We start from the raw sequence: 57,671 nt of genomic DNA on the forward strand, positions 1-57,671 counted from the left end.
TCCAGATCAGCGACATGCCCTGGCGGAACACCTCGCTGCCATCCTTGGACAGGTCGATATTTCCGATCTCGATCGGCCCGGTCTGCCGGCAGGCGATGGAATTGTTGGATGGGTCCTCGAACCAGTTGCCGTTCTTGAACCGGTCGATCAGGCTGCGGTCGAAATAGGTGACGTGACAGGTGATGCCCTTGACCTCAGGGTCGGAGACCGCCTCGACAATGATGTCGTTGCCGATCCAGTCGACCCCGACCTTGCCGACGACTTCGGCTGAGGCAGCACCTGCGGAAAGGACGGAGAAGGAAAAGGCGGCTAGGAGAAGATTGCGCAGTCTGGACATGGCGGCTCCCTGAATAATCCGCATTCTAGATAAGCATGCACCCATGCTTTGCAAGAAATGGGGCTCGCGGAAGGGCTCAGCCTTTTCGGCAGGTGCAGGGCTCATAGGCCTGCGCCGTCAGCCGACCTGGCTTCATGCCGATCAACGACGGTATGGCGTGGACGGCATGGGCCTTGACCGCCCTTGCCATCTCGATGGCGGCCGCTGCGCAGACGGCGGCATCTTCGGCGGCGTTGTGGTGCACGAAACGCAGGCCAAGATGCTCGGCGATCAGGTTCAGCCGGTGCGAGAGGAAATGCGGCCAGATCCGCTGCGCCATCTTCAGGCTGCAGAGATAGGTAAGCTCCGGATAGGATTGCCGGTAGAGATCGAGGCTCGCCCGCCAGACGCTGAAATCGAAGGCGGCATTGTGCGCGATCATCGTCGCGCCGCGAAAATCCTCCTCGAACTCATCCATTACCTCGGGAAACTCGGGCGCATCCTCGACATGCTCCGGCCGGATGCCATGGATCGCGATGTTCATGCCTGAAAAGCGCATGTCCCGCGGCCGGATCAGCCGCTCCTCGACGCGCGTCACCCTGCCTTCCTCGATCCAGGCAAGGCCGACGGAACAGGCGCTACCGCGCTGCTCGTTCGCCGTCTCGAAGTCAATCGCGATGGTCTTCAAATCATCAGCCCGAATCGTTTCTTCAGGAACAGGAATACCGCCCCGCTTCCAGCCGCGCAAATTCGACACGACGCCCGATTGACTTTTTAACGCGCATATCGAAACTTGCCGCCATGATCGTTTCCCTAACCATGGCAGCGCTTATCCATCACACCACGACCCTTGAAGGGTACGCGGGAGCGATGGCGCGTTAGCAGCGATCCGATCATCATCCCGAAACCCTGCCGAGGCGAGCAGGGTTTTCGGAAACCGGCTCTCCTCCCGACCCCGATGGAGAGCATGAATGTCCGAAAACGAAGAGAATGAACCTCGCGGCCGAGCGCACCTGCCGGATGGCGTCCTCGTGCGCGCCGTCCGCCTGTCCGATGCGGAGGAGATCACCGATCTCATAAATCTGCCGGGCTACCGGGCCGGCACCTTACGGCCGCCATACCAGAGGATCGAAGAGGTTCGCAAACACATGGAAAATCCGTCGCCCGGCGCGCTCAACCTCGTCGTCACCCTGGACGGCAAAATCGTCGGCAATGCCGGCCTCAACCGTCTCTCCGGCCGCAGGCAGCACGTCGCCAGCATCGGCATGGGTGTGCATGATGACTTCACCGGCCGCGGCTTCGGCCGGATCGTGCTCGGGGCGATGGTCGACGCCGCCGATGACTGGCTCGATATCAAACGGCTGGAACTGACTGTCTACACCGATAACGATGTGGCCATCGGCCTCTACCGGAAATTCGGCTTCGAGCAGGAAGGCCTGCTGAAGGCCTTCGGATATCGCGCCGGTCAATACGTCGATGCCTATACGATGGCGCGGCTCAGGCTTTGAGTAAACGGGCTGGCGGCTTGCCGTCAGCCCCTCACCCGCTGATCAGTGCCAGCCATTCGTCCTCGTCCATCGTCTGCACGCCGAGTTCGCGCGCCTTGTCGAGCTTGGAGCCGGCGCCGGGGCCGGCGACGACGATGTCGGTCTTCTTCGAGACCGATCCCGCCACCTTGGCGCCGAGGCTTTCCGCCCTCGCCTTTGCCTCGTCGCGGGTAAACTTTTCCAGCGAGCCGGTGAAAACCACGGTCTTACCGGCAACCGGGCTGCCTGCCGTCTTCGGTTGTTCGGCCTCCTCGGGCGTCACTTCCTCAAGCAGTCGGTTGATCACCTCGACATTGCGCGGCTCCTTGTAGAATTCGACGATGGCGCGCGCCACGACCTCGCCGATACCTTCGATGGCGTTGAGATCGCTCCAGGCGTCGCCGGAAAGCGCCTCGGCCTCTCGCATCGCGGTTTCAAAGGCCGCATAGGTGCCATAGGAGCGCGCCAAGAGCTTCGCCGTGGTCTCCCCGACATGACGGATGCCGAGCGCGTAGATGAAGCGGTGGAGCGCGATGCTGCGCCGTTCGGTGATCGCCGCATAGAGCTTGCCGACACTGACCTTGCCGAAGCCGTCGATATTCTCCAGCTTGGTCAGCGATTGCTGCTGACGCTTCTCCAGCGTGAAGATATCGGGTGCAGTGCGGATCTGCAGCGACGCGTCCTCGTTTTCGAAAAAGAAGTCGATCTGCTTCGAACCGAGCCCTTCAATATCGAAAGCGTTGCGCGAAACGAAGTGCTTCAAATGCTCCGTCGCCTGCGCCCTGCAGATGAAGCCGCCGGTGCAGCGGGTGACCGAATCGAGCTTGCCGGTCTTCTCATGCCTTTCACGCACGGCATGCGAACCGCAGACCGGGCAGGTCTTCGGAAATTCATAAGGCCTGGCCTCGGCCGGCCGCTTTTCCATGACGACGTCGAGGACCTGCGGTATCACATCGCCTGCGCGCTGTACGATGACGGTATCGCCGATGCGGATATCGTGCTCGTCGTCGCGGATGCGCTCACCGCTATTGCCGATGCCGCTGATGTAATCCGCGTTGTGCAGCGTCGCATTGGTGACGACAACGCCGCCGACCGTGATCGGCGTCAATCGCGCGACAGGGGTCAAAGCGCCGGTGCGGCCAACCTGGATGTCGATATTCTCGACGATCGTGAAGGCCTGTTCGGCAGGAAACTTGTGCGCCGTCGCCCAGCGCGGCGAACGCGAGCGGAAGCCAAGCCGGGCCTGCAGCTCGAGACTGTCGACCTTATAGACGACGCCGTCGATGTCGTAGTCGAGATCCGGGCGCTCGAGGCCGATCTCGTCATAATGCGCCAGGATGTCGGCGACCGAGTTCAACCGTTTCATCAGCGGATTGACCGGGAAACCCCAGTCCTTGAAGGTCTGCACCATGGCAAATTGCGTATCGGCCGGCATCTCCGACATCTCGCCCCAGGCGTAGGCGAAGAATTTCAGCTTGCGGCTCGCCGTCACCTTGGCGTCGAGCTGGCGCAGCGATCCAGCAGCCGTATTGCGCGGATTGACATAGGTCTGCTTGCCCTCCGCCTCCATCTGCCGGTTCAGCGCCAGGAAGTCGCTCTTGGCCATATAGACCTCGCCGCGGACCTCCACGACAGCGGGCACGCCTTTCGGCAGCTCGTTGGGGATCTCGGCGATGGTCCGGATGTTGGCAGTGACGTTCTCCCCCGTCGTGCCGTCGCCACGCGTTGCAGCGGTCACCAGCCTACCGTTTTCATAACGGATCGACATCGAGAGCCCGTCGATCTTCGGCTCGGCGGTAAAGGCGATCGACTGGTCCGGCAGCCGGCCGAGGAAGCGATAGACGCCGGCGACAAAATCCTGCACGTCCTCCTGCGAGAAAGTGTTGTCGAGCGACAGCATCGGCCGCGCGTGGGTGACGGGCGAGAACGTGACGGAGGGCGCCGCACCGACATGCCGCGATGGGCTGTCTTCGCGGATCAACTCAGGAAACCGCACTTCCAGCGCATCATTGCGACGCTTCAGCGCATCGTAATCGGCATCCGAAATCTCCGGCTGGTCCTTGCCGTGATAGAGCGCATCGTGATGCGCAATCTCCTTTGCCAGCCGTTCAAGCTCGGCGGCAGCCTCTTCGATCGTCAACGTGTCGACGGCGGAACCTTCGGTGGACATGGAACATCACTCCAGAGAATCTGCATTGTTTTTTAGAGCAAAATTTCCGGATGAAAAGAGTGGCCGCGGTCCTTCGAAAGGAAGATCGGTTGCCCGGCCTATCCCCAATCCCTGGCATTGCGCAGCCGGATGCCGCTGACATGCAGGCTGGTGTTCCAGAGGTTCTTCAACGGCCGCAGGCTATCGACCACCCTGAGCTCCACCCCGCGCGGCGCAAACTCCTGGTCGAGCCGCAAGATGGTGGTCCTCTCCATGGGAATGACGCGCCCGCGGGCCACCCACATGCCGGCATCACCCAGATCCTCGAAGCCCTCGGCCGGCATCTCCTAACGTTGGATCGTCTCCGCTTCGAGCCTCTCCAGCCAATGACGCTCGACATAGGCAACGGCGCGCCATTCACCGAGCCAATGCCGCCGTTCGGCCTCCGGCGTGTCCGGCGTCGCCCAGAGCAGGATGCGGGGACAATCGCGCGGAAAGAGATACATGAAGTCATGATCGGCATCGATTGCCCAGACGAGCGGACCGTTCAGCCATTCCCGGCCGGGCGCGCGGGCAGACGGGACGCGAACCGGGCGTGGCTCGAACGCCGCGATCTTGGAATCGTCGCTGAAATGGAAAAGTCGCATGGCTTGAGCTCGCCGCCGATCGGGAAGCTTCAGCGCATATCGCGCCGCGGGATGATTGTCATCCCGCCGGCCTAAGCGGAAAGAGCGTCGGAAGAAATATCAGCCGTTGCCGGCCAGCAGCCGCTTAGCCGCAGCCCGCGCCTCTTCGGTGACCGAAGCCCCGGCCAGCATACGGGCGATCTCCTCGGTACGGTCCTTCTGCGCCATCGTCGCGACGCGCGTGGCGATCTTTTCCGAACCGTCGGCCGACGGTCCCTTGGAAATCAAGAGATGCGTCGCCGCCCGCGCCGCGACCTGCGGCGCATGCGTGACCGACAGCACCTGCACCCGCTCCGACAGCCGCTTCAGCCGCTGACCGATCGCATCGGCCACCGCGCCGCCGACGCCGGTGTCAATTTCGTCGAAGACCAGCGTCGGGGCCGATCCGCGATCGGCGAGCGCCACCTTCAACGCCAGCAAGAAACGCGAGAGTTCACCGCCGGAAGCGACCTTCATGATCGAGCCCGGCCGCGTGCCCGGATTGGTCTGGACATGGAACTCGACGACGTCGATGCCTTCGGCCAACGCCTCGCCCGCATCGGTGCTGATCTCGACCATGAAACGGGCGCGTTCGAGTTTCAACGCAGGCAGCTCGGCCATGACAGCCCCAGCCAATGCTGTGCCGGCATGATGGCGCTTGTCTGACAGCGAGCGCGCCGCCGCATCGTAATTTTCCCGCGCCAGGCCGACCTCGGCTTCTAGCCGCGTAAGCCGCTCCTCGCCCGCGTCGAGATCGGCAAGATCGGCGATCATCCGCACGGCAAGCGCCGGCAGCTCGGTGACGGGCACGGAATATTTGCGCGAGGCGGCCCTGAGCGCGAAAAGCCGCTCTTCCACCCGCTCCAGCTCTCTCGGATCGTATTCGGTCTTGCGCAGTGCCGCCTCGACTTCCATCTGCGCGTTGGAAAGCTGATCGAGCGCGGCATCCAGCAGCGTCACGGTGTCTTCGAGCAGTCCCGGCGCCTCATGGCTCTTGCGCTCCAGCCGGCGCACCAGCGAGGCGATATGGGGCACCGGCGAGGCATTGCCGTTCAGGAATTCGGACGCCTCGGCGATATCGCCGGCGATTCGCTCGGCTTTCATCATCTTCTGGCGGCGATCGGCGAGTTCTTCCTCCTCGCCGTCCTGCGGCGAGAGCTTCTCGAGTTCCTCGACCGAAGAGCGCAGATAGTCGGCTTCGCGCGCCGCACTTTCGACCTTCTCGCGGTGCTTCTTCAGCGTCCGCTCACTGTCGCGCCACAGGCGATAGAGCCGGGAGACCTCCGAAACCTCGTCGGTCAGGCCGGCGAAGGCATCGAGCAGCGTGCGGTGGGCATTGGTGTCGACAAGGGCGCGATCGTCGTGCTGTCCGTGGATTTCGACCAGCAACTGACCGGCCTGGCGCATCAGCTGCACGCTGACCGGCTGGTCGTTGACATAGGCCTTGGTGCGCCCGTCCGCCGATTGTTGGCGGCGGAAAATCAGGTCGCCCTCGTCATCGATGCCGTTTTCGCGCAGGAGCGTGCGGGCGCCGTGTTCCATGCCGACGTCGAACACCGCCGTTACCTGGCCTTTGTCCTCGCCATGGCGCACTAGGTCGCCGTCGCCGCGCCCACCAAGCGCCAGCGACAGGCTGTCGAGCAGTATGGATTTGCCCGCCCCGGTCTCGCCCGTGAGCACGGAGAGGCCGGTCTCGAAGGCAAGATCCAGCCGCTCGATCAGGACGATATCGCGGATCGAAAGCTGGATCAGCATTGGCCTCAGGAACCGAGAAGAAGTTTCTTGCCCGCTGCCGCGATCCACGAGCCCTTGTTTTCACGCGGCTCGGCACCGCCGCTCTGCAGCAGCTTGTAGGAATCAGCATACCACTGGCTGTCGGGATAATTGTGACCGAGAACGGCAGCGGCTGTCTGCGCCTCGTCGACGATGCCCATGGCGTAGTAAGCTTCGACGAGACGCGCCAGCGCCTCTTCGATCTGGTTGGTATTCGGATATTTCTCGACGACGATGCGGAAGCGCGAGATCGCGGCGAGATATTCCTTCCGCTCCATGTAGTAGCGGCCGATCTGCATTTCCTTGCCGGCCAGCTGATCGCGCGCAAAGCGGATCTTCGCCTGTGCGTCGTCGACATATTCGGAGTTCGGATAATTGTCGATGACGGCCTGCATCGACTCGATCGTCTTGGCCGAGGCGCGCTGGTCCTGCGTCACGTCCACGATCTGCTTGGAATAGGTGAGACCGATGAGATATTGCACATAGGCAGCATCCTGGGACTTCGGATATTGCGACATGTAGCGGTTGCCGGAAGCAAGCGCATCGTCCAAACGGCCCTGGCGGTATTTGACGAAGGTGCTCATCACAAGCGCCTTGCGCGCCCATTCGGAGAACGGGTTTTCGCGGTCGATCGCGTCGAACTTGCGCGCCGCTTCCGCCATGTTGCCAGCCTTCATATTGGCAAGGCCCTGGGTGTAGAGCACGTCAGGCGGATCGGTTTCGAGTCCGAGCTTGGTGATGTCGATATCGGGATCCGACTGGCAACCGGAGATCGAGGCGCCTGCGCTGAGCACCAGAAGCGATGCGAACAAAGCGCGCGCTGTCTTCATCATACCTTCAGATCCTGCATAACCCATTCGAAAGAACCCCACTGCTGCCGCTCTCTCCACGGCAGCCACGCCTCGCTGGCGTTTCTAGCCACAAATGTGCATCAAGAGCAACGCAATGATAAGGCATTAACGCATTTTTGTGGCAGCAGCCGCAGAATGATCGGCTTTTCAACTTCTTCCCGACCTGTGGCGGCCAAGCATCGGTCTATCGCCGCAGACACGGCCGGACATAAAAAAACCGCCTCCGGGAAAGAGGCGGCCTGGTCTTGAGAATATGCTGGAGGTCATGCCGACCAGGGAGCGAATTCCGAAGCGCTGACTGCAATCAGTTCGCGGGCAGCGACACGCTGGCGCGGCGTCGACGTCTCCACAACCTCGTAGGCGGAGGGATCGGCGAGCAACGCCTTCAGCGCATTGGCATTCATCTTGTGACCGCCGCGATAGGAACGGTAGCAACCGATGAACTGGACGCCGGCAAGAGACAGATCGCCGACGGCATCGAGCGTCTTGTGGCGGACGAATTCATCCTTGGCGTAACGCAGCCCTTCGACGTTGATGACGGTGTTGTCGTCCGAGATGACGACGGAATTTTCAAGCGAGGAGCCGAGCGCGTGACCCGACGCCCAGAGACGCTCGACATCGCGCATGAACCCGAAGGTGCGGGCGCGGGAAAGCTCGGCCTTGAAGACGGCGGCGGTCATGTCACCGGCCCACTTCTGTCGGCCGATCAGCGGGCAGTCGAAATCGATCTCGACTTCGAAGCGCATACCGTCATAGGGGCGGAATTCGCTCCATGAGCCGCCATGCTCGATGCGCACCGGCTTGGTGATACGGATATAACGGCGCTTGACGCCCAACGAGACGAGACCGACCTGCTCGATCGCCTCGACGAAAGGCAGCGAGCTGCCGTCCATGATCGGCATTTCGGAGCCCTGCACCTCGATCACCACATTGTCGAGGCCAAGCGCATATACAGCAGCCATGACATGCTCGATCGTCGCGACAGAATGGGCGGGTGAGAAGCCGAGTACGGTGCAGAGGTCAGTATTGCCGACCTGCGAAGAGACGGCCTTGAGTTCGGTGATGTCGCCATTGTCATGCAGGCGCTGGAAAACGACTCCGGTGTCCGATTCGGCCGGGTTCAGGGTGATCGAGACTTCTGCGCCCGAATGCACTCCGATGCCCGAAAGCGTCACGGGACGCGATACCGTCGTTTGAAAACCCAGCAAGCCAATTGCCATAAATTCTGCCTTTTATTCTTCCGTACCGGCGGCATGTCCGATCGGCGCGGTCATCGTTCATTCTGCGGAAGGAGCTGTTGAAAGCCTCCTAGCGCAGTTTTCTTGCACCATACTTACGTGCGCCGGCGCTCCAATCCAAATCACTGTTTCTTTCGCTTTGTTACGAAGTCAGACGATTGAAATCGCTTGCGAATCACAGGCTAAAAAACAGCAATGCCCGGGACCTTGATCCCGGGCATGAACGGTGCCGAAGCACGCACTCAGTTCGACTGGCGACGCAGGAATGCCGGGATTTCCAGCTGGTCGTCTTCCTGCATCATCCGGGCCTGCGGAACTGCGCGGCCCTGGTCATCGAGGTTGCCGCGGCGCGGTGCGTAGAGGCTTGCCTCCGGCGACAGCGGACGGCGCTGCTGCGAAGCGGCCGGCGGTGCTGCGGTCATATCGGCGGCGACGGCGTCGTCGTCGCGGCGGCCAAGCGAATTGGTGATTCGCTTAAGCAGGCCCATCGGACCGCGCTCCTCCGCCGCATGGGCGGAAGCCGGCTGCGTGCGGTGGTCGAGTTCGGCCTGGACGACCGGCGGAAAATCCTCGACCTTCGGCATACGCATTGGTTCGGGCGCCTGGCGGATGGTCGGTTCGTGCCGGACCGGCTGCTGCTGGACCGGCTGGCTTATGACCGGCTGGCTCATAACGGGCGCGGGAGCCTGCTGCTGAACGGGGGCCGGACGCATTGCCGGAGCTTCCGGCGCAGGCGCGAAGATCTTGCTCTGCGGACGGAAGGTCTCCTGCTGTGGAGCCGGCTGCTGCAGCGGTGCGGCAGCACGCGGGGCCGAAATTTCGAGCTCGCGTTCCATCTCGGCTTCGCGGATGGTCTGCGCGATCGGATCCATGGCCTTCGGTGCCTGCATCACGGGGGCAGGCTGAACTGCGGCCGCTGCCGGAGCAACAGCCGCGGAGGGACGGATAACAGGCCTTGCTGCCGGCTGGAGGTTCCGTTCGGCGGCTTCGTTCATCGCCCGGTCGATGCCGGTTGCGACGACCGAGACGCGAATGATGCCTTCGAGCGATTCGTCGAAGGTAGCGCCGAGGATGATGTTGGCGTCCGGATCGACTTCCTCGCGGATGCGGGTCGCGGCTTCGTCGACTTCGAAGAGGGTGAGGTCACGACCGCCGGTGATGGAGATCAGCAACCCTTGAGCGCCCTTCATCGAGGTTTCATCGAGCAGCGGGTTGGCGATCGCAGCCTCTGCGGCCTGCAGCGCGCGGCCGGAGCCGGAAGCTTCGCCGGTGCCCATCATCGCCCGGCCCATCTCGCGCATCACCGAGCGGACGTCGGCGAAGTCGAGGTTGATGAGGCCTTCCTTGACCATCAGGTCGGTGATGCAGGCAACGCCCGAATAGAGAACCTGGTCAGCCATGGCGAAGGCATCGGCGAAGGTCGTCTTGTCGTTGGCAATGCGGAAGAGGTTCTGGTTCGGAATGACGATCAGCGTATCGACAGACTTCTGCAGTTCCTGGATGCCCATCTCGGCCAGGCGCATGCGGCGCCCGCCTTCGAAATGGAACGGCTTGGTGACGACGCCGACCGTCAGGATGCCCTTGTTGCGGGCCGCCTGTGCGACAACCGGAGCAGCACCCGTGCCGGTGCCGCCGCCCATGCCGGCGGTGACGAAGCACATATGCGTGCCGTTCAGGTGATCGACGATCTCGTCGATGCACTCCTCGGCGGCCGCGCGGCCGACTTCCGGCTGCGAGCCGGCGCCGAGGCCTTCGGTGACGTTGACGCCGAGCTGGATGATGCGCTCAGCCTTCGTCATCGTCAGCGCCTGCGCATCCGTGTTGGCGACGACGAAGTCGACGCCCTGGAGGCCGGCGGTGATCATGTTGTTGACGGCATTGCCGCCTCCGCCGCCAACGCCGAACACGGTGATGCGCGGCTTCAGCTCTGTGATGTCAGGCTTTTGCAGCTTGATGGTCATGGTACCTGTTCCTTCTCTCTCTGGCCGCATCGCCACGCCGGCCAATTACGCAATTTCAGAAGCTTTCCTTCAGCCACTGGCCCATACGGGCAATGCGGCTGTTATTTCCTCCAAGCGACATGAGCAGACCGCTCTGTGACGCATGTGTCTCCATGTCCGCGACCTGCGGATAGATCATCAGGCCGACGGCCGTCGAAAAGGCCGGGCCCTTGGCCGCTGTCGGCAACCCCGAGACGCCCATCGGACGGCCGATGCGGACGTTGCGGGCGAGGATACGCCGCGCCACGTCGGCAAGGCCGGTCAGCTGGCTCGCCCCGCCGGTCAGCACGACGCGCTTGCCGACGATCGGGCTGAAGCCTGAGCGCTGGATACGGTCGCGGATCAGTTCCATCGTCTCTTCGATACGGGCCGAGACGATGCGCGAAACCAGTGCCCGCGGCACCTGTGACGGCTGGTCGCGATCGTCCTCGCCGATCGGCGGGATCGAGATCAGCTCGCGCTCGTCTGAGGAATTCGAAAGGGCCGAGGCATGCACGACCTTCAGCCGCTCCGCATCCTCGATGCGGGTCGAAAGACCGCGCGCCAGGTCGGTGGTGACGTGATGGCCGCCGAGGCCGACGGCATCCGTATGAACGAGCTTGCCCTCGGCAAAGACCGAGATCGTCGTCGTGCCGCCGCCCAAGTCGATCGCCGCGCAGCCGAGCTCGACCTCATCGTCGACGAGGGCCGCAAGGCCCGATGCATAGGGCGTCGCAACGATGCCCTCGACCGACAGATGAGCACGATTGACGCTAAGCTCGAGATTCTTCAGCGCCGAACGCTCCGCCGTCACCACATGCATGTCGACGCCGAGCGCATCGCCATACATCGCCAGCGGGTCGCGGATGCCGCGCTCGCCGTCGAGCGAAAAGCCGGTCGCCAGCGAATGCAGCACCGAGCGGTCCTGGCGCAGCGACTGCTGGCAAGCTGCCGACAGCACCTTCTTCAGATCGTTGAGCTCGACTTCCTGGCCGCCGAGGTCGATCGTCGCTGTGTAGATGTCGCTGCCGAGCCGGCCGGCCGTCAGGTTGACGATCAGGCTTTCTACAGTCAGCCCGGCCATGCGCTCGGCCGCGTCGACGGCAAGGCGGATGACGCCTTCCAGCGCATCAAGATCGGCGATGACGCCGGTCTTGATGCCACGGGAACGCTGGTGGCCGATGCCGATGATCTCGATATTGTGCGTGCGGCCCGGCAGGATCTGGCTTTCCTCGCGCGGCGTCAGCCGGCCGATCATGCAGACGACCTTGGTCGAACCGATGTCGAGCACCGAAACGACATGTGACCGCTTCGACGAAAGCGGCTTCAGGCGCGGCAATCCGAAATGGGATGAACCGAACAAGCTCATATATTCTGCCCCGCCTTCTTCAATTCTTTCGTACGCTCCGTCACTGCCGTCTGCCTGCGGACCGCCGCCTCCGGCGTCAGCTGGATCGCGGTTCTGTCGGACAGTCTGAGATCGACTGCGGCAATGTCCCGCTCCAGGAGCTGGTGCTCCTTGTCGAACTTCGAAAGCGTCGCCAGTGCCTGGTCGATACCGTCTTCCGGCAGCTTGACGACGACGCCGTTGTCCATGTGCAGGTCCCAGCGGCGGCCGGATATCCAGACATAAGCCTTCACGCGGGCCTTCACGTCAGGCCACTTCGAGAAGGCGTCGTCGAGCGAAGCCGCCGCCGTTTCGGCATCGCGGCCGACGACGAGCGGCAGCGCCGAAAACTTGTTGTCGCGTAGCGGCGCAATGACGCTGCCGTTCTTCTCGATCAGGGAAAGCTCCTGCCCGTGCTGCCAGATCGCATAGGCCTGGCGCTCCTTGAGCTTCACCTCGATCGTCTTCGGATAAATCTTGCGGACCTCGACATTCTCGACCCAGGGAAGCTGTGCGATCTTCCGGCGGGCGGCATCGACGTCGAGGGCAACCAGCGAGGTCGTGCCGTCAAGGCCGATCAGCTGCAGGATTTCGATTTCGGAGGTTTCCGAATTGCCGGAGACCTTCACGTCCTCGATCGCAAAACCCGCGGCCGTCGTTGTCGCCTGCGCGACGGCTTCGGTGTGACCGCCGAGCGACATGCCGTAAAGCCCCGTCGCGCCCAAGAAAGCGAGCGCCGAGACCGTGCCGGTATGAACAGGAATGTAAATGCGGCCGCTGCAGAGACTGATCAGAAAGCGCGTGACCCGGCGCAGCGGACGCGGCAGTACGAACCGCTCTTCGGCTTCCATGATCGGAAGCACGGCATGATGGCTGGGGCGCCCTATCTTTTTGACTGTCAACGCAAACAAGACGCGTCCTCCACCATCCACCGGAGAAACTGACCAAACGAATAGCCGGCATGACCGGCCATTTCGGGCACGAGCGAGGTTGGGGTCATACCTGGCTGGGTATTGACTTCCAGCCAGATGATTTCGCCGTCTTCGGAGAAACGATCGTCGTAACGAAAGTCGGACCGACTGACGCCGCGACAACCGATTGCCTGATGCGCCCTTAGGGACAATGTTTGTATTTTTTGGTAAATATTCGGTGAAATTCTCGCGGGGATGACGTGTTTTGAACCGCCTGCCGCATACTTGGAGTCGTAATCATAAAAATTGTGTCCCTGCGGCACCACTTCCGTGACACCAAGCGGAGTTTCGCCCATCACACCGCAGGTGAGTTCGCGACCGTAGACATAGCGCTCGACGATCACCTCTTCGCCGTAACGCCATTCGGGCGAGCTGACGATCTGTGGCGGATGCGCCTGATCTTCCGTGACGATAACGACGCCGAAGCTCGACCCTTCGCGGACGGGTTTCACCACATATGGCGGCTTCATCGGATGCGTCGAGGGAAAGGCGAAACGGTTGACCACCTGCGATTCGGCGACCGGAATGCCGGCGGCGGCGGCAACGAGCTTCGCCTTGTCCTTGTCCATCGCCAGCGCCGAGGCAAGCACGCCCGAATGCGTATAGGGGATTTCCAGATATTCGAGGATGCCCTGAATGGTGCCGTCCTCACCGAACGGGCCATGAAGCGCATTGAAGACGACATCGGGCTTCAGCGCAGCGAGTTTTTCGGAAACGTTACGCGCCACGTCGATGCGCGTCACGTCGAAGCCCTCCGCCTCGAGGGCTTCTGCGCAAGCCTTTCCCGAGGAAAGGCTGACAGGCCTTTCCGAGGAAAATCCGCCCATCAGGACAGCGACATGCTTGCGACTCATCAACACCCCCAAAAAATAACTTCCATTTTCGAAATCGACGCTTGCGCGAAGCTGTCTGCGCCGTTTCGGGCCTTTGTCCGACCTGGGTGCATTAGAGCATCATTATGGTTAATGAAGTGTTTACTTTCGTTAACTTCGTATTGCCGCGTCCTTGATTTTTTAACCTTCTCTTCTTCGGGATTGTGCGATCGAAGACGCCGTCGATCCGCGAAAACAAAAAAACCCGCACGGAAAAACCGCGCGGGCTCAATGGGATAGCTCGTTCTCTTGCAGTCAGTCGGCGTCGTCGAGGAATTTCCATACGAGCCCGCCGAGCGCTCCACCCGCAAGCGGCGCAATCCAGAACAGCCAGAGCTGCTGCAACGCCCAGCCGCCGACAAAAAGCGCCTGGCCGGTGGAACGCGCTGGATTGACCGAGGTATTCGTCACAGGGATAGAAACGAGATGGATCAGCGTCAGTCCGAGGCCGATCGCAAGCGGCGCGAAGCCGGCAGGCACGCGACTGCTGGTCGATCCCAGGATGATGATCAGAAAGAACATGGTGAGCAGCACTTCGATCAGCAGCGCCGAAAGCAGTGAATAACCGCCCGGAGAATGATCGCCATATCCGTTGGCGGCAAACCCGCCGAGTTCGAAACCCGCCTTGCCGCTGGCGATGAGATAAAGCAGCGCCGCCGCGGCGATGGCGCCGATAACCTGCACGACGATATAGGGAACGAGGCGCGCCGCGGGAAACCGTCCGGCAACTGTAAGGCCAAGCGAGACCGCCGGATTGAAATGACCGCCCGAAATCCCGCCCACGGCATAGGCCATGGTGAGCACCGTCAGACCGAACGCAAAGGCCACGCCGACAAAACCAATTCCAAGCTCGGGATAGGCCGCGGCCAGCACGGCACTGCCGCATCCGCCGAAGACCAGCCAGAACGTGCCGAGAAATTCGGCAACAAGACTCTTTTGCATGGATATCTCCTCTGCCCTCAACCAGAGGGTTAGCAATGAATCTGTTACAATTCGATTCCGGTCAAGCACGCGGGCAACGCCACGGCAAGCCTCACGCAAGGAAGGAAAACCCAAGGATTTGAGATGACGCCGGGGGACGCGAGCCGGTAATGCATGCGGGGCCGCGTCCCCTGTAAACACTCCATGTTTTGACGTTTTCAGGGACCTGAAATAGCGTTAAAACCCGCCGGCCTCCCACGGCGATTCACAAAAATACTGATTGGAATGAAAATGTCTGACGCGATCTCCGCATCGCCGACTCCTGCCTCGAACAGCACGCAAGTCAATTCTCCGGCCCGCGTCCTTATCGCCAGCCTTGTCGGCACCACCATCGAATTCTTCGACTTCTACGTCTACGCGACAGCAGCCGTCCTCGTCTTCCCGCATCTCTTCTTCCCGGCAAGCGATTCGAACGCCGCAACGCTGCAGTCGCTCGTCACCTTCTCGATCGCCTTTTTCGCCCGCCCCATCGGCGCCGTCATTTTCGGTCATTTCGGCGACCGCATCGGCCGCAAGGCGACGCTCGTCGCCGCACTGATGACGATGGGGCTTTCGACCGTGCTGATCGGCATGCTGCCGGGCTATGATGCGATCGGCATCGCCGCACCCTTGTTGCTGGCGCTTTGCCGCTTCGGTCAGGGCCTCGGCCTTGGCGGCGAATGGGGCGGCGCCGTTCTGCTTGCCACCGAAAACGCTCCTCCCGGCAAGCGCAGCTGGTACGCCATGTTCCCGCAGCTCGGAGCGCCTATCGGCTTCATCCTCTCCTCCGGCTTCTTCCTCATCCTGGCGGAAACGATGAGCAACGAGGATTTCCTCGACTACGGATGGCGCATTCCCTTCATCGCCAGCCTCGCCCTCGTCGCCGTCGGCCTCTATGTCCGCCTGAAGATTGCCGAGACGCCGGAATTCCGCAAAGCCGTCGAAAAGCACGAGCGCGTTGCCGTGCCGATCGAGGTCGTCTTCCGCAACCATCTGCGCAGCCTGATCCTCGGCACCTTCATCGCCGTCGCGACCTTCGTGCTGTTTTACCTGATGACAGTCTTCACGCTCTCCTGGGGTACGACACCTATGGAAAAAGGTGGGCTCGGTTATACGAGAGAGCAGTTCCTGGTCGTCCAGCTTGTCGGCGTCGTCTTCTTCGGCCTGACGATCCCGCTCTCCGGCTGGCTCTCCGATCTCTATTCGCGCCGCATCATCCTGACGCTGACGACGATTGCCATCGCTATCTTCGGCTTCTTCTACGCGACGCTGTTGACCAGCGGTCTCGCAGGCGCCTTCCTGTGCTCGATCATCGGCCTCGCCCTGATGGGCTTCACCTATGGTCCGATCGGCGCTGCCCTGGCCGCCCCCTTTCCGACCACGGTGCGCTATACCGGCGCCTCGATGACCTTCAACCTCGGCGGCATCTTCGGCGCTTCGCTCGCCCCTTATATCGCCACCTGGCTCGCCACCCATTATAGTCTGGACTATGTCGGCTACTACCTCGCCGCCTCGGCCGTGATCTCGCTGGTCTGCATCCGGCTGTCGGGCCGCGAAGAAGTCTGAAACTCGAGCAACAAGTGAACAACAAGCCGCGGCGGCCACGTCGCGGCTTTTTTATTGATGCGGCGAGCACTTCCGGTTAACCGGAGCACTCACGGTAAAACGGGGAACAGATCATGCGATGCCTCATTACCGGCGCAGCCGGCTTTGTCGGTGGGCCTCTCGTCGAAAGACTGCATAGAGAGCGGATATGCGAGCTTGCGGTGACGACGCGATCTGCAGCCGCCAGCTTCCCGACATCTGTGCGGCATTTCCCCATCGAGATAACAAGCGAAACCGATTGGACAGCGGTTCTCGAGGGTATTGATGTCATCGTCCATCTCGCCGCTCGTGTTCACATCATGAACGACCGCGCAGCCGATCCGCTAGCGGAATTTCGTCAGATCAACACCGCCGCCACGTTGAACCTCGCCGAGCAGGCCGCCCGCGCCGGCGTAAGAAGGTTCGTCTTCATCAGCAGCATCAAGGTCAATGGCGAGGAGAACGATCGGCCCTTCCGGCATGACGATACGCCGATGCCGATCGATCCCTATGGCATTTCGAAGCTGGAAACTGAAATCGGGCTGCGTGAAATCGCCGCCCGAACAGGCATGGAAATCGTCGTCATTCGCCCGCCGCTCGTCTACGGACCTGGCGCAAGGGGCAACTTCGCCCTGCTCGTCGGACTTATCATGAAGAAAATACCGCTCCCCTTCGCGTCGCTGAAGAACCGCCGGACCCTGGTCGCCCTTCCAAATCTCGTCGATCTGATCATCACCGGGATGAAGCATCCGGGTGCTGCCGGAGAGACCTTTCTCGCAGGCGATGGAGAAGATCTTTCGACTCCAGGGCTTATCGAAGGGATTGCCGCAGGGCTGGGTGTCAAGCCGATGCTGCTCCCCTTCCCGCCTGCCTTGTTGCAGATGGGCGCGAGGGTCACCGGAAAGGCCGCCGTCTACCAGCGTCTTTGCGGTTCCCTGCAGGTCGATATATCCCATGCCCGCGACGTGCTTGGCTGGTCGCCCGTCGTCACGCCGCGCGAGGGCCTGAAGCTTGCGGCGAAGTAACCGTTACTCGCTCGTCACGCCGTGGAACGGACGCACTTCGCGGCCGGGCATGAAGACGCCGAGGCGTTTGATTTCCCATTCGAGCTTGATGCCGTCTTTTTCGAAGACCTCGCGACGCACCTGTTCGCCGAGATATTCCAGATCGTAGCCGGTTGCCTGCCCCATGTTGATCATGAAGTTGCAGTGAAGCGACGACATCTGCGCTCCGCCGATGACAAGGCCGCGGCAGCCTGCCTCGTCGATCAGTTTCCAGGCCGAATGGCCGGCGGGGTTCTTGAAGGTCGACCCGCCGGTCTTTTCACGCACCGGCTGCACCGTCTCGCGATGATTGCGCACGGCGTCCATCTCGGCGCGAATCTGAGCGCGCTCTTCCGGATAACCCTCGAACAGCACGGAGGTGAAGATCAGATCCGTCGATGCGGTCGAATGCCGGTAGGAATAGCCCATCTCGGCATTGGAAAGCACATGCTTGTCGCCCTTGCGGTCGACCGCATGGACTTCGATCAGCCGCTCGCGCGTCTCGACGCCGTTGGCGCCGGCATTCATGCGCGCCGCGCCGCCGATGCCGCCGGGGATGCCGTAGAAGAAATGGAAGCCGCCGATGCCGTTGTCCATCGCCATCGCCGCCACATGTTTGTCAGGGCAGATGGCGCCGGCCAGGATGCGGTTTTCGCCGGCAAGCTCGACGAAGCCGAACCCCTTGGCCGACAGGCGCAGCACGACGCCGGGAATGCCGCCGTCGCGCACCAGGATGTTGGAGCCGACGCCGACCACCGTCAGCGGCACCTCTTCCGGCAATATCTTCAGGAAGGCGACGAGATCGTCGATGTCATGCGGCTGAAACATCAGCTCGGCTAGGCCACCGGCCCTGAACCAGGTGACACGGTCCATTGGGGCATCCGGCGTGATACGGCCGCGGATATCCTTTACACCCTCTCCGAGAGACGCGAGAAGCTTTTCCCCATTCACCTGTTTCATACGGACTTTCCCGATAGGCCTTCCAGTTGCTTGGGCAGCGCCGCCGCCCAGGATGTGATGCTCCCAGCCCCCAACAAAACCACGAAATCGCCAGGCTTTGCAACCTCCGCGACCATCTGCGGCAGAAGCTCCGCCGAGCTTAGAAAGCGGGCGTCGCGATGGCCGCCGGATTTTATGCGCGAGACCAGCGACACGGAATCGATACCCTCGATCGGATCCTCGCCTGCTGCATAGACGGGTGCCAGGAAGATGCTGTCGGCATCGTTGAAGCAGGCGGCGAATTCCTCGAACAGGCTCGCAAGACGGCTAAAGCGATGCGGCTGGTGGACGGCGATGACACGCCCCTTGCAGGATTCTCGGGCGGCGCGCAGCACCGCCTTGATCTCGACGGGATGGTGGCCGTAATCGTCGAAGATCTGCACCCCGTTCCATTCGCCCGTCAGCGTGAAGCGGCGCTTGACGCCGCCGAAGGAGGCAAGCCCCTTGGCGATATCGGCGCTCGATATGCCGAGCCGGTTGGCAACGGCGATCGCCGCCGTTGCGTTGGAGATATTATGCCGTCCGGGCATCGGCATGACCAGCCCCTTGAGCTCGATCACCTGGCCGGTGCGGCGGCGGCGGATTTCGACGTCGAAGATCGAGCGCGTGCCGTCGATGCGCACATTCATGAAACGCACGTCGGCTTGCGGGTTTTCGCCGTAGGTGATGATCTTGCGGTCCTCGATGCGGCCGACCAGGGACTGCACCTCGGGATGGTCGAGGCACATGACGCCGAAGCCGTAGAACGGCACATTCTCGACGAATTGCCGGAAGGCGGCGCGCACAGCGTCGAAATTGCCGTAATGGTCGAGATGTTCCGGGTCGATATTGGTGATGACGGCGACATCGGCCGGAAGCTTCAGGAAGGTGCCGTCCGATTCATCGGCCTCGACCACCATCCACTCGCCCTCGCCCATGCGAGCATTGGTGCCGTAGGCATTGATGATGCCGCCATTGATGACGGTCGGGTCAAGCCCGCCGGCTTCGAGCAGTGTGGCGACCAGCGAGGTGGTTGTCGTCTTGCCGTGCGTGCCGCCGATGGCGATCGCATTGCGGAAGCGCATCAGCTCGGCCAGCATTTCGGCACGGCGCACCACCGGCAGCAGCTTTTCGCGCGCGGCGATGAGTTCCGGATTGCTCTTCTTGATCGCCGTCGAGACGACGACGACTTCCGCCTCACCCAGGTTTTCTGCCCGGTGACCGACGAACACTTCGATGCCCTTGTCACGCAGACGCTGGACATTGGCGCTGTCGGCCTGGTCGGATCCCTGCACCTTGTGGCCGAGATTGTGCAGCACCTCGGCAATACCGCTCATGCCGATGCCGCCGATGCCGATGAAATGGACGAGACCGATCGTCTTCGGCAGTTTCATGCGCGTGTCCTCTTGAATTCCGCAATTGTCCGTCTGGCGGCAATAGCCTCAACCATGTCGGCAAGCAAGTTCGCGGCATCAGGTTTCCCGGCGAGTTTCGCCGCCGCCGCCATGTGCGAAAGCTTTTCCGGATCGTTCATCACAGCCGTCAGGATTGCCGCGATCTTCTCCGGCGAAAGCTCCGACTGGGCGATCACCTTCGCCCCGCCGGTCGCAGCGAGCGCCGCCGCATTCGCCGCCTGGTCGTGATCGAGAGCGTGTGGGTAAGGCACGAGCACGGCCGGACGGCCGATGACGGAGATTTCCGAAACCGTCGAGGCGCCCGAACGGCAGATGACGAGATGCGCCCTCGCCAGCCTCTCGGCCATGTCGGTAAAGAAGGGGGCGATATCGGCTCCCATCTCCAGCTTGGCGACGCAGCCGCTGACCATCTCCATATCCTCGGGACGCACCTGCTGGGTGATGCGCAGGCGCACGCGAAGCGCGTCGTCGAGCAGGCTGATCGCCGTCGGCAGCGCCTTGGAGAAATATTGCGCGCCCTGGCTGCCACCGAAGACGACGAGGTTGAAGGCCTCACCGGGATGCGACGGTGTGTAAGGCACCTCGGCCGCGGCGACGATTGCCGGGCGGACCGGATTGCCTGTCGTCACCGTCTTGTCCGGAAAGGCCGCCCCCCCCTCCGGTAGGAAACCGCCGGCGATGGCCTGCACGCGGGTTGCCAAGGCCTTGTTGGCGCGGCCCATCACCGCATTCTGCTCGTGGATCATCGACGGCACGCCAAGCCGGGTCGCTGCAAGCAGCGGCGGCACGGTGGGATAACCGCCGAAACCGACGACGATGACCGGCCGCAGCCGCTGGATCAGCTTCTTTGCAGTCCGCATGCCGCTCCAGAGTGTCCATAGCGAGCGGGCGACGGCAACCGGGTTCTTCGAGCCGATCGTCGCCGACGGTACGACATGGATCTCCTCGGCCGGGAACTTGCCGGCATACCGTTCGGCTCGGCTGTCCGTGACGAGATGCACCGAGTAGCCGCGCTCCTTCAGCTTGAAGGCCAGCGCCTCCGCCGGGAACACATGGCCGCCGGTTCCCCCGGCGGCAAGCAGCACGATGCCTTTGCTCATGGTCTTCTACTCCGCCGGCATGCCGTGCGGGACGCGGAAAAGGCTCCGGTCCTGCGCGCGTTTTTCCGGTCGATGGCGGGTCAGCGCCAGAATGAAGCCGGCGGTGACGCAGATCGCCACCATGGACGAGCCGCCATAGGAAATCAGCGGCAGCGTCATGCCCTTCGCCGGCAGCAGTTCGAGATTGACGCCGATATTGATGATCGACTGGATGCCCATCTGCAGCACCAGGCCGGCGACGGCGAAGCGGTTGAAGTCATTCCGTTCGCGATAGGCATGCGAGAGGCCGCGTAGCACCAGCACGGTAAACAGCGCAACGAGCGCCATGCAGAAGACGATGCCGAATTCCTCGGCCGCGACCGAGAAGATGAAGTCGGTATGCGCATCCGGGATGATGCGCTTGACGATGCCCTCGCCCGGCCCCTGGCCGAACCAGCTGCCGCGAATGATCGCCTCGCGCGCCGTATCGATCTGGAAAGTATCGCCCTCGCCGGTCATGAACTTGTCGATGCGCAACGCAACGTGCGGGAAAACGTAATAGGCGCCGAGCAAGCCGCCGGCGCCGCCGATGCCGAGCAGCATGATCCAGATCCATGGCATGCCGGCCATGAAGAACATTCCGCCCCAGACGGCCGTGGTCAGGATAGTCTGGCCGAGGTCCGGCTGCGCGACGAGAAGGGCCGCGACGATGCCGAACAGAATGATGGCAAAGAGATTGCCGGGAATCTCCGGCTGGCGCGCATGTTCGGCAAACAGCCAGGCGCAGACCACGACGAAAGCAGGCTTCATGAATTCCGACGGCTGGATGGAAAGGCCGGCGATCCAGATCCAGCGCCTGCCACCCTTGACCTCCTGCCCGACGAACAGCACCAGCACCATCATGGCGACCGAGATGATCAGGATCAGAATTGCGGTTCGCCGCACCTGGCGTGGTGTCAGGAACGATAGCCCGAGCATGACGCCGATCGAAGGGATCATGAAGGCGGCATGGCGCTTGACGAAGTGGAAAGGCTCGAGCCCGATACGTTCGGCGACCGCGGGAGATGCCGCAAAGGACAGCATGAAGCCGATGCCCATCAGGAAGATGAACATCGCCAGAAAGAAGCGGTCGATGGTCCAGAACCAATCGGCCAGAGGCCCACGTTCCGCGCGGCTTACCATGTCATTTCTCTCCTGTTGCCGGACCGATCAGCATCGTAATCCCGTCAAGCGCTGCCACCTGGCCGACGAAGGCTTCGCCCCTGACTTCGAAGTTCTTATACTGGTCGAAGCTTGCGCAAGCCGGGGATAACATCACGGCCGAAGCAGCGCTCTCGTCGCGTTCGGCATCGGCGGCCGCATGCGCGACGGCGCGCTCCAGCGTGCCCGAGATCTCGTAAGGCACGGCCTCGCCGAGCGTCGCGGCGAATTCCGCCGCCGCCTCACCGATCAGATAGGCCTTGGCAATACGCGGAAAATAGGGAGCGAGCGTCGTGATGCCGCCAGCCTTCGGCAGGCCGCCGGCGATCCAATAGATGCGATCATAGCTCGAAAGAGCCGGTGCTGCGGCATCGGCATTGGTCGCCTTGGAATCGTTGACGAAAACGACACGGCCACGCTGACCGACCGGCTGCATGCGATGCTTCAGTCCGGGAAACGAGGCTAGGCCGGCGCGGATGTGGTCGGCGGAAATCCCGACGGCAAGGCAGGCGGCAACGGCGGCGGCGGCGTTCTGCGCATTATGGCTGCCGCGCAGCGTCTGGATGCCGTCGAGATCGGCGAAGGGCAGCATGGCGCCGCCGGCGGCCTGGATGAGTTTCGTGCCCTCGGCATAGATGCCGTCGGCCAGCACGCTGCGGCGCGAAATACGGATCACCTTGACGCCTGCCCGCTCGACGCGGTCGGCGATCAGGGCCGAATGGCTATCGTCGACGCCGACGATCGCGACATCGCTGCCGGCGACCAGCCGTTCCTTGATATCGGCATAATGCTGCATCGTGCCGTGACGGTCGAGATGATCGGGCGTGAGGTTGAGCAGGATGCCGGCAGACGGGTCCAGCGTCGGCGCCAGATCGATCTGGTAGGAGGAGCATTCGACGACGTAATAACGCTCGGCCTTCGGCGGCTCGAGCGTCAGTACGGCCGTGCCGATATTGCCGCCGAGCTGCGTGTCGTAGCCGGCGGATTTCAGGATATGGGCGATCAGCGCCGTCGTGGTCGACTTGCCGTTGGTGCCGGTTATGGCGATGAAAGGGCAATCCGGCGCATAGGCGCGGCGCTCGCGCACAAAGAGTTCGACGTCGCCGACGATATCGACGCCGGCCGCGCGGGCAAGATCGACGGTCCAGTGCGGCTTCGGATGGGTGAGCGGCACGCCGGGCGACAGCACGAACAGCGCCTGCTGGCTCCAGTCGATGTTGTGCAGGTCTTCCGTCCTGATGCCTTCGGCCTCGGCCTTGGCGACACTGTCGGGATTATCGTCCCAGGCGGTCACCTCGGCACCGCCTGATATCAGCGCCCGGGCGGTGGCAAAGCCGGAGCCGCCAAGCCCGAAGAGCGCGACCTTCCTGTCTTTGAGCGTCGTGACCGGGATCATCGCTGCCTCACCGGAGCTTCAGCGTCGAAAGGCCGAGCATGGCAAGGCCGACGGCGACGATCCAGAAGCGGATCACCACCTGGCTCTCGGTCCAGCCCTTCTTCTCGAAGTGATGATGGATCGGCGCCATCAGGAAGACGCGCCGGCCGGTCATCTTGAAGAAACCGACCTGAATGATGACCGACAGCGTCTCGATGACGAAGAGGCCGCCGATGATCGCCATGACGATCTCGTGCTTGGTGGCGACGGCGACGGTGCCGATCGTGCCGCCGAGTGCCAGCGACCCCGTATCGCCCATGAAGATGGCGGCCGGCGGCGCGTTGAACCAGAGAAAGCCGAGGCCGGCACCGATGACGGCGCCAAGCACGACGGCGAGTTCGCCGGTGCCGGGCACGAAATTGATCTGCAGGTAGTTGGCAAACACCACGTTGCCGGCGAGATAGGCGATGACGCCGAAGGAGGCGGCGGCGATCATCACAGGCACGATGGCAAGCCCGTCGAGACCGTCAGTCAGATTGACGGCATTGCCGGCGCCGACGATGACGAAGCCGCCGAAGACGACGAACATGATGCCGATATTGATCATGAAGTCCTTGAAGAAAGGGAAGGCGATCGAGGAGCCGAAGGTCGAACCGGCAATCCCCGAGGCAAGGGCGGTGCGCATCATGAAATAGACGGCGATGCCGGCGATGACGAATTCGATGCCAAGACGCGCCTTGCCGGAAAAGCCCATGTGGCTCTGCTTCGTTACCTTGAGATAATCGTCGTAGAAGCCGATCGCACCGAAGCCCAGCGTCACCAGCAGCGTGGCGACGACATAGACGTTGGAAAGATCGGCCCAGAGTAGCGACGCGCCGACGATGCCGGCGAGGATCATCAGCCCGCCCATGGTCGGCGTGCCGGCCTTTTTGAAATGCGTCTGCGGCCCGTCGGCGCGGATCGGTTGGCCCTTGCCCTGCCTGATGCGCAGCGAATTGATAATCGTCGGCCCGAACAGGAAGACGATCAGTGCTGAGGTGAAGAGAGCAGCCCCCGTGCGGAAGGTAATATATCTGAACAGGTTCAGAAATTTGAAATATTCCGACAGTTCGACAAGCCAGATCAGCATTCAGGGCCCCTTGTTTACCCGATCAAAATTCGCGTTGCGTGTCGGCAAATGCCGGGAACTTGTCAAGGAGCGCGGCGACGATCTTGCCGAAACCGATGCCCAGAGACGATTTCACCATCAACACGTCGCCTGGCGCGACCGAGTTCAATACATAATCCGTCAATTCGTCCGTGTTCTCGCGATATTCGACATGGACGCTTTCCGGCAGCGATTCCTTGAGCGCAGCCATCTCGGCTCCTGCGAGCCAGACATGTTCGATGCCGGCAGCAAGCAGCGGCACGGCAAGGTCGGTATGGACCTTTTGCGCATACTCGCCCATCTCCAGCATGTCGCCGAGCACGGCGATACGGCGTCCGCGGCCGGTCGGCTCGGAGGCCGCCAGCAGTGCGATCGCCGCCCGCATCGAGGCCGGATTGGCGTTGTAGCTCTCGTCGATCAGCGTGAAGCTGCCGCCGCCGATCACAAGCCGGTGGCGTTTACCCCTGCCCTTTTCCGGCCTCAGCGTCGCAAGCGCTTCGATTGCCTTCTGCATATCGGCGCCGACGATCCTGACGACGCCGAGCGCTGCGAGCGCATTCTCGGCGATATGGCGGCCCGGCGCGCCGAGCGCGACCTCCAGGGTCTCGCCACCAATCGTCAGCCACAGCGTCGAATTCTCGTCGGAGCCATTGAATTCTGCGAGCCGGAACTCGGCCTTGGCATGCTGGCCGAAGGAATGGATATGCTCGATGCCGAGCGATTGCGCCGTGCGATCGAGGAAATTGAACTGGTCGTTGTCGCGGTTGAGCACGACATGGCCGCCGGGTTCGAGCCCCTCGAAGATCTCGGCCTTGGCGGCGGCGATTTCCTTGATGTTCTTGAAATTGCCGAGATGCGCCGGCGCGATCGTCGTGATGATGGCGACATCGGGACGGATCATCGCCACCAGCGGCCGGATCTCGCCGGGATGGTTCATTCCGACTTCGAAGACGCCGTAATCCGTATCCTCAGGCATGCGCGCCAGCGTCAGCGGCACGCCCCAATGATTGTTGAAGGAGGCGACGGAGGCGTGCACTTTGCCGGAGGGCGCCAGCACATGCCGCAGCATTTCCTTGGTCGTCGTCTTTCCCACAGATCCGGTCACTGCGATGATCTGGGCCTGCGAGCGCTCGCGCGAGGCAAGGCCGAGCCGGCCAAGTGCCGCGAGCACGTCTTCCACGACGATCATCGGCACCGTCAGGCGGCCCATGGCGGGAAGTCTCGCCTCGCTGACAACGAGAAGCGAAGCGCCATTCGCCGTCGCCATCGATGCGTAGTCGTGACCGTCGACACGGTCGCCCTTGATTGCGAAGAAGGCTTCGCCTGGGGTAATCGAGCGGCTGTCGATGGAAATACCGGTGATGCCGTCGGGCGGAGTGCCGAAGGGGCGCCCCGCCATCACTGCGATCATGTCTTCGGTCGTCCAGAGCCAGCTCAAGATTTCAGGTCCTCCAAGGCCTTGCGCACCTCCGCATGATCGGAAAACGGCAGGGTGACGCCGCCGATCGTCTGCCCTTCCTCATGCCCCTTGCCGGCGACGATCAGCGTATCGCCGGATCTCAGCATGCCCACAGCCTCGCGGATCGCCGTGGCGCGGTCGGCGATTTCCGAGGCGCAGCCTGCTGCCGCCATGATCTCCGCCCGGATCGAGGCCGGCTCCTCCGAACGCGGATTATCGTCGGTGACGATGACGACGTCGGCAAGTCGGCAGGCAATTTCGCCCATGATCGGCCGTTTGCCGCGGTCACGGTCGCCGCCGCAGCCGAAGACGACGATGACGCGGCCTGTCGTGAAGGGTCTGACCGAGCCCAGCACATTTTCCAACGCATCCGGCTTGTGGGCGTAGTCGACATAGGCGAGCGCGCCGTCTTTCGTATGGCCGACGAGTTCGAGACGGCCGGACGCGCCGACGAGCTTCTCGAGCGCGGCCATTGCAACCCTCGCCTCAACACCGGTCGACATGGCAAGCCCTGCTGCGACCAGCGCATTGGCCACCTGAAAATCGCCGGCCAGCGGAATGTCCACCTCGAAGATCTCGCCGCCGATATGGATCTCGGCCATCTGCTTGTGGCGGAAGTGCTCGACGCGTTTCAAGGAGAGGTAATCGCCCTTTCGCCCGACGGTACGAACGTCGTGACCGGCATCGGTCGCCGCCTTGATCGCCTGCGCCGACCATGGATCGTCGGCAAAGATCACCGCCGGCGATCCCTTCGGCAACAGCGTATCGAAAAGCCGCATCTTGGCGGCCATATAGGCCTCGATCGTCGGATGATAATCCATGTGGTCCCGGCCGAGATTGGTAAAGGCGGCGGCCGCAAGCTTCACGCCGTCGAGCCGGCACTGGTCGAGGCCGTGGCTGGACGCCTCCATCGCGGCATGCGTCACGCCTTCTCCAGCGAGTTCCGCCAGTAGCGCGTGCAGAGACACCGGATCGGGCGTCGTCAGCGAGCCATATTCGTTGCGCGTCGGCGAAACGACGCCCGTCGTGCCGATCATCGCGGCCGCGTGGCCCGCATGCGCCCAGATCTGCCGGGTGAAAGAAGCGACGGAGGTTTTGCCCGCCGTGCCGGTAACGGCGACCATGGTATCGGGCTGCTTGCCGTGGAAACGCGCGGCGGCGATGGAAAGGAAACGGCGCGGCTCCTTAACCGCAAGCACTGGGATCGAAGCATCGACGGCTTGCGAGGCGATCACGACGGCAGCGCCACGGCTTGCGGCATCCGCGATGAAGCGCGCACCGTCCGCCTTGGTGCCGGCGACCGCGACGAAGGCATTGCCCGGCGTCACCTTGCGGCTATCCGAAGACAGACCTGAAATATCAAGCAAGCCTGCCGGGCCTTCGAGCTGTGCTTCAAGTTCCGGAAACTGATCTCCGGCCAGGTCTCGCAATTTCATCGAACGCACTTTTCTCTCTTGAAGCCGGTTCACCCCTCGCGAATCGGCGTCGATATTCATTCACACTCAATAAGACACCAGCAAGGCCGATCCGCCCTCCCCGAATTTCGGCTCGATGCCGAGAATGGGGGCCGCACGGCTGATGATCTCGCGGGCGATCGGGCCGGCGGTACCGGCGGAGATCGTCCCGCCATAGGCCTTTTCGCCGGTCTTCGGCTCGTCGCAGAAAGTGATCACGGCGTATCTCGGATCGTTGATCGGGAATGCGGCGATGAAGGAATTGAAATTCAGGGTTGCCGAATAGCGCCCGTTCACCACCTTGTCGGCCGTGCCGGTCTTGCTGCCGACGGAAAAGCCCGGCACGCGGGCGACACGCCCAGATCCCTTGTAGCCGTTGAAGTCAAGCAGATAGCGAATCTCGTCGCTGGTCGACTTCTTGATCACCTGCGTGGCGATCTCATCGGCCTGTTCGCGCGTGCGCGGCAAAAATGTCGGCTCGATCAGCTTGCCGCCGTTGACGAGAGCGGCAGCCGCCACCCCTGTCTGCAGCGCCGTCGTCGAGACGCCATGGCCGAAGGAAATCGTGATCGAATTGATCTTCTTCCAGACGCGCGGCTGGCTGGGCATCTTCACTTCGGGCAGCTCGGTCTGCATCTTCGTCAACAGGCCGAACTTGGTCAGATAGTCCTTCTGCGCATCGATGCCGACGATGTCGATGACGCGCGCCGTACCGATATTCGAAGAATATTGGAAAATCTCGGGAACGGTCAGCCAGCGGCGCTGCCCGTGAAAATCGTGGATGGTGAAGCCGCCGATATAGATCGATTTGCTGGCATCGAAACTGTCGGTCATCTTCACCTTGCCGCTATCGAGCGCCATGGCCAGCGAAAAGGTCTTGAAAGTCGAGCCCATTTCGAAGGTGCCGTTGGTCATCCGGTTGAGCCAACCCTCCTTGGCGCCTTCCTGCGGATCGTTCGGATCGAAATCCGGCGCCGATGCCATCGCCAGCACTTCTCCCGTATGCACGTCGATGACCGCGGCACCGGCGCCCTTGGACTGGAAGTTGTTGACGGCGTTGACAACCGCGTCCCGGACGATGTTCTGCACGCGCAGGTCGATCGATAGCCGCACCGGCTCGAGCGGCTGGTCGCTGGTCATGCCGACGGAGGCGAGATCGGCCAGCCCCTGGTCGTCGATAAATTTCTCCATGCCGGCGACACCGCGGTTGTCGATGTTGACGTAACCGAGGATATGGGCGGCGGTCGAGCCGCCCGGATAGAAGCGGCGCTTCTCCGGCCGGAAGCCGATGCCGGGAATGCCGAGCGCCAAGATCTGGCTCTGCTGCTTAGGCGTCAGCTGCCGGCGCAGCCAGGCGAAATGCGAGGTCTTGACCGAGAGTTTCTTATAGGTGTCCTTGACGTCGAGTTCGGGCAGCACCGTCGCAAGCTTCTCGACCGCCTCGTCGGCGTCGACGATCTTGTTCGGTTCGGCAAACAGCGAGACGGTGCGGATGTCGGTCGCCAGCACCTCGCCGTTGCGGTCGAGAATGTCGGGGCGCGAGGCCATCAGCCGGTCGGGCGGCAGAATGCTGGAGACGACCTCCTGATCCTTCATCGCATATTCGACGAGACGGCCGCCGATGACGGCGTAGACACCCATGAAGCCAAGGATCAGCAGGCCGACGCGGCTTTTTGCCTGCCCCGATTTCTTCTTGCGCGATCCCTCGATCGCCAGGCCGGCGGGGGAAGGACCGCCGAACCGGTTATAGACGCCGGCGGAGAAATGCGCCTGGCTCTTCAAAACCATGATGCGGGAAAGAAACGACATTATTCCTCCACCGATCCGGTTTCGATCTGATCTGCATCCTCTGCCTCGCCGCGTGGCGCAGGCATCGGAATGGGCTGCGCCTTGGCGGCGGCTTGGGCGCCCTTGGCGGCGTCCGGCGCGCCTTTGGCGCTAGCCACGGTCGCACTCTTGGCGCTGGCCACGGTCGCGCTTTTGGCGCTGGCCTCGGTCGCGCTTTTGGCGCTGGCCTTGGCCTCCGTCACGTCAGGCACGGGAACCTCGGATTTCAGCATCGGCAATTCCTTGGCATGCACGAGCGCCGTCGATTCCGTCGGCTGCAGCTTCAATTCGTCATTATAGGCCTTGACCAGCCGCTCCAGCCGGTTCGGCTGCGATTGCAGCGCCCAGTCGGCCTTGAGAAGGTCGATCGTATCCTTCTCGAGCTTGATCTCGGCTTCGAGGCGATGAACCTCCTCGAGCTTCAATTCAGCGCGGTGCTTGATCGTGTAGGTCACGGCGGCGGTGGCCGTCATGACGCCGATGAGCACGAGATCGAACGTTTTCAGCATATCAACCACCAAGCTTTCCGAGACTGGCAAGATTGGGAAACCCGAAGAGCGACATATCCGCGGCTTCGGCGGCGGCGTCCGTCCTCTGGCCGGCGCGCAGCTTGGCGGAGCGGGCGCGCGGATTGATCTCGGCCTCCGCCTCGCTTGCCGAAACCATCGGCTTGCCGATAGCCGCAAAGGTTGCCGCTCGCTCATGCGCGACCGGCAGATGCCGCGAACCCGACGCCTTGCCGGCGCGGTCGGAGAAGAATTTCTTGACGATGCGGTCTTCGAGCGAATGAAAGGTGACGACGACAAGCCGCCCGCCCGGCTTCAGCGCCGTTTCCGCCGCAAACAGCGCCTGCGCCAGTTCGCCGAGCTCGTCGTTGACGAAGATGCGCAATGCCTGGAAGACGCGCGTTGCCGGATGGATCTTGTCCTTCATCTTGCGCGGCGTAACGAGCTCGATGAGACCGGCGAGATCGCGTGTCGTTTCAAATGGCTTTTCGGCGCGACGCTTCTCGATCGCATGCGCGATGCGCGGCGCCTGGCTTTCCTCGCCGAGAAAATGGAAGATGCGGATGAGATCGGCGACCTTGGCGCGGTTGACGACATCGGCGGCCGACACACCGTCGACCGACATGCGCATGTCGAGCGGTCCATTCTTCTGGAAGGAGAAGCCGCGCTCGGCCTCGTCGATCTGCATGGAGGAGACGCCGATATCGAGCACGACACCATCGAGCCCGCCCTGCGGCGCATGATCGGCGAGATGCGAGAATTGCGAATGAACGAGCTTGAGACGACCACCGTGGGTGGCGACCATCGCCTGCCCCGATGCAATCGCCGTCGGATCGCGGTCGAGCGCAATCACCTCGGCGCCGGCCGCAAGGATGGCCGAGCTGTAACCGCCCGCACCGAATGTACCATCGAGGATGAGTTTGCCGGGCGCGGGCGCCAGCGCCGCAATGACTTCTTCGAGAAGAACAGGAATGTGACGAACCGGTCCGCCACCGGCATCAGTTGAACCTCCGCCAGGATTCGCCACCATTCCATTCCCTCGTTCTTTCAGGAACGCTTGCCCGCCAGCTTGCGCTCCCCTCGTGCTTGCGCCTGTGCGGCCACAAAAGCCTGCGGCTGCCAGAGCTGAAAATGATCCGCCCGACCGACGAAGGTCACTTCGTCCGAGATACCGGTGAAGCCGCGAATGAAATCCGTGACCATCAGCCGCCCCTCGGCGTCGAGCTTCATGAAGACCCCGCCTCCATGAATGAGAAGCGACATCTCGTTCGCATCCGGCGAAAACGGATCCTCCGCAGCAATCTGCCGTTCGAATCTTTCGAGAAGATCCGGACCGCCGATGCTGATCGCCGGAAACACAAAGTCCTGGAAGCAATAGAGCTCCTGAACATTGCGCTGCGCCAGCACGGAACGGAACGCCGAAGGCACGGAAACCCTGCCCTTGGCATCGATCCTGTTGGTCGCGTTCGAAAGGAAGCGGTTCATGACACGAAACATCCGTTCCCGCAGGGATCCGGACCAAAAGACGCCCGAAACTCCCGATATCAGGCACAGCTTCGCAAGCCGGATGAGCAAAAACCCCTCCGACGCTTCCGGAGAGGAAGGCGCCTTTGCTTTGCGATGAATGGGCAGGTGATTGCCCTGGTGCAGTGCGCATTTGGGATAGCATGGGACCATATGGGCGTCAATGGGATACGCCCATTTTGCAACGGACGCATGATCAAAAATTTATAAGCCGTTAAGTTTAACAAAGGGTTAGCATCGCCATCTTACAAACGACACGTACTGGTGGCTCTGCAATAAAAATCCACCCGGGGATGCATGAACATCCGCTTGATAACAGTCGGTTTCAGCGACTTACGGTGAAAATCCGGCCGACGCGCCGCAAGATATTAATCGCCAGTTGGCCTGTAAGCCGGGTTCTGTAAGGCTCCGGCGTGAACCGGAACGTGGCAGCCATTCCTCTGGGACAGCGTTCGCACGCTGCCTCGCGCAACCCACCCGGATGACTGGCCTGGAAACCGGCCGGAAGGCCTTTCGGCCCGCCACGTCATCCCTATTCGGTCTTGCTCCCGGTGGGGTTTACCGTGCCATTTCCGTTGCCGGAGATGCGGTGGGCTCTTACCCCACCCTTTCACCCTTACCTGTCATGACAGGCGGTTTGCTTTCTGTGGCACTTTCCCTAAGGTCGCCCTCGCCGGACGTTATCCGGCACCGTGTTTCCGTGGAGCCCGGACTTTCCTCACCCTACCGCCTTTCGGCATTGGTAAAGCGCGGCTGCCCAGCCAACTGGCAGGGCTCCCATAAACGAGAGAGATCGCAATTGCTATAGAAATAAATGATATCGCTTAGAGCAATTCCAGCAAAACTGCGCAGCGGTTTTGCGTACGCAATTGCGTAAGAACAAAAACAGGGAGCACTTCCGTGATTCGGAGAAAAACGGAAATGCTCTAGCGAAATTGCGGTGTGAAATCCGTCGAGTAGCCCTGCTCGCTGATTCCGCCTGACAAAAGCAGCTCGGCCCCAAGCCGGCCGATTTCGTCCGAACTCTTGGCCGAGGTGCCGGCACAGCCCGTCAGCACCGCGATCTCGGGCGATGAGCTATAGCCAATCATCGGATAGCCGCTTTCCGTATGCGACACGACGCAGGCCGCCGTCGAAATCGAAAGCGGCACGATATTAGGCACGAGACCTTCAACGATGCGTTTGAGATGCGCGCGCACCGTATCGCGCCCCTCGGTCTTGAACCAGGCGCGCATCTCCGCGTCGTCGCTGAGCACCAGATCGTCAGGATCGCCGCCGATCTTCAGGTAGAATTTGCCGTCGGGATACCGGATCGGCGGCAGCAGGTAGATATCGATGCCGGGCGCCCTGAGGATGAGCGACGGCATCGCGGCCAGGCGCACCGCGTCGGCCTCGCTTACTTCAAAGAGCGTCACGGTCCGGGCGTAAACCGTCATGGCAACGGGCCGCGGCAACAGATTCTTAGCAATGGAAAATCCGCCCGCTGCCAGCAGCACCTTTTCACCGCGATAAGTGCGGCCACCTGATGTCTTGACGGCAACCGATCCACCTTCGCTGCGGATCGAAACGACATGATCGCGGATGACCGTGGCGCCTGCCTTTTCCGCCAGCAGCGATTGGGCTCTCACAAGCTTGCGCGGACTGATGTGGCCGGCCCCCCTCGCCTCGAAGACGCCCGCACCACCATCAGGAAAGGCGAAGAAGGGAAAGGCGGCCTTCAGCCCAGCCACGTCGAGCAGGCTGGTCTCGACGTCGAGCGAAATGGCGGCCCGCCGGGTCTTCTCGATATAATCGCCTCCCGTCGGCGCGACGACGACGCAGCCGACCTCCCGATAGAAATCGATACCGCTGTCGCGGGCGATCTCGCCATAACGTCCGATCGAACGGTTGGCGAGCAGCGCCCAATTGCGGTCTGGATCGATGGTACGAGTGATGCGCCCCTCGTCGTAATGGCTGGCGAAGACGCCCTGATGGGCCTTGCGGTCCGTAGGCTCATCCGGGCCGATCACCGCGACACCATCCGCTTGCCGTGCCAGATGCCGCGCCGCCGCCGCCCCCATCAGCCCACGGCCGACGACAATATATTTGAAATCGACTGCCATGCAGCCTCCTCTAAACAATACAGTGCATCTTTTCAGACGCGCAAAAGACGCTGTAACACTCTGAATTGCTGAATAATTCCTGAAATAAATCCGATTTAAGGAATCATGCAGCAGCGAAGACCGGCGTCAGTGAGCCACCAAAATCCTCATCACCGAGCCGTCCTTCAGCAAGAAGCACCGCTCCCAACCGCCCGAGTTCGTCGGAGGATTTGGCCGCGACGAAATTGCCGCCGGTCAGCACCGCGATGCGCGGCGACTGCGTAAATCCCGCATAGGGATAACCGGTCGGCGTGAAATTCGCCACACAGGGCGCCGATGTGACAGGGCAGCCGGCAAGCTCCGGCATCAGCTGCAAGGCGATGCGCGACAGATGATCGCGCTCGGCAGCACTGCCGTCGGAACGGAACCACGCACCGGCATCCTCCAATCGCTCGAAAGAAAGCGCCTCGGTGTCGCCACCGAGCTTCAGATAGGTCTTGCCGTCGGGATAACGCACCGGCGGCAGGATATAGATGTGATCCTCTTCCCGGTCACCGAGCACAATCGTCGACGGCATGCCGCCGAAAACCGCCATCTCGCGCTCGCCGAGTTCGTAGAATGCGACCGTGCGCGCCATAACCCTGGTATCGACCGCACGCGGCAGCAGGGCATGGAAATTGCTGAATCCGCCGGCGGCCACCAGCACACGTTCGGCGCTGTAGCTCCTGCCGCCGGCCGTCACCTCGACATGGGAACCGCCATCACGCACCGATGTTGCTGTTGCCTCAATCAGCGTGACGCCGCCCTGTTCGGCGAGCGTCGCCTGCGCGCGCACCAGCGCCCGCGGGTTGATGTGACCGGCGCGCTTGCGCTCGAAATATCCCGTGGAATCAGGATCGACGGAAAGATAGGGGAAACGTTGGCCGAGTTCCGACCGCGCGATGGTCTCGATATCGCTGCCGAGTGTCCGGCTGACGGTCAGCGCCCTTTTGATATAGTCCTGCTCGCCCTTCTCAGGAACGGCAAAGAGGCAGCCGACCTCCGAATAGAAGGAAATGCCGCTCCTTGCCTCGATCTCGCGGTAGCGGTCGAGCGAGCGGGCGGCGAAGGTTCCCCAGGCAAGATTGCCGTCGAAGGTGCGGGTGATGCGCGCTTCGTCGTAGTGGCTGGCGAAGACCCCGTGATGAGCTTGGCGCTCCTCAGGCTCGCGCGAGCCGATCAGCGCGATGCCGTCGGCCATCGAGGAGAGATGCCGGGCGGCGGCGGCACCCATCATGCCGCCGCCGATGATAATGAACCTGAAATCGACTGCCATATCCCACCTCGCTAAATTCCAGCGATACCATGGCAATCATCTTGAATCATCCCGCTCTTGTCAGGGATAATCGCTTCAGGCTCAGAGCATTGCCAGAACCTTGCCGCAATAGGACTTGGACACCGGGTTCATGCGCGTGGCGCCATGGCCGGCATTGTATTTGAGGATGGTGTTGCAGGTCTCGCCACCACCGAGATCATGGGCGGCAGCCAGATATTTCATGCCGTACTTGATGTTGGTTTCCGGATCGAACAGGCCCTTGGCGCTGCCGGAATAGCCCATCATGCGGGCAGTTGCAGGCTTTATCTGCATCAGGCCGATTTCACCGTGGCTACCCCGCGCATTCGGATTGAAATTGCTTTCGATGCGGATGACCGCGGTCGCAAGCGCAACCGGTACCTCATATTGGTTCGCATATTTGCTGATCAGTGCGGAATAGGAATTGCCGGAAACATTGGCGACGGAATAACCGCTCTGGCGCTCGACCGTCTTCAGCGGGCGTTCCGCCGTCTTGAGCGGACGCTTCGCCGACTTGACCGAACGCTCCGCTTTCTTCAACGGACGCTCTGTCTTCTTCGAAGGACGTTCGACTTTCTTCACCGACGCATCGGCTCGCACACCCCAATCATTCGCAAAGGCAAAGCTATTTCCCGCCAGCACCATGCCAACGCATGTTGCAGCAACAACAATCAGTTTTCTCATGTAGTCTTGAACACTCCGACCCAAAGAATTTCCGGACGGCGCGCCTCGCTGTCATAATGAATACCAGATCAAGTACCGATCTGGATTCGCGGTAATTCTTATCGTTTCACATAGCGCCCGTGGTTTAACTCGAAAACAACCCCGAGCACCGCTTGGCGGACGTTCTTAGACCATCGCAATGAGGAGATAATAGGGAAATGATGTGGCAGGCCGAATTTCGTGCTGCAGTGCGAAATTCGGCGTTTCGGTAATTGTCGAGGAATCAGGAATAACGCGGCAAAGCCGACAGCAGCCGGTGCAACGTGTCGATCGTCGAGAAATCGGCGATGCCATCTATCCGTTCGGGTCGAAAATGCCGCTGGAAAGCTTCCACGTCGCCTGCCGTTTTTTCGGAGAATTCACCCGTGATTTCAGTGCCGTAACCATAGAGCGACAGCATCGACTGAAGCGCCTCGACAGGCTCGCCTGTGTCGCCGCTCTGGAAGAAGCGCCCGCCGGTGATCGTTGCCGGCTCGACCCAGTGCCCGACGCCAGCCAGATGGAGCTCGGCCCAGGGAAATTTCTCGCCCGGATCGACCTTGCGGATCGGGGCGACATCGGAATGCCCGAGCACCCGTTCCGGCACGATCGACCAACGTTTGACACAGTCGCGACACAATTCGATGACCGCGGCGATCTGCTCCTTCGGATAATCAGGAAGCCCGCCGGGATGGCCGGCATTGGCGATCTCAATGCCGATCGACAGAGAATTGATGTCCCTCTCGCCGTGCCAGCTGCTTTTCCCCGCATGCCAGGCACGCCGTGTTTCCGGCACGAGCTGCACCACCTCGCCGTTTTCATGCACAAAGTAGTGGCTGGAAACCTGGCTTTCGGCGCGACAGAGCCAGTCGAGCGCGCCATCTGCCGTCGGCATGCCGGTATAGTGCAGCAAGATCATATCGGGATGGCGCCCGTCCGCCCGCTCGCCATGGTTCGGCGAAGGCTGCACGCGAGCGCTGTTGCAGTCGGCCTCGAAAGAGGTCATGCGGCGCGGCGTTCCTTCTCGATCGCCTCATAGGCCGCGTTCAGCGCCGCCATGCGCTCATTGGCGATCACATGGAATTCCTTCGGCACGCCACGCGAGATCAACCGATCGGGATGATGTTCGCTGACGAGGCCGTGGTAACGGCGGCGGATGGTCGGGAAATCATCCGAAGGCGAGACGCCGAGCACCTTGTAGGGATCGCCGCCGGACGAGACGTGGCGGGCGGCAATCTGCTCGAAGCGGGTCTCGCTCATCTGAAAGATCTCGCCGATATGGCGCAGGAAATTCAGTTCCTTTTCGTGGATCAGCCCGTCGGCCTTGGCGATGTGGAAGAGGCCGTCGAGCACGTCTTCCAGCACTGGGCAATTGGCCGCACAGGTAACGCAGAGCGTGGAGAGCCGTTCGGCATAAGCTTCGTAGCCGGCGACGTCCTGCCGCGCGAGGTTGTAAAGCCTCGCGACGTTCTTCGCCTGATCCTGCGGAAACTCAAAGATTTCGCGGAAGGCTTCGACCTCCTTCTCGCTGACGATGCCGTCGGCCTTGGCCATCTTGGCCGACAGAGCGATGATCGCCACGGAGAAAGCCACCTTACGCCGGGTCTCGGGATCGCCTTCAAAAACCGTGCGGATAGCCTCGACCACCGCAGACAGCGCATTGCCTGCGGTATTGCCAATGGCATTCAACAGTTTTTCCCAGAAGGACATCGAAAATCTCACACACTTGTCAACTTATAGAGAAACAGCTTGACCAAAGAATCGTAGCCTTTGCAAGGCGACTATTGGTCGTAGAGCCGAACACAGTTTTCACGATTTGGTAATTGTCGCACCGCAGCAAACGATTCATCACGCCCACTTTCATCTCGCATGAGGGCATGGCCGGCGGTCGCCGGCATTGCCCTGGTACCTGGTTCCGGAGCGCGCTACGGAAATTTCCACGGGAATTCCCGTCGCGTAGACCGCGCCTGAAACGATTATATCAGCACTTCCCGTCGCCTTTGCGGTCCGACACGGCAGAGTGGCGCATTTTTCGTAAATTCTTTACTTTACAGGGCCCTTTCCCTGCCGCATCCATGCGCTAGCTAACGCTGCCGCACCGAAACACCGTAGGAGGGATCATGGCCAAACAGAAAGTCGCAATGCTGACCGCCGGAGGCCTGGCGCCCTGTCTTTCATCCGCCGTCGGCGGCCTCATCGAACGCTACAGCGACGTCGCACCCGATCTCGACATCGTCGCCTACAAGTCCGGCTACCAAGGTGTGCTCATCGGCGACAGTCTCGAGATCACCCGCGAGATACGCGAAAAGGCGCCGCTGCTGCACCGCTACGGCGGCTCGCCGATCGGCAATAGCCGCGTTAAGCTCACCAATGCCGCCGACTGCGTCAAGCGCGGCCTGGTGAAGGAAGGCGACAACCCACTGCGGGTTGCCGCCGAACGCCTTGCCAATGACGGCATCACCATTCTCCACACGATCGGCGGCGACGACACCAATACCACGGCCGCCGACCTTGCCGCCTACCTCGCCGCCAACGGCTACGATCTCACCGTCGTCGGCCTGCCGAAGACTGTCGACAATGACGTCGTGCCGATCCGCCAGTCGCTCGGCGCCTGGACGGCCGCCGAAGTCGGCGCACATTTCTTCGACAATGTCAGCAACGAGCAGACTGCCGCCCCCCGCACCCTCGTCATCCACGAGGTCATGGGCCGCCATTGCGGCTGGCTGACGGCCGCCACCGCCCGCGCCTATCTCCAGCGCACCAGCCACAACCAGTATGTCGATGGCTTGATGATGGACGCGCATCTGAAGAGCATCGACGCCGTCTACCTGCCTGAGATGGCCTTCGACCTCGACGCCGAGGCCGCCCGCCTAAGGGAAAGCATGGACCGCAACGGCCATGCCACGGTCTTTGTCTCGGAAGGCGCGTGCCTCGACGCCATCGTCGCCGAGCGCGAAGCCGCCGGCGAAACCGTCAAGCGCGATGCCTTCGGCCATGTGAAGATCGACACCATTAATGTCGGCGCATGGTTCCAGAGGCAGTTCGCCAATCTCTTGAACGCCGAGCGTTCCCTCGTGCAGAAATCAGGCTATTTCGCCCGCTCCGCGCCTGCCAACGGCGATGACCTCAGGCTGATCCAGAGCATGGTCGATCTCGCCGTCGAAAGCGCGCTCAATAAAGTCTCCGGCGTTACCGGCCATGATGAAGGCCAGAACGGTAAATTGCGCACTATAGAATTCCCGCGCATCAAGGGCGGCAAGGCTTTTGACCTATCGACGGCATGGTTTGCCGAAGTCATGGACAATATAGGCCAGAAATACAAAGAAGCGTGATTGACGGATGGTTAATATGATGTCTTTGCTTGTTCCCGAGGAATAGGAGGAGACACCATGTCACTTGAAGCTTGGCTCGCTTTTGCGGCGGCATCCGCCATCATGCTGGCCATACCGGGGCCGACGATACTGCTCGTCGTTTCCTATGCGCTTGGTCATGGACGCAGGACGGCGTTTGCAACGGTAGGCGGCGTGGCGCTCGGTGACTTCACCGCGATGACGGCTTCTCTCTTCGGTCTCGGTGCCGTTCTGGCCGCCTCCGCGACCCTCTTCACCGTGTTGAAGTGGATCGGCGGCGCCTATCTGATCTGGCTGGGAATCAAGCTCTGGCGGGCTCCCATCATCGGCGAACCGATTGCCGACAACGACAATCTGCCAGAGGAGAAGTCGCTCAAGATCTTCCTCCACGCTTATGTCGTCACCGCCCTCAATCCGAAGAGCATCATTTTCTTCGTCGCCTTCGTGCCTCAGTTCCTCAATCCGGCTCTGCCCTTTCTCGGTCAGATGGCGATCATGGAAGCGACCTTCCTCGTGCTGGCGATCCTCAACGCTTCCACCTACGCGTTTCTCGCCCATGCCGCGCGCGGACTGATTCGCAAGGCGAGCATCCAGCGCGCCGTGAACCGAACCGGAGGGACTCTGCTGATCGCTGCAGGTGCCGTAACGGCCGGGTATCGCCGTATTGCAGCCTAGTAATATTCCGTGGTTGCCGGAATGCCACGAATAGGTTAATGGGGTCGCCAGGGTTTAAGGATTTTGGTAACTTTTATACGCTGCCGGGGCGGCGCGATTTCACGAAAGTGGCGGAATGGTAGCGATCGGATTGTCCGGCCTGAAACGCAGTCTTGTCGTTTCCACGATACTCTGCGGCGTGATGACGGGATGCACGAGCGTCGAATACACGTCCCAGGCCGAACTGACAGCCGCCCAGACCGTCGTACCGATGCCGAAGCCGGGCGAAGATGCAACGCTCGCCGCGATCCCGACAGCCGAAGGCGCAGCTGTTGCTGGCGCCACCATTCCCCAGGCATCATCCACTTCCCTGACCGCAACGGCGATGCCGGCTGTGGCAACCTCTCAGCCTGCGGATCTCGCCATGCAGGCAGGCATACAGCCGGCAGCCTACGCGCAGATTCCGCTGACGCCCGAGATGACGGCGATCCAGTCCGTCGTGCCGACGCCGCGTCCGGGAACGCCGGCACAGCCGACGACGCAGCTTGCCTTTGCCGCGACACCGCAAAACAGCGCGCTTGCAGCACTTGCCGCAGTCGACACCACGCCGCGTGCCAGGATGGATTACGGTTTCGACGAATCCGGGCCGAGCGATCCGCCGACCGCCCCCCCGATGTTCAGCGACGACGACAAGGACGATGCGCCGACGGTCGAGAAGAGCTTCGTCACCAAGCTCATCGCCAAATATTCGAAGGTCTACGAGATTCCCGAGACGCTGCTCCACCGCATCGTCCATCGCGAGAGCCGCTATAATCCGAAGGCCTACAACAAGCGCGGCTATTTCGGCCTCATGCAGATCAAATACAACACCGCAAAGTCCATGGGCTATGACGGTGCCCCGGGCGGCCTCTTCGATGCCGAGACCAATATCAAATATGCCGCGAAATATCTGCGCGGCGCATGGCTCGTCTCCGACAGTCGGGAAGACGATGCCGTCCGCCTCTATGCGCGCGGCTATTATTACGACGCCAAGCGCAAGGGCATGACCGACATCGCCCAAGGTAACTATTGAAACCGGCTGAAACTACAGCCGTCCCTTGAACATGCAGTAGAGATAATGGCTGAATAAGCCCCAGCCTATGGCTGCGGCTGTGTCTGCCGTTGCGATCCGGCCTGCTGTTGCTGCTCTCCCGGTTTCGGCAATGCCGCCAGGATCGCCTTCAGCAGTGTCTGCGGCTGATAGCCGAGCCGGCTCGGCGTCAGGCCAAGCCTGACGACCACCAGATTGGCGGAAGGCACGATTGCCATGCTCTGCCCGTCGTGCCCCGTCAGCCAGAACGTATCCTCAGGTAACCCGGCCTCAGCGCTGGAGCCGCCGCCGGGTGCCAGCCAGGCCTGAGCCTGCGTATAGCGCCCGTTCGACGCCGCCGTCGGGGTGCGCATCGCGCCGACGAAGCCCTCCGGCAACAATCGCTGGCCGTTCCACACACCATCCTGCAGCAGAAACTGCCCGAAGCGCGCCCAGTCATGCGCCGTCGCATAAAGATAAGAGCTTCCGGCAAACGTGCCGCGGGCATCGAGTTCGAACACCGCGCTCGTCATGCCGAGCGGCGAAAACAACGCATCGTGCGGATAGGAAAAAGCCGCCTGCGCATTGCCGACCCTGTCCATCCAGATGCGCGACAGCAGCACGGCCGTGCCGCTCGAATAGCGGAAGCGTTGGCCGGGTGCCGCCTCCATCGGAGCATTGGCCGGCAGCGATACCATGTCGGGATCGAGATAGAGCATGCGCGTCACATCGGCGACGTCACCATAATCCTCGTTGAAGGCAAGGCCGCTCTCCATGCCGAGCAGGTCGGAAACCTTGATTCTGGCGCGCGCATCGTTCTTCCACTGCGCCAACAGATTATCATCGTCGAAGGAGATCTTGCCGCCGAGCATCAGCCGGCCGAGGACCGCCGCATTCACTGTCTTCGTCATCGACCAACCGATTAGCGGCGTCTTTGTCGAGAAGCCAGGGCCATAGGCCTCAGTGACGATGCGGCCATTGCGCACCACGACGATCGCCCGCATTGCCGGGCCGGCAACTCCGGCATCGGCAAGCAGCGCAGCGACCTTCCCGTCCGCCGGATTGCCGGTGCCCTCGCCCTCCGGCCACAAGGCGTCATTCGCCAGCATCTTGGCCGGCGGATCGAAGGGAGCTGCCTTTGCGGCCGCCTCGAAATTGCCGTCCGGCACGCTCGTGCAGCCGAAAGCACCGCGATAGAGCGCATAACTCGGTGCAAACAGTCCCATGAAGCGCGCCGTCACGCGGTCGTTGTCGGGGTCGACGCTGACACGCACCAGCCGCAGTAGCGGATTTCCAGGCGCCTGGACGTCGTCATGGAGCACATCCTCCGCCTCCCGGCCGGCGATGAACACGTTGGAGCAGACGATCTTGGCGGCATAACCGTCGCCGACGCTGAGCAGTTCCGGTGGCCGGATGAACAGCCAGCCGGCCGCGGCGACGATGATGACTACGAGAAGGAGAGCAAGCGCCTTCAGGATACGCAGGACAAATCGCATGGCATTCCTCCATGCCGGGAGAGAAGCAGGAATCACACGCGCCGGAAAGGGGCCGAAGCGAAGAAGAATCATCGTCCCGATCACTTTCCGAGGAGAGCCATCCCGGTCGCTCGCCCGAGGAGGTCGAAGTCTCCCAGGAATGGCGCCTCCCACAGCCCGCGTCATCAAACTGTAGCAGAGGCGCGCTACACGCCCTGAACGCTAAAAAGGTGACAGACTCATGTCAGAATTTGCACCGGATGCCGGCTTCCGCAAGAACCGGAAACTCAAGGACGCCCTTCTTCGCCATAAGGCTTTTTCGAAGGATGGCTTTTCCGAGCGTCTCTTCGGCCTTCTCTTCTCCGGCCTCGTCTATCCGCAGATATGGGAGGATCCGGATCTCGACATGCAGGCGATGGAGCTGAAGCCCAACCATCGCATCGTCACCATCGGCTCCGGCGGCTGCAACATGCTCGCCTATCTCTCCAAGACGCCGGCCTCGATCGACGTCGTCGATCTCAACCCGCACCACATCGCGCTGAACCGCCTGAAGCTTGCCGCCTTCAAGCATCTTCCCGGCCATGCCGATCTCGTCCGCTTCCTGGCGATGCCGAACGAGAAGTCGAACAGCCGCGCTTACGACCAGCATCTCGCCGCCCGCCTCGATGAGGCGACCCGCAGCTACTGGAACGGCCGCAAGTTCGGCCGCCGCCGCGTCACTGTCTTCGACCGCAACATTTACGAAACCGGCCTGCTCGGCCGCTTCATCGGCGCCGCTCACCTTCTTGCCCGCCTGCATGGCGTCAAGCTGCGCGAGATGACCAAGACCCGCTCGATCCGCGAGCAGCGCCAGTTCTTCGACGAGCAGATCGCACCGCTCTTCGAAAAGCCGGTCGTGCGCTGGATCACCGGTCGCAAGAGCTCGCTCTTCGGCCTCGGGATTCCGCCGCAGCAATATGATGAACTTGCAAGCCTTGCCGCTGATCATTCGATCGCGCCGGTGCTGAAGCACCGCCTGGAAAAGCTCGCCTGTCATTTCCCGATGAGCGACAATTATTTCGCCTGGCAGGCCTTCGGCCGCCGCTACGGCACCGAAGCGGAAGGCCCGCTGCCGACCTATTTGAAGTCGGAGCACTATCAGGTGATCCGCGCCAATGTCGACCGCGTCAACGTCCACCACGCAAGCTTCACCGAGCTTCTGGCCCGCGAGCCGGCCGCCTCGCGCGACCGCTACATCCTCCTCGACGCACAGGACTGGATGACGGATGAGCAGTTGAACAACGTTTGGACGGAAATCACCCGCACGGCGCGTGAAGGGGCCTGCGTGATCTTCCGCACCGCCGCCGAAAAAAGCATTATCGAAGGCCGTCTGGCGCCTGTGATCCGCGACCAGTGGGATTACTTCGAGGAGAAGTCGTTTGAACTGACCGCGCTCGATCGCTCGGCAATCTACGGCGGCTTCCACATTTACGGGAAGAAGGCGTGAGCAAGGTCGACACTGAGGCGGCAGGAAAGAGCGATGAACATGCCAGCCTCATGGATGGCATGTACCGCTACCAGCGGCACATCTACGACCTGACCCGCAAATATTATCTTCTCGGCCGCGACAGCACGATCCGCAATCTCGACGTGGCCGAAGGCGGCAGCCTTCTGGAAGTCGGCTGCGGCACCGGGCGCAACATGGCCTTCGCCCACAGGCATTTCCCGACCGCCAAGCTGTTCGGCCTCGACATTTCCCAGGAGATGCTGATTTCGGCACGCAAGACCTTCGCCACCAAGGCGACGATCCCGGAATTCCGCGTCGCCGACGCCACGGCATTCACACCGCGTGAATTCGGCGTCAGCGGCTTCGACCGCATCCTGATCTCCTATGCCTTGTCGATGATCCCGGACTGGGAGCGCGCCGTCGATGCTTCGATCGCCGCACTCAATCCCGGCGGCCAGCTGCACATTGTCGATTTCGGCCAGCAGGAAGGCTTGCCGGGCTGGTTCCGGCGCATGCTGCAGTCCTGGCTTGCGAAATTCCACGTCACCCCGCGCCCCGATCTGCGCGAGGTCCTGGAAGCGCAAGCCCATGAAAACAACGCTACATTGGTGTTCGATGCCGTCGGCGGCGGTTATGCTTGGCGGGCAGCTATTATCAGCAAGCGCTCATAATTCGCTTGAAACTAACCGATTTTTTACGTTGATATGGTGAAAAGAGGGTTATCCTCTGCTGGCTCGTCTTTTTCGAAGGTCAGGTTGTGGGGCAAAGAGATCATTCGAGCTACGACGGGACGCCCATGCGCCGGCTTTTGTTTTGCGTTTTGCCCCTGGCCATCATGCTGGCCGGCTGCAGTTCCTCCGGTTATGACTACCTCGAAACGGCGTCGATCAAGCCGAAGACGCGCTTCAAGGATACCGATCCGCAGGATTTCGGTCCGAAGCATCCGCAGCAGAACCAGGTCCACGGCATCGATATTTCCAAATGGCAAGGCGATATCGACTGGGGCACGGTGAAGAATTCCGGTGTCGCTTTCGCCTTCATCAAGGCAACCGAAGGCAAGGACAGGGTCGATCCGCGCTTCGACGAATACTGGCGCGAAGCCCGCGCCGCCGGCATCCCACACGCTCCCTATCATTTCTATTATTTCTGCTCTTCGGCCGATCAGCAGGCCGACTGGTTCATCCGCAACGTACCGAAGGAGGCCATGCGCCTGCCGCCGGTGCTCGACGTCGAATGGAACGCCGAATCGAAGACCTGCCGCTACCGCCCCGACGCTGAAACGGTGCGCGCCGAAATGCAGCGTTTCATGGACCGGTTGGAAGCCTATTACGGCAAGCGCCCGATCATTTATACCTCGGTCGATTTCCACCGCGAAAATCTCGCCGGCTACTTCCAGGATTATCATTTCTGGGTTCGTTCGGTGGCGAAACACCCCGAGGTAACCTATTCCGACCGTCGTTGGGCCTTCTGGCAATATACCTCGACTGGCGTCATTCCCGGCATCAGCGGTCCGACCGATATCAATGTCTTTGCCGGCAGTGCAAAGAACTGGAACAATTGGGTCGCAGCCGTTTCCAAGGATAGAAATTCTTAGTAACGTCCCGCGATGTTTCTTGCTTCCGTCACATTCATCTGTGAAAGCGACGGGAAATCTTTTTTGTTATAAGGACCGCATCCATGCACCGCTCGCTCGCAAGCTGCTCTGCACTCGCCCTCCTGTTTGCGCTTGCCCTCGCCGGCGTCGCGGCCGCCCAGCAGGCGCCTGACGCAGCCCCGGCCGCACCCTGCGGCGGCGATCTGTCCGCCTTCCTCGAAGGTGTCAAGAAAGACGCAGTCGCAGCCGGCGCCAGTGCGGCAGCCGCCGACGAGGCCTTCGCTGGCGCCGAGATCGATCCCAAGGTGCTGAGCCGGGATCGCGCCCAGGGCGTCTTCAAGCAGACCTTCCTCGAATTCTCCCAGCGCACCGTCAGCCAGGCTCGCCTCGACATCGGCCGCCAGAAGATGAAGCAATATGCCGACGTCTTTGCCCGCGCCGAGCAGGATTTCGGCGTGCCCCCGGGCGTCATCACCGCCTTCTGGGCGATGGAAACCGATTTCGGCGCCGTCCAGGGCGATTTCAATACCCGCAACGCTCTTGTGACGCTGTCGCATGATTGCCGCCGCCCGGAACTCTTCCGTCCGCAGCTGATCGCCCTTATCGAGATGGTCCAGCACGGCGACCTCGACCCCGCCACCAATACCGGCGCCTGGGCCGGCGAGATCGGCCAAGTGCAGATGCTGCCGCGCGACATCATTGCCTATGGCATGGATGGCGACGGCGACGGTCATATCCGCCTGAAGCAGAGCGGCCCGGACGCCATCCTGACGGCGGCGAAATTCATCCAGCACCTCGGCTTCGAGCGCGGCCAGCCCTGGCTGCAGGAAGTGACCGTGCCCGATAACCTGCCCTTTGAGAAGTCCGGTCTTGGCGGCACGATGAAAGCGGGAGAATGGTTCGCGCTCGGCGTCAAGCCGCGCGACGGCAATACCGCCTTCGGCAACCTGGAAGGCGATCTCGTTCTGCCACAGGGTCGCATGGGACCGGCTTTTATCGCCTACCCTAATTTCAAGATCTATCTCGAATGGAACAAGTCGTTCATCTACACGACCTCGGCCGCCTATTTCGGGACACGCCTTTCGGGCGCCGAACCCTATCTCAAGGGCGTGCCGGAACAGGGGCTTGCCAGCGACCAGATGAAGGCGCTGCAGACCAAACTGCAGTCGCTCGGCCATGATGTCGGCGAGATCGACGGCATCCTCGGCTCCGGCACACGTGTCGCGATCCAGAAGGAACAGCAGCGCCTCGGCATGCCGGCTGACGGCTGGGCGACGCCTGCCCTCCTCAACGCCCTCTGATCTCAGCTGACACCCCGCCCGCCGCCCGCTTCGCAAGAAACGGGTGGCACGGTTCGCCGCCTGCGCTAAAGCATCAAGCGAGCGGTTTGCGAGGGAGGAATCGGCGTGGACATCAGAATGAATGCCTGGACCTGGGGTCTGCTGGTCCTGCTCGGCCTGATCTGGGGCGGCTCCTTCTTCTTTGCCCGCATCGCCGTCCAGCACGTGCCGCCGCTGACCCTCGTCTTCTTCAGGCTGCTGCTCGCAGCGCTGGCGCTGCATATCTATATCGCCGGCCGTTTCGACTTCTATGCGATCCTCAAAGCCCGCTGGCGCGAATTCCTTATCCTCGGGCTCATCAACAATGCCCTGCCGCATGCGCTGATCTTCTTCGGCCAGACCCGCATCGGCGCCGGTCTTGCGGCGATCCTGAATGCGACGACACCGATCTGGACCGTGCTGATCGCCAACTACTTCACCTCAGATGAGAAGCTGTCGCCGGCTAAGATCGCCGGCTGCCTGGCCGGCCTGGCCGGAACGATCGTGCTGATCGGCCCCGGCATGTCGGCCGGTGGCGAAGCCCCGCTCTGGGCGCTGCTTCTTCCCGTGCTTGCCGCGATCTCCTATGGTTTCGCCGCCACTTACGGAAAACGCTTCAAGAATGTTCCCGCCCCGGTCACCGCAGCCGGTCAGTTGACTGCCTCCTCGCTGCTTTCGCTTCCGCTGTCGCTGCTTGCTGATCACCCCTGGGCGCTTGCCGCACCGCCGCTGGATGCCCTCTTCGCCATCCTGGCTCTGGCGCTGCTGTCGACCGCCTTCGGCTACATCCTCTATTTCCGGATCATGGCGGCGGCCGGCGCCACCAATGCCTCGCTCGTCACTCTGCTGGTGCCGCCGAGCGCCATCCTTCTCGGCGTGCTCTTCCTTGGCGAAAGGCTCGCACTGAGCGAATTTGCCGGCATGGCGCTGATCGGTTTCGGCCTCGTCATTCTCGACGGCCGCGCCTATCGCCTGCTGGCGAAGGCCGCCTGAAACCGGTTGCGAATTCCATATGTTTTCAACCGGTTGCGAGTCCGCCATGTTTTGGGCGCATAGGTAAATACGCAATCGCCCGATTTAACGGCATGTTAAAATCTGTGAACAAAATTTTGTTGAAAATTAACAGGTAATTTCAAAGACTTGCCGAAACGTTATTCGACTTATCCACTGAACCCTTCTGCAGCGCAGCATAAGATCTGCTTCCCATCCGACATATTTCAGACATATTATCGGCCGGTTAACGCGAGGAGACAGACATGGGACTCACGCAATCCTTGAATGTTCTGTTGGTCAGTGCAGCGTTTGCTTTCGTCTTGTCCATGCTCTTCATCTGAGCTGGCCGACGAAAGTGTAATGACTGATAGTGCCTAAACTCCTGAATAGCTGATCAATCCGCCAACGAAAAAGCGCATGTCCCGCCCGACATGCGCTTTTCACTTTTACAGCGCCGCGCGTCTTTCAGACGCGCAAAGATCAGGCGGCTGCGCCCGCAGTTCTTGTTTGCCGGCGGGAAAGACCGAGATTGTCGAGCACGGCGGAAACCAGCGGCGCACGGTTCATCGTATAGAGATGGAAATCATGGATGCCGCGCCGGACGAGATCCTCGATCTGTTCGGCAGCGACTTCGGCGGCGACCTTCGCCCGCTCCTCGGGCTTGTCGTCGAAGCCTTCGAAGCGCTCATCGAGGAAGGCGGGGATGATCGTGCCGCAGGCGCCGGCGAAGCGTTTCAGCTGCGTCAGGTTCTGGATCGGCATGATGCCGGGCACAACAGGGATCGAGATGCCGGCGCCGCGCACTCGCTCCAGGTAACGCTCGAAATTGTCGTTGTCGAAGAAGAACTGCGTCAGTGCCCGGTCGGCGCCATTGTCGGCCTTGCGTTTCAGCATGTCGATATCGGCCGCCGTGTCGAGGCTCTCCGGGTGTTTTTCCGGATAGGCGGAAACCGAAATCTCGAAATCGCCGATTTCCTTCAGGCCGGCCACCAGCTCCGCCGCATTGGCGTAACCGCCGGGATGCGGCTGGTAGGGCGCGCCGGCGCCGCCGGGCGCATCGCCGCGCAGCGCCACGAAATGCGTCACGCCGGCTTTGCGGAACGTGTCGACCACCTGATGCGTCTCTTCCTTCGTCGCGCCGACGCAGGTGAGATGCGAGGCGGTGGCAAGCGGCGTCTGCGACAGGAACCGCGTGACCGTGGTCAGCGTCGGCGCTTTGGTGGTGCCGCCGGCGCCATAAGTCACCGACACGAAATCCGGGTCCCAATCCTGCAGCTGGCTGACGGTATGCCAGAGCTGCCCTTCCATCTCCTCCGATTTCGGTGGGAAGAATTCGAAGGAGACCCTGATGTTGCGGTCCCGCGCTTCGTTTTTCAAAACCATGTCATACCCTCCCGGCAAATGTAGGTTCGGCACCTTCGCTCGCCTGCGAAGCCATAAGGCGCCTCGGATCGCGCGCGAGCCAGACGGTGACCGTCAACCCCTGCCCGCTTTGCTGACCCGGATGAAGATCGACGACCTGCTCGACGTCGAGCCCGCTCTTGCGCAGCCAGTCGGACATTGCCTGGTGCGAAAAGCCGAGACGGACATGCGCATGCTCGTCGCGGAGATATTCGAGCGTGTGCGGCGCAAGGTCGATGACCACGAGCCGGCCGCCCGGCCGGAGCATGCGCGACGCTTCGGCGATCGCAATATCCGGCTGATCGAAGAAATGCAGCACCTGATGGATTGTCACCAGATCGAAGTCCTGTCCCTCGAACGGCAGGTTCAGGATATCGGCGTGCCGCACGGTGGCCTTGGTGATGCGGGATTTGTCGAGATTGGCGCGTGCCACGCTCAGCATATCGCGGCTGGCATCGACGCCGGTCGCGCGGCGGTAGAGCCCGGACAGGAGTTCGAGGATGCGGCCGGTGCCGGTGCCAAGATCGAGCAGCGAGTCGATCGGCTGGCTGCCGAGCAGCCGGATGACGGCAGCGTCGACCTCCTCATCGGCCGCATGCAGGCGGCGAAGTTCGTCCCATTCGGCCGCGTTGCGGCTGAAATAGGCCTGTGCCCGCTCGGCGCGCTGGCGCTTGACCAGCGAAAGCCGTTCGCCGTCGCGAAGGATGGTCGGATCGTTCTCGGAAACATGCTTCAGCAACGCCCGCACCAGCATGGCGGCCTTACCGTCCTGCTTGAGGCGGAAATAGGCCCAGGCGCCTTCCTGGTAGCGTTCGATCAGTTCGGCCTCGCCGAGCAGCTTCAGGTGGCGGGAGATGCGGGGCTGGGATTGGCCGAGAATTTCGGTAAGATCGGTCACCGTCAGGTCGCCGCCGTCAAGAAGCGCCAGAAGACGCAGGCGCGTGGGCTCGCCGGCCGCCTTCAAGACGTCCACCAGCGCATCCAGTCCAAGCTTCAAGGGTTCGCTCATCTTCGATCCAATCAAGATATAAAGATATCTTTATGTGATTTGAAAAGCGGTGGCAAGCGACAATTCGCACTCTCCGCGGAATTGGCTGCTCAGATTGCGACAAGGCGTGACATGAAAAAGCCCCGGCGAACCGGGGCTCTCGTGATCGAGAAACAGGTGGATCAGCGTGTCAGGCGCTTGTGAGCCTGGCTGCCCGGGTTTAGGGCATCGGGGCCAAGGCGGCGCACCTTGTCCTGCTCATAATCCTCGAAGTTGCCTTCGAACCATTCGACATGGCCGTCGCCTTCGAAAGCGAGGATATGCGTCGCCAGACGGTCGAGAAACATGCGATCATGGCTGATGATGATGGCGCAGCCGGCAAAGTTCTCCAGCGCGTTTTCCAAGGCACCCAGCGTTTCCGTATCGAGGTCGTTGGTCGGTTCGTCGAGCAGCAGAACGTTGCCGCCGGCCTTCAGCATCTTGGCAAGGTGAACACGGTTGCGCTGACCACCAGAGAGATTGCCGACCTTCTGCTGCTGGTCGCCGCCCTTGAAGTTGAAGGCGCCGCAATAGGCACGGGAGTTCATGTCGAATTTGCCAAGCTTGATGATTTCGGCGCCGCCGGAGATTTCCTCCCAGACCGTCTTGTCGGCCACAAGGGTGTCACGGCTCTGGTCGACATAACCGAGATGCACGGTCTCGCCGATGCGGATCGAACCGCCATCCGGCGTTTCCTGGCCGGTGATCATTCTGAATAGCGTCGTCTTACCGGCGCCGTTCGGGCCGATGATGCCGACGATGCCGCCTGGCGGCAGCTTGATCGACAGGTCGTTGATCAGCGTGCGGCCCTCGAAGCCCTTTGTGATGCCGTCCATCTCGATGACCACTTGGCCGAGGCGCTCGCTGACCGGGATGATGATCTGTGCGTCGCCGGGACGCTGCTTCTCGGCGGCATCCACCAACTGCTCGTAGGACTTGATACGCGCCTTAGACTTGGCCTGACGGGCCTTCGGGCTGGAAGCGATCCATTCCTGTTCGCGGCTGATCGCCTTCTGGCGCGATGCGTCTTCGCGGCTTTCCTGCAGCATCCGCTTGGCTTTCGCCTGCAGGTAGGCCGAATAGTTGCCTTCGTAGGGAATGCCACGGCCACGGTCGAGTTCGAGGATCCAGCCGGTGACGTTATCCAGGAAGTAGCGATCGTGGGTAATCATCATCACGGCGCCCGGATAGTCGCGCAGATGTTTTTCGAGCCAGGCGATGGTTTCGGCGTCCAGGTGGTTGGTCGGTTCGTCGAGCAGCAGCAGATCCGGCTGCGAAAGCAGCAGGCGGCAGAGCGCGACACGGCGTCGCTCACCACCCGAAAGGCTGGTGACATCGGCGTCACGCGGCGGGCAGCGTAGCGCTTCCATCGCCATTTCGACCCGGCTTTCCAGATCCCAGAGGTTCTGGCTGTCGATGACGTCCTGAAGCTTGGCGCCCTCTTCCGCCGTCTCGTCGGAATAGTTCATCATCAATTCATTGTAACGATCGAGGACGGCCGTCTTCGAGGCAACGCCTTCCATGACATTCTCGAACACCGTCTTGTTGGGATCGAGATGCGGCTCCTGCTCCAGATAGCCGACGGTCGCACCTTCGGCGAGCCAGGCTTCGCCGGTATACTCCTTGTCCTGGCCTGCGATGATGCGCAGCACGGTGGATTTACCAGCGCCGTTCGGACCAAGAATACCGATCTTGGCATCCGGGTAGAACGAAAGGTGGATATTCTCCAGGATCTTCTTGTTGCCATAGGCCTTGTTGAGGCCGGACATATGATAGATGAACTGACGTGCCATGCTGCGCTGCTCCGGGCGGGAAACTTTGATTGTGCCGCTATGTAAGCGAAACAGCGCTTGCGGGCAACGCCGAAACCCGGTTTACTCAGGATTTCCGGTCAAAAGCCCGCAGCATCGACGACGCCCTCGTCACAGCCGAACGACGTTTTTCCAGCGCCCTGGATCAGGTCGGCGAGGCCGGCACTTTTCGCCGATGCCGCTCCGGCGGCTTCCGAAAGCCCGATCGTCAGCTCGCTGATCATCCTGATATTGCCGGCTCGTCGGCAGCTCATCTTGACACGATCGCCGGCACCCGGCCCGAAGCTCTTGTCGAAAGCCGCCTTGATCGCTTCGGCCTTGACCGGCTTGCCGATATTGGCAGCGAAGAGATCGCGCACGGCCGACGCGTTGAGTGCGCCCACGAGATGCATGCCGACGCCGAAATAGTCGTCGGCGCTCATCTTCGTGCAGGTGCCATGCTTCACCCATTCATGCCGTTCCAGCCCGGACTGCGTGCCGGGCATCGCCTTTGCGAGCGCCGCCTGCGTCTCCGCCGCAAGCGTGACCTCCGGCAGCTTGTTCCAGTCGCCATCCTTGTCGGCGGCCTTCTGCTCGGCGCTCACGCCGCAATAATCCTGCCGCATCGGCCATAGCCCGTGCAACGAGAAGTTTGTCGCATCATGGCGCTCCGTGGCCTGCGTAGCGCATTCAGGCTTCTTCTGATTTGTCTGGCAAAAAGCCGGCTGCCAGCTTGCCGCCAGAATGAAGCGGGTGCGCCCGCCAGCCTCCTGCGCCATGGCAGCGCCGGCAACAACCATCGACACGGCGAACGACAAGGTACGCAACTGCATGCTGCTCATCTCAACCCCCAAAAAGAACAATACAGGAACAAATAAGCATCAAATTCAAAAGGCCGCAACCCTGAATCGCAACAAGGCCGCAAATTGTTATCAGATAATCTAACGCCGATGTTGCAATTGCCCAGCGTTCTGGTCTGTTGCCGCCGGGAGGACCACATGTTTTCTGAAACGCAAAGGCTCGCCGTATCAGGGGCGTCGCTGGCCTGTCACCATGCCGAGGCCATCACCCCCGCACGCGGTATCCTGCTGATATCCCATGGCTTGGCCGAACATTCGAAACGATACCGCGTCTTTGCCGAGACGATGGCGGCACGCGGTTATCATGTCTATGCCCATGATCATCGAGGGCACGGCGAGACGACGGCACCCGATGCGCCGATCGGCCGCTTCGCCCAGCGCGGCGGGGTCGAAAGGGTGATCAGCGACGTCATCGTCATGCGCGGCCATGCAGCCTCCCGCTATCCCGGCCTGCCGGTGATCCTCTTCGGCCATTCGATGGGCGGCCTTATCGCCCTCAATGCTGCCGTCACGGCTCCGGCCGACTTCCACGCTGTCGCCATTTGGAATTCGAATTTCGCCGTCGGTCTTGCCGGCCGCGCCGCCCAGGCGATCCTGCTTGCCGAGCGCATGCTGAAGGGCTCCGACGTGCCGAGCGGCTTGCTGCCGAAGCTCACCTTCGGCGCCTGGGGCAAATCCATTCCCGGCCGCCGCACCGAGTTCGATTGGCTGTCGCATCGTCCTGATGAAGTCGAAAAGTATGTCGACGATCCACTCTGCGGCTTCGACGCCTCAGTCTCTCTCTGGCTCGATCTCTTCGAGCTGACCTTCCGCGCGCCGCAGAAAATCCATCTCGACCGGCTGCCGCGGGATATGCCGATCCATCTGGTCGGTGGCGGAGAGGACCCGGCGACGGAGCGTGGAAAAGCCGTGCACTGGCTGTCAAACCATTTGAAAGGCCAAGGCTTCTCCCGTATCAGCACTGAGATATATCAGGACATGCGCCACGAAACACTGAATGAGATCGGCGCGCATGCGGCGATCTCAGCCTTCGCGGACTGGTGCGACAGGGCCGTCGCAAGATCCTGAGCGACCAATATCCTTAGTCACAGGGATTTCATCATGAACAGCACCTCCGCCCGCCCCCTTTCGTCCGCCTCCGACGTGACGATGGGGCTTGTGCTGATGTTTATCTCGGTGATGTTCTCGCCGCTCATCGATATTTTCGCCAAGCTTGCCATCGTCACAGTCCCGTCCGCGGAGATCACCGCCGGCCGCTTTGCCGTACAGGCGATCTGCATGCTGCCGATTGTGATATGGCGGCGCAGCTTCGCCGATTTTTCCTGGCGCCAGAACCTGTTCCATGCCATCCGCGGCGCGATCATCACTGTCTCGATGATCTCCTTCGTCACCACGCTGAAATACATGGCGGTCGCCGACGCGATTGCGATCTTCTTCGTCGAGCCGATCATTCTGACGATCCTCGGCGGCATTTTCCTGAAGGAGACGATCGGCTGGCGGCGCTATAGCGCCTGCGGCGTAGGCTTCTTCGGGGCGATGCTGATCATCCAGCCGAGTTTCGAAGAAGTCGGCTACATCGCGCTTCTGCCTGTCGTCAGCGCGCTTTGCATCGCCATCTTCGTGCTGATGACCCGCGTCCTCTCCCATAGGGAAGACCCTTGGGCGATGCAGTTCCAGATGAGCATCTGGGGCCTGCTCTTTTGCGCCATCCTGCTTTTCCTGGGCCAGGGAACCGGCTCCGATATCTTCGATCCGGTCATGCCGGATGGCCGCGCCTGGTTCTATGTCGCTGGCGTCGGCGCCATGGCCGCGATATCGGGCATCCTCGGCGTCTACGCCTATCGCGCAGCACCAGCCTCGACGCTCGCACCGCTGCAATATTTCGAGATCGTCTCGGCGACGATCTTCGCCTGGCTGGTCTTTGGCGACTTCCCGGATGCGGTCAAATGGCTCGGCATCATGATTATCATGGCGTCGGGCTTCTACATTGTTTGGCGTGAGCGCCGCTTTGCATCGAAACCGGTATCCGGTACATCTGAGGCGACGCTGGCGCCCTAGATCTAAGAACGAGAGCCCGGAGGAACATGACGGAGACCGTGACGAAAAAACCGCCGCTGGCCGGCATCCGGGTGATCGAGCTTGCCCGTGTGCTCGCCGGCCCTTGGGCGGGACAGATGCTCGCCGATCTCGGCGCCGACGTCATCAAGGTCGAAAATCCCGACGGCGGCGACGATACGCGCCAATGGGGGCCACCCTTCGTCCAAGGCGCCGACGGCGAAAATCTCTCGGCCGCCTATTACCACGCCGCCAATCGCGGCAAGCGCTCCGTCACCGCCGACCTGAAGAGTGCCGAAGGCCAGGAACTCGTCCGCGGCCTCGTCTCCACCGCCGACGTGGTGATCGAGAATTTCAAAGTCGGCGGCCTCGTCAAATACGGGCTCGATTATGACAGCCTGCGCAAGGTGAACCCGAAGCTCGTCTATTGCTCAATCACCGGCTTCGGCCAGAACGGCCCTTATGCCAGCCTCGCCGGCTACGATTATATCGTCCAGGGCATGTCCGGCTTCATGTCGATTACCGGGGAGCCGGGCGGCCAGCCGATGAAGGCAGGCGTCGCTATCGCCGATATCTTCACCGGCATCTATGCCGTCTCGGCGATCGAAGCCGCCCTGATCCACGCTCTGAAGTCAGGCGAAGGCCAGTTGGTCGACATGGCCCTGCTCGATGTGCAATCGGCCGTGCTCGCCAATCAGAACATGAATTACCTGGTCTCCGGAGAGGCGCCGACCCGCCTCGGCAATGCCCATCCCAATATCTCGCCTTATGAGGTCGTGCCGACGGCGGATGGCTATCTCATCCTCGCGATCGGAAACGACGGACAGTTCCGCCGCCTCTGCACTATCCTCGGCCTGGAGGCCATCGCCGGTGACGAGCGTTTCGCCACCAACAAGGCCCGTGTCGGCAATCGCGGCGAAGTACGCCGCCTCATCTCCACCGAGACGCTGAAATGGCAAAAGGCGGATCTATTGACGGCCTGCGAGGAGAACGCGGTTCCATCAGGCGCCATCAACACGATCGAGGAAATGTTCGCCCATCCGCAGATACAGGCCCGCGGCCTACGCATCGACCTTGCGGATGCCGCCGGCACCGTGATCCCAGGGGTCAGAACGCCCGTGGTGCTGTCGGAGACGCCGCTGCGTTACGTCAGGCCGAGCCCGCGCCTCGGTGAACACCAGGCAGAAATTCTGGCGGAACTCGCCGAGCGTGAGAGGGAGATATCGTCATGAAGAAGGCATCGTCATGAAAAAAACCGGCGGGGAACTGATCGTAGAGGCGCTGAAGGCGAACGGCGTCAAGCGTCTCTCCTGCGTGCCCGGCGAGAGCTTTCTCGCCGTGCTCGACGCGTTGCGCGACAGCGATATCGACGTCCTCGTCTGCCGCCAGGAGGGCGGAGCGGCGATGATGGCGGATTGCTGGGGCAGGTTGACCGGCGAACCGGGCATCTGCATGGTGACCCGTGGCCCCGGCGCCACCAACGCCTCCGCCGGCCTGCATATCGCCAAGCAGGACTCGATCCCAATGATCCTGTTCATCGGCCAGGTGCAGCGCGAAGCACGCGAACGCGAAGCCTTCCAGGAGGTCGAGTTCCGCCGCGCCTTCACCGAATTCGCCAAATGGGTGGGCGAGATCGACGATGCCGCCCGCATTCCCGAGTTCGTCACCCGCGCCTTTGCGGTCGCAACCTCCGGCCGTCCCGGCCCGGTCGTGCTGACGCTGCCGGAAGACATGCTGCGCGATGAAGTCGAGGCACCGCGCGCCAAGCACTATGCCAACGCCGAGGCCCATCCCGGCCGCCGCCAGATCGACGATCTCTATCTCCGCTTGCTGAAGGCGGAGCGGCCGATGGTGATCCTTGGCGGTACGCGCTGGGATGCCGATGCTGTCGCCGATTTTCAAAGCTTCGCCGAGCGTTTTCAACTGCCCGTCGGCTGCTCCTTCCGCCGGCAGATGCTGTTCGATCATCTTCATTCCTCTTATGCCGGCGATGTCGGAATCGGCATCAATCCGGCATTGGCAAAAGAGATCAAGGAAAGCGACCTGCTGATCCTGCTTGGCAGCCGCATGTCGGAAATGCCGTCCTCGTCCTATACGCTGATCGATATTCCCTACCCCCAGCAATCGTTGGTGCACATCTATCCCGACCCTTCTGAGCTCGGCCGCGTCTATCGCCCGGATCTTGCCATCTGCGCCGCACCTGCCGATTTCGTCGCCGCACTCGCCGATCTGGAAGCGCCGGCCGAACCGCACTGGACCGCGCGCACCGCGCGCCTGCACCAGGCCTATTTCGCCTGGTCGACGCCGCCGTCGACAGGTCCGGGCGCCGTCCATATGGGGCCGATCATGGAATGGCTGGAGGCCAATACCGGGCCGGAGACGATCTTCACCAATGGTGCGGGCAACTACGCCACCTGGGTGCACCGCTTCCATCGTTTTCGCCGTTTCAACACGCAGGCCGCACCCACCTCCGGCTCGATGGGTTACGGCCTGCCGGCGGCGGTGGCCGCCAAGCGGCTGTTTCCCGAGCGCGAGGTCATCTGCTTTGCCGGCGACGGCTGCTTCCTGATGCACGGCCAGGAATTCGCCACCGCCATCCGCTACGGCCTGCCGATCATCGCAGTCGTCGTCAACAACGGCATCTACGGCACGATCCGCATGCATCAGGAGCGCGAGTATCCTGGCCGCGTCAGCAGCACCGATCTGACCAATCCCGATTTCGCGGCCCTTGCCCGTGCCTATGGCGGCCACGGCGAGACGGTGGAAACGACAGCGGATTTCGCCCCGGCCTTCGAGCGGGCACGCGCCAGCGGCAAGCCCGCAATCATCGAGGTCAAGCTCGATCCCGAAGCGATCACGCCGACACGCACGCTCTCCGAAATCGCGCAAACAAAAAGCCGGTGAGCACGCGCAGGTGCTCACCGGCTTCAGGTAATCGCAATGGTGCGACTTAGTCGAGTGCGGCCGTGATGATGAACTCGACCTTGTATTTCGGCGCAGCGAGCTTGGCTTCGCTGGTGGCGCGGGCCGGCGGATTGGCCGGGTCGATCCAGCCTTCCCAGACGGCGTTCATCTCGGCGAAATCGGCGATATCGGACAGATAGATGATCGTCTGCAGGATCTTCGACTTGCTGCTGCCTGATGCAGCCAGCAGGCGGTCGACTTCTGCAAGCGAAGACTTGCACTGATCGGTAACGCTTTCGC

49 protein-coding genes, 1 other RNA gene and 1 pseudogene (2 of these 51 cut by a window edge) are annotated in these 57,671 nt (G+C 61.8%); 15 read left to right on the top strand and 36 right to left on the bottom strand.

All coding sequences use genetic code 11. The annotated features are described in order from the left end of the window. Nucleotides 1-337, bottom strand: the 5' portion of a protein-coding gene (locus RLCC275e_RS14220; protein WP_033180943.1) for a CreA family protein. The gene continues 158 nt to the left of window position 1, outside the view; only the first 337 of its 495 coding nucleotides appear in the window; its start codon is at nucleotides 335-337; its stop codon lies beyond the left edge, outside the window. 76 nt (nucleotides 338-413) lie between these two features. Then, complete coding sequence (locus tag RLCC275e_RS14225) at nucleotides 414-1,004, bottom strand: 3'-5' exonuclease (RefSeq protein ID WP_033180944.1); 591 nt, start codon at nucleotides 1,002-1,004, stop codon at nucleotides 414-416. 283 nt (nucleotides 1,005-1,287) lie between these two features. Between RLCC275e_RS14225 and RLCC275e_RS14230 the strand changes: the two genes are divergently transcribed. Continuing rightward, nucleotides 1,288-1,824, top strand: coding sequence for a GNAT family N-acetyltransferase (locus RLCC275e_RS14230; RefSeq protein WP_033180945.1), 537 nt, complete (start codon nucleotides 1,288-1,290; stop codon nucleotides 1,822-1,824). Nucleotides 1,825-1,855: 31 nt separating this feature from the next. Here RLCC275e_RS14230 and ligA read toward each other — a convergent pair whose 3' ends face one another. The 10 genes and pseudogenes from ligA to aqpZ form a co-directional block, all read right to left on the bottom strand. Further along, entirely contained in the window at nucleotides 1,856-4,012 is a 2,157-nt protein-coding gene (gene ligA / locus RLCC275e_RS14235; RefSeq protein WP_033180946.1) for an NAD-dependent DNA ligase LigA, read from the bottom strand. Between the two features lie 98 nt (nucleotides 4,013-4,110). After that, nucleotides 4,111-4,638 (bottom strand): annotated as a pseudogene (locus tag RLCC275e_RS14240) (DUF6886 family protein). A gap of 99 nt (nucleotides 4,639-4,737) precedes the next feature. Then, nucleotides 4,738-6,411 (bottom strand): DNA repair protein RecN, encoded by a 1,674-nt coding sequence (gene recN / locus RLCC275e_RS14245; RefSeq protein ID WP_033180947.1) that lies wholly within the window; start codon nucleotides 6,409-6,411, stop codon nucleotides 4,738-4,740. 5 nt (nucleotides 6,412-6,416) lie between these two features. After that, on the bottom strand, nucleotides 6,417-7,286 hold the full coding sequence (locus tag RLCC275e_RS14250; RefSeq protein WP_171816916.1) for an outer membrane protein assembly factor BamD: 870 nt from the start codon (nucleotides 7,284-7,286) through the stop codon (nucleotides 6,417-6,419). Nucleotides 7,287-7,543: 257 nt separating this feature from the next. After that, a complete protein-coding gene (gene lpxC / locus RLCC275e_RS14255; RefSeq protein WP_033180948.1) occupies nucleotides 7,544-8,500 on the bottom strand; it encodes a UDP-3-O-acyl-N-acetylglucosamine deacetylase in 957 nt (318 codons plus the stop codon). Nucleotides 8,501-8,760: 260 nt separating this feature from the next. After that, nucleotides 8,761-10,479: a cell division protein FtsZ gene (ftsZ, locus tag RLCC275e_RS14260; RefSeq protein ID WP_033180949.1), complete on the bottom strand. Its 1,719-nt coding sequence runs from the start codon at nucleotides 10,477-10,479 to the stop codon at nucleotides 8,761-8,763. A gap of 55 nt (nucleotides 10,480-10,534) precedes the next feature. Next, nucleotides 10,535-11,866, bottom strand: a complete 1,332-nt coding sequence (ftsA, locus tag RLCC275e_RS14265) for a cell division protein FtsA (protein WP_012758279.1) — start codon at nucleotides 11,864-11,866, stop codon at nucleotides 10,535-10,537. Next, nucleotides 11,863-12,795, bottom strand: coding sequence for a cell division protein FtsQ/DivIB (locus RLCC275e_RS14270; protein WP_033180950.1), 933 nt, complete (start codon nucleotides 12,793-12,795; stop codon nucleotides 11,863-11,865). The genes ftsA and RLCC275e_RS14270 overlap by 4 nt, the downstream gene beginning before the upstream one ends. After that, the gene (locus RLCC275e_RS14275) at nucleotides 12,783-13,709 is read right to left on the bottom strand and encodes a D-alanine--D-alanine ligase (RefSeq protein ID WP_033180951.1); all 927 of its coding nucleotides are present in this window, start codon (nucleotides 13,707-13,709) and stop codon (nucleotides 12,783-12,785) included. Before RLCC275e_RS14275 ends, RLCC275e_RS14270 begins: the two co-directional genes overlap by 13 nt. 273 nt (nucleotides 13,710-13,982) lie before the next feature. After that, a complete protein-coding gene (gene aqpZ, locus RLCC275e_RS14280; RefSeq protein WP_003561017.1) occupies nucleotides 13,983-14,669 on the bottom strand; it encodes an aquaporin Z in 687 nt (228 codons plus the stop codon). A 270-nt stretch (nucleotides 14,670-14,939) separates the two neighbouring features. On the opposite strand from aqpZ, the gene RLCC275e_RS14285 reads away from it, so the two are divergent. Both RLCC275e_RS14285 and RLCC275e_RS14290 read left to right on the top strand, forming a co-directional pair. Continuing rightward, nucleotides 14,940-16,253, top strand: a complete 1,314-nt coding sequence (locus RLCC275e_RS14285) for an MFS transporter (protein ID WP_033181034.1) — start codon at nucleotides 14,940-14,942, stop codon at nucleotides 16,251-16,253. 113 nt (nucleotides 16,254-16,366) lie between these two features. Beyond that, nucleotides 16,367-17,296, top strand: a complete 930-nt coding sequence (locus RLCC275e_RS14290) for a UDP-glucose 4-epimerase family protein (protein ID WP_033180952.1) — start codon at nucleotides 16,367-16,369, stop codon at nucleotides 17,294-17,296. Between the two features lie 3 nt (nucleotides 17,297-17,299). On the opposite strand, the gene murB is transcribed toward RLCC275e_RS14290, so the two are convergent. The 18 genes from murB to RLCC275e_RS14380 form a co-directional block, all read right to left on the bottom strand. Then, entirely contained in the window at nucleotides 17,300-18,274 is a 975-nt protein-coding gene (gene murB / locus RLCC275e_RS14295) for a UDP-N-acetylmuramate dehydrogenase (RefSeq protein WP_033180953.1), read from the bottom strand. Next, nucleotides 18,271-19,686 carry a UDP-N-acetylmuramate--L-alanine ligase gene (gene murC, locus RLCC275e_RS14300; protein WP_033180954.1) on the bottom strand — a complete coding sequence of 472 codons (1,416 nt, stop codon included), beginning with the start codon at nucleotides 19,684-19,686 and terminating at the stop codon, nucleotides 18,271-18,273. The genes murB and murC overlap by 4 nt, the downstream gene beginning before the upstream one ends. Then, the gene (gene murG / locus RLCC275e_RS14305) at nucleotides 19,683-20,807 is read right to left on the bottom strand and encodes an undecaprenyldiphospho-muramoylpentapeptide beta-N-acetylglucosaminyltransferase (protein WP_130707794.1); all 1,125 of its coding nucleotides are present in this window, start codon (nucleotides 20,805-20,807) and stop codon (nucleotides 19,683-19,685) included. The genes murC and murG overlap by 4 nt, the downstream gene beginning before the upstream one ends. 6 nt (nucleotides 20,808-20,813) lie before the next feature. Further along, a complete protein-coding gene (gene ftsW / locus RLCC275e_RS14310; protein WP_033180955.1) occupies nucleotides 20,814-21,968 on the bottom strand; it encodes a putative lipid II flippase FtsW in 1,155 nt (384 codons plus the stop codon). Between the two features lies 1 nt (nucleotide 21,969). Further along, complete coding sequence (gene murD, locus RLCC275e_RS14315) at nucleotides 21,970-23,382, bottom strand: UDP-N-acetylmuramoyl-L-alanine--D-glutamate ligase (protein ID WP_033180956.1); 1,413 nt, start codon at nucleotides 23,380-23,382, stop codon at nucleotides 21,970-21,972. A 7-nt stretch (nucleotides 23,383-23,389) separates the two neighbouring features. Next, nucleotides 23,390-24,490, bottom strand: coding sequence for a phospho-N-acetylmuramoyl-pentapeptide-transferase (mraY, locus tag RLCC275e_RS14320; protein ID WP_003541415.1), 1,101 nt, complete (start codon nucleotides 24,488-24,490; stop codon nucleotides 23,390-23,392). 22 nt (nucleotides 24,491-24,512) lie between these two features. Continuing rightward, nucleotides 24,513-25,946: a UDP-N-acetylmuramoylalanyl-D-glutamyl-2,6-diaminopimelate--D-alanyl-D-alanine ligase gene (locus tag RLCC275e_RS14325; protein ID WP_033180957.1), complete on the bottom strand. Its 1,434-nt coding sequence runs from the start codon at nucleotides 25,944-25,946 to the stop codon at nucleotides 24,513-24,515. Then, entirely contained in the window at nucleotides 25,943-27,463 is a 1,521-nt protein-coding gene (locus tag RLCC275e_RS14330) for a UDP-N-acetylmuramoyl-L-alanyl-D-glutamate--2,6-diaminopimelate ligase (protein ID WP_033180958.1), read from the bottom strand. Before RLCC275e_RS14330 ends, RLCC275e_RS14325 begins: the two co-directional genes overlap by 4 nt. 6 nt (nucleotides 27,464-27,469) lie before the next feature. Continuing rightward, complete coding sequence (locus RLCC275e_RS14335) at nucleotides 27,470-29,230, bottom strand: peptidoglycan D,D-transpeptidase FtsI family protein (protein WP_033180959.1); 1,761 nt, start codon at nucleotides 29,228-29,230, stop codon at nucleotides 27,470-27,472. Further along, nucleotides 29,230-29,757: a cell division protein FtsL gene (gene ftsL / locus RLCC275e_RS14340; protein WP_033180960.1), complete on the bottom strand. Its 528-nt coding sequence runs from the start codon at nucleotides 29,755-29,757 to the stop codon at nucleotides 29,230-29,232. Before ftsL ends, RLCC275e_RS14335 begins: the two co-directional genes overlap by 1 nt. A gap of 1 nt (nucleotide 29,758) precedes the next feature. After that, nucleotides 29,759-30,784 (bottom strand): 16S rRNA (cytosine(1402)-N(4))-methyltransferase RsmH, encoded by a 1,026-nt coding sequence (gene rsmH / locus RLCC275e_RS14345; protein ID WP_033180961.1) that lies wholly within the window; start codon nucleotides 30,782-30,784, stop codon nucleotides 29,759-29,761. 17 nt (nucleotides 30,785-30,801) lie between these two features. Then, a complete protein-coding gene (gene mraZ / locus RLCC275e_RS14350) occupies nucleotides 30,802-31,239 on the bottom strand; it encodes a division/cell wall cluster transcriptional repressor MraZ (protein ID WP_026188472.1) in 438 nt (145 codons plus the stop codon). A gap of 410 nt (nucleotides 31,240-31,649) precedes the next feature. Beyond that, nucleotides 31,650-32,047, bottom strand: an RNA gene (rnpB, locus tag RLCC275e_RS14355) — RNase P RNA component class A. A gap of 157 nt (nucleotides 32,048-32,204) precedes the next feature. Then, nucleotides 32,205-33,380: an NAD(P)/FAD-dependent oxidoreductase gene (locus tag RLCC275e_RS14360; protein ID WP_033180962.1), complete on the bottom strand. Its 1,176-nt coding sequence runs from the start codon at nucleotides 33,378-33,380 to the stop codon at nucleotides 32,205-32,207. Nucleotides 33,381-33,483: 103 nt separating this feature from the next. Beyond that, nucleotides 33,484-34,674, bottom strand: coding sequence for an NAD(P)/FAD-dependent oxidoreductase (locus RLCC275e_RS14365; RefSeq protein WP_033180963.1), 1,191 nt, complete (start codon nucleotides 34,672-34,674; stop codon nucleotides 33,484-33,486). An 81-nt stretch (nucleotides 34,675-34,755) separates the two neighbouring features. After that, nucleotides 34,756-35,376, bottom strand: coding sequence for a lytic transglycosylase domain-containing protein (locus RLCC275e_RS14370; protein WP_033180964.1), 621 nt, complete (start codon nucleotides 35,374-35,376; stop codon nucleotides 34,756-34,758). 262 nt (nucleotides 35,377-35,638) lie between these two features. Continuing rightward, nucleotides 35,639-36,400, bottom strand: a complete 762-nt coding sequence (locus RLCC275e_RS14375) for an N-acetylmuramoyl-L-alanine amidase (protein WP_033180965.1) — start codon at nucleotides 36,398-36,400, stop codon at nucleotides 35,639-35,641. Then, the gene (locus tag RLCC275e_RS14380) at nucleotides 36,397-37,104 is read right to left on the bottom strand and encodes a J domain-containing protein (RefSeq protein ID WP_003561040.1); all 708 of its coding nucleotides are present in this window, start codon (nucleotides 37,102-37,104) and stop codon (nucleotides 36,397-36,399) included. Before RLCC275e_RS14380 ends, RLCC275e_RS14375 begins: the two co-directional genes overlap by 4 nt. A 410-nt stretch (nucleotides 37,105-37,514) precedes the next feature. Between RLCC275e_RS14380 and RLCC275e_RS14385 the strand changes: the two genes are divergently transcribed. The 3 genes from RLCC275e_RS14385 to RLCC275e_RS14395 all read left to right on the top strand — a co-directional run bounded on the left by RLCC275e_RS14385 (nucleotide 37,515) and on the right by RLCC275e_RS14395 (nucleotide 40,470). Continuing rightward, nucleotides 37,515-38,726 carry a pyrophosphate--fructose-6-phosphate 1-phosphotransferase gene (locus tag RLCC275e_RS14385; protein WP_033180966.1) on the top strand — a complete coding sequence of 404 codons (1,212 nt, stop codon included), beginning with the start codon at nucleotides 37,515-37,517 and terminating at the stop codon, nucleotides 38,724-38,726. 57 nt (nucleotides 38,727-38,783) lie between these two features. Next, entirely contained in the window at nucleotides 38,784-39,419 is a 636-nt protein-coding gene (locus RLCC275e_RS14390) for a LysE family translocator (protein WP_003561042.1), read from the top strand. A gap of 115 nt (nucleotides 39,420-39,534) precedes the next feature. Beyond that, nucleotides 39,535-40,470 (top strand): lytic transglycosylase domain-containing protein, encoded by a 936-nt coding sequence (locus RLCC275e_RS14395; protein WP_033180967.1) that lies wholly within the window; start codon nucleotides 39,535-39,537, stop codon nucleotides 40,468-40,470. Between the two features lie 65 nt (nucleotides 40,471-40,535). On the opposite strand, the gene RLCC275e_RS14400 is transcribed toward RLCC275e_RS14395, so the two are convergent. Continuing rightward, nucleotides 40,536-41,963: a serine hydrolase domain-containing protein gene (locus RLCC275e_RS14400; RefSeq protein ID WP_033180968.1), complete on the bottom strand. Its 1,428-nt coding sequence runs from the start codon at nucleotides 41,961-41,963 to the stop codon at nucleotides 40,536-40,538. 220 nt (nucleotides 41,964-42,183) lie between these two features. On the opposite strand from RLCC275e_RS14400, the gene RLCC275e_RS14405 reads away from it, so the two are divergent. From RLCC275e_RS14405 to RLCC275e_RS14425, 5 genes are all read left to right on the top strand, one after another. After that, nucleotides 42,184-43,428, top strand: coding sequence for a BtaA family protein (locus RLCC275e_RS14405; protein WP_033180969.1), 1,245 nt, complete (start codon nucleotides 42,184-42,186; stop codon nucleotides 43,426-43,428). Continuing rightward, a complete protein-coding gene (locus RLCC275e_RS14410) occupies nucleotides 43,425-44,099 on the top strand; it encodes a class I SAM-dependent methyltransferase (protein WP_033180970.1) in 675 nt (224 codons plus the stop codon). Before RLCC275e_RS14405 ends, RLCC275e_RS14410 begins: the two co-directional genes overlap by 4 nt. A 125-nt stretch (nucleotides 44,100-44,224) precedes the next feature. Further along, complete coding sequence (locus tag RLCC275e_RS14415) at nucleotides 44,225-45,022, top strand: glycoside hydrolase family 25 protein (protein WP_017994731.1); 798 nt, start codon at nucleotides 44,225-44,227, stop codon at nucleotides 45,020-45,022. 83 nt (nucleotides 45,023-45,105) lie between these two features. After that, nucleotides 45,106-46,323: a lytic murein transglycosylase gene (locus tag RLCC275e_RS14420; RefSeq protein ID WP_012758307.1), complete on the top strand. Its 1,218-nt coding sequence runs from the start codon at nucleotides 45,106-45,108 to the stop codon at nucleotides 46,321-46,323. A gap of 105 nt (nucleotides 46,324-46,428) precedes the next feature. Beyond that, the gene (locus RLCC275e_RS14425) at nucleotides 46,429-47,334 is read left to right on the top strand and encodes a DMT family transporter (RefSeq protein WP_033180971.1); all 906 of its coding nucleotides are present in this window, start codon (nucleotides 46,429-46,431) and stop codon (nucleotides 47,332-47,334) included. A 480-nt stretch (nucleotides 47,335-47,814) separates the two neighbouring features. Here the strand turns inward: RLCC275e_RS14425 and metF are convergent, their stop codons facing one another. From metF to RLCC275e_RS14445, 4 genes are all read right to left on the bottom strand, one after another. Further along, nucleotides 47,815-48,717: a methylenetetrahydrofolate reductase [NAD(P)H] gene (gene metF, locus RLCC275e_RS14430; RefSeq protein WP_033180972.1), complete on the bottom strand. Its 903-nt coding sequence runs from the start codon at nucleotides 48,715-48,717 to the stop codon at nucleotides 47,815-47,817. Nucleotide 48,718: 1 nt separating this feature from the next. Beyond that, entirely contained in the window at nucleotides 48,719-49,744 is a 1,026-nt protein-coding gene (locus RLCC275e_RS14435; RefSeq protein WP_033180973.1) for an ArsR/SmtB family transcription factor, read from the bottom strand. A 161-nt stretch (nucleotides 49,745-49,905) separates the two neighbouring features. Then, nucleotides 49,906-51,555, bottom strand: coding sequence for an energy-dependent translational throttle protein EttA (ettA, locus tag RLCC275e_RS14440; RefSeq protein WP_033180974.1), 1,650 nt, complete (start codon nucleotides 51,553-51,555; stop codon nucleotides 49,906-49,908). 98 nt (nucleotides 51,556-51,653) lie between these two features. Continuing rightward, entirely contained in the window at nucleotides 51,654-52,394 is a 741-nt protein-coding gene (locus RLCC275e_RS14445) for a ribonuclease T2 family protein (RefSeq protein WP_033180975.1), read from the bottom strand. 156 nt (nucleotides 52,395-52,550) lie between these two features. Here RLCC275e_RS14445 and RLCC275e_RS14450 point away from each other — a divergent pair, with 156 nt between their 5' ends. The 4 genes from RLCC275e_RS14450 to RLCC275e_RS14465 are packed head-to-tail and all read left to right on the top strand — an operon-like array spanning nucleotide 52,551 to nucleotide 57,371. Further along, a complete protein-coding gene (locus RLCC275e_RS14450) occupies nucleotides 52,551-53,480 on the top strand; it encodes an alpha/beta fold hydrolase (protein ID WP_033180976.1) in 930 nt (309 codons plus the stop codon). A 33-nt stretch (nucleotides 53,481-53,513) separates the two neighbouring features. Beyond that, the gene (locus tag RLCC275e_RS14455; protein ID WP_033180977.1) at nucleotides 53,514-54,470 is read left to right on the top strand and encodes a DMT family transporter; all 957 of its coding nucleotides are present in this window, start codon (nucleotides 53,514-53,516) and stop codon (nucleotides 54,468-54,470) included. A gap of 26 nt (nucleotides 54,471-54,496) precedes the next feature. Next, nucleotides 54,497-55,699, top strand: coding sequence for a succinate--glutarate CoA-transferase (caiB, locus tag RLCC275e_RS14460; protein ID WP_033180978.1), 1,203 nt, complete (start codon nucleotides 54,497-54,499; stop codon nucleotides 55,697-55,699). 13 nt (nucleotides 55,700-55,712) lie between these two features. Further along, nucleotides 55,713-57,371, top strand: a complete 1,659-nt coding sequence (locus tag RLCC275e_RS14465) for a thiamine pyrophosphate-binding protein (protein WP_033180979.1) — start codon at nucleotides 55,713-55,715, stop codon at nucleotides 57,369-57,371. 46 nt (nucleotides 57,372-57,417) lie between these two features. Here RLCC275e_RS14465 and RLCC275e_RS14470 read toward each other — a convergent pair whose 3' ends face one another. Beyond that, nucleotides 57,418-57,671 carry the 3' portion of a RidA family protein gene (locus RLCC275e_RS14470; protein WP_018446572.1) on the bottom strand. Its footprint extends 91 nt past the window's final position, so only the last 254 of its 345 coding nucleotides appear in the window; its start codon lies beyond the right edge, outside the window; the stop codon is at nucleotides 57,418-57,420.

The organism is Rhizobium brockwellii (genome assembly GCF_000769405.2).
GTDB lineage: Bacteria > Pseudomonadota > Alphaproteobacteria > Rhizobiales > Rhizobiaceae > Rhizobium > Rhizobium brockwellii.

Coding starts and splice junctions, on each gene's coding strand:
- RLCC275e_RS14230 (WP_033180945.1), top strand. CDS start 1,288: ATGTCCGAAAACGAAGAGAATGAACCTCGCGGCCGAGCGCACCTGCCG.
- ligA (WP_033180946.1), bottom strand. CDS start 4,012: ATGTCCACCGAAGGTTCCGCCGTCGACACGTTGACGATCGAAGAGGCT.
- recN (WP_033180947.1), bottom strand. CDS start 6,411: ATGCTGATCCAGCTTTCGATCCGCGATATCGTCCTGATCGAGCGGCTG.
- RLCC275e_RS14250 (WP_171816916.1), bottom strand. CDS start 7,286: ATGGGTTATGCAGGATCTGAAGGTATGATGAAGACAGCGCGCGCTTTG.
- lpxC (WP_033180948.1), bottom strand. CDS start 8,500: ATGGCAATTGGCTTGCTGGGTTTTCAAACGACGGTATCGCGTCCCGTG.
- ftsZ (WP_033180949.1), bottom strand. CDS start 10,479: ATGACCATCAAGCTGCAAAAGCCTGACATCACAGAGCTGAAGCCGCGC.
- ftsA (WP_012758279.1), bottom strand. CDS start 11,866: ATGAGCTTGTTCGGTTCATCCCATTTCGGATTGCCGCGCCTGAAGCCG.
- RLCC275e_RS14275 (WP_033180951.1), bottom strand. CDS start 13,709: ATGAGTCGCAAGCATGTCGCTGTCCTGATGGGCGGATTTTCCTCGGAA.
- aqpZ (WP_003561017.1), bottom strand. CDS start 14,669: ATGCAAAAGAGTCTTGTTGCCGAATTTCTCGGCACGTTCTGGCTGGTC.
- RLCC275e_RS14285 (WP_033181034.1), top strand. CDS start 14,940: ATGTCTGACGCGATCTCCGCATCGCCGACTCCTGCCTCGAACAGCACG.
- RLCC275e_RS14290 (WP_033180952.1), top strand. CDS start 16,367: ATGCGATGCCTCATTACCGGCGCAGCCGGCTTTGTCGGTGGGCCTCTC.
- murB (WP_033180953.1), bottom strand. CDS start 18,274: ATGAAACAGGTGAATGGGGAAAAGCTTCTCGCGTCTCTCGGAGAGGGT.
- murC (WP_033180954.1), bottom strand. CDS start 19,686: ATGAAACTGCCGAAGACGATCGGTCTCGTCCATTTCATCGGCATCGGC.
- murG (WP_130707794.1), bottom strand. CDS start 20,807: ATGAGCAAAGGCATCGTGCTGCTTGCCGCCGGGGGAACCGGCGGCCAT.
- ftsW (WP_033180955.1), bottom strand. CDS start 21,968: ATGGTAAGCCGCGCGGAACGTGGGCCTCTGGCCGATTGGTTCTGGACC.
- murD (WP_033180956.1), bottom strand. CDS start 23,382: ATGATCCCGGTCACGACGCTCAAAGACAGGAAGGTCGCGCTCTTCGGG.
- mraY (WP_003541415.1), bottom strand. CDS start 24,490: ATGCTGATCTGGCTTGTCGAACTGTCGGAATATTTCAAATTTCTGAAC.
- RLCC275e_RS14330 (WP_033180958.1), bottom strand. CDS start 27,463: ATGAATATCGACGCCGATTCGCGAGGGGTGAACCGGCTTCAAGAGAGA.
- RLCC275e_RS14335 (WP_033180959.1), bottom strand. CDS start 29,230: ATGTCGTTTCTTTCCCGCATCATGGTTTTGAAGAGCCAGGCGCATTTC.
- ftsL (WP_033180960.1), bottom strand. CDS start 29,757: ATGCTGAAAACGTTCGATCTCGTGCTCATCGGCGTCATGACGGCCACC.
- rsmH (WP_033180961.1), bottom strand. CDS start 30,784: ATGGTGGCGAATCCTGGCGGAGGTTCAACTGATGCCGGTGGCGGACCG.
- mraZ (WP_026188472.1), bottom strand. CDS start 31,239: ATGAACCGCTTCCTTTCGAACGCGACCAACAGGATCGATGCCAAGGGC.
- RLCC275e_RS14360 (WP_033180962.1), bottom strand. CDS start 33,380: ATGGCAGTCGATTTCAAATATATTGTCGTCGGCCGTGGGCTGATGGGG.
- RLCC275e_RS14365 (WP_033180963.1), bottom strand. CDS start 34,674: ATGGCAGTCGATTTCAGGTTCATTATCATCGGCGGCGGCATGATGGGT.
- RLCC275e_RS14370 (WP_033180964.1), bottom strand. CDS start 35,376: ATGAGAAAACTGATTGTTGTTGCTGCAACATGCGTTGGCATGGTGCTG.
- RLCC275e_RS14375 (WP_033180965.1), bottom strand. CDS start 36,400: ATGACCTCTTTCGAGGCCGACTGCAACAGCGCTCGCGTGCAGCCTTCG.
- RLCC275e_RS14380 (WP_003561040.1), bottom strand. CDS start 37,104: ATGTCCTTCTGGGAAAAACTGTTGAATGCCATTGGCAATACCGCAGGC.
- RLCC275e_RS14385 (WP_033180966.1), top strand. CDS start 37,515: ATGGCCAAACAGAAAGTCGCAATGCTGACCGCCGGAGGCCTGGCGCCC.
- RLCC275e_RS14390 (WP_003561042.1), top strand. CDS start 38,784: ATGTCACTTGAAGCTTGGCTCGCTTTTGCGGCGGCATCCGCCATCATG.
- RLCC275e_RS14395 (WP_033180967.1), top strand. CDS start 39,535: ATGGTAGCGATCGGATTGTCCGGCCTGAAACGCAGTCTTGTCGTTTCC.
- RLCC275e_RS14400 (WP_033180968.1), bottom strand. CDS start 41,963: ATGCGATTTGTCCTGCGTATCCTGAAGGCGCTTGCTCTCCTTCTCGTA.
- RLCC275e_RS14405 (WP_033180969.1), top strand. CDS start 42,184: ATGTCAGAATTTGCACCGGATGCCGGCTTCCGCAAGAACCGGAAACTC.
- RLCC275e_RS14415 (WP_017994731.1), top strand. CDS start 44,225: ATGCGCCGGCTTTTGTTTTGCGTTTTGCCCCTGGCCATCATGCTGGCC.
- RLCC275e_RS14420 (WP_012758307.1), top strand. CDS start 45,106: ATGCACCGCTCGCTCGCAAGCTGCTCTGCACTCGCCCTCCTGTTTGCG.
- metF (WP_033180972.1), bottom strand. CDS start 48,717: ATGGTTTTGAAAAACGAAGCGCGGGACCGCAACATCAGGGTCTCCTTC.
- RLCC275e_RS14435 (WP_033180973.1), bottom strand. CDS start 49,744: ATGAGCGAACCCTTGAAGCTTGGACTGGATGCGCTGGTGGACGTCTTG.
- ettA (WP_033180974.1), bottom strand. CDS start 51,555: ATGGCACGTCAGTTCATCTATCATATGTCCGGCCTCAACAAGGCCTAT.
- RLCC275e_RS14445 (WP_033180975.1), bottom strand. CDS start 52,394: ATGAGCAGCATGCAGTTGCGTACCTTGTCGTTCGCCGTGTCGATGGTT.
- RLCC275e_RS14450 (WP_033180976.1), top strand. CDS start 52,551: ATGTTTTCTGAAACGCAAAGGCTCGCCGTATCAGGGGCGTCGCTGGCC.
- RLCC275e_RS14455 (WP_033180977.1), top strand. CDS start 53,514: ATGAACAGCACCTCCGCCCGCCCCCTTTCGTCCGCCTCCGACGTGACG.
- caiB (WP_033180978.1), top strand. CDS start 54,497: ATGACGGAGACCGTGACGAAAAAACCGCCGCTGGCCGGCATCCGGGTG.
- RLCC275e_RS14465 (WP_033180979.1), top strand. CDS start 55,713: ATGAAAAAAACCGGCGGGGAACTGATCGTAGAGGCGCTGAAGGCGAAC.